This is a genomic window from Massilia sp. UYP11, from assembly GCF_050434805.1.
In the GTDB taxonomy this organism is placed as follows: Bacteria; Pseudomonadota; Gammaproteobacteria; order Burkholderiales; family Burkholderiaceae_D; genus Telluria.
In genome coordinates this window covers 1-57671 of the sequence record NZ_JBNDJE010000015.1, presented here as the reverse complement: position 1 = coordinate 57671, position 57671 = coordinate 1, and the positions used below count along the sequence as shown (strand labels likewise).

At 66.6% G+C, this 57671-nt stretch carries 45 protein-coding genes and 1 pseudogene (1 of these 46 running past the window's edge); 21 read left to right on the top strand and 25 right to left on the bottom strand.

Annotated elements, in window-relative coordinates:
- Nucleotides 1-401, bottom strand: the 5' portion of a protein-coding gene (locus tag ABIB38_RS17985) for a DNA-formamidopyrimidine glycosylase family protein (RefSeq protein WP_429205915.1). Its footprint begins 337 nt before the window's first position; only the first 401 of its 738 coding nucleotides appear in the window; the start codon lies at nucleotides 399-401; the stop codon falls past the left edge of the window.
- Nucleotides 402-564: 163 nt separating this feature from the next.
- Between ABIB38_RS17985 and ABIB38_RS17980 the strand changes: the two genes are divergently transcribed.
- The gene (locus ABIB38_RS17980; RefSeq protein WP_429205914.1) at nucleotides 565-1059 is read left to right on the top strand and encodes a DUF3016 domain-containing protein; all 495 of its coding nucleotides are present in this window, start codon (nucleotides 565-567) and stop codon (nucleotides 1057-1059) included.
- A 261-nt stretch (nucleotides 1060-1320) separates the two neighbouring features.
- Here the strand turns inward: ABIB38_RS17980 and ABIB38_RS17975 are convergent, their stop codons facing one another.
- The 9 genes from ABIB38_RS17975 to ABIB38_RS17935 form a co-directional block, all read right to left on the bottom strand.
- Nucleotides 1321-2448 (bottom strand): hypothetical protein, encoded by a 1128-nt coding sequence (locus tag ABIB38_RS17975; RefSeq protein ID WP_429205912.1) that lies wholly within the window; start codon nucleotides 2446-2448, stop codon nucleotides 1321-1323.
- Between the two features lie 22 nt (nucleotides 2449-2470).
- Nucleotides 2471-2959 (bottom strand): hypothetical protein, encoded by a 489-nt coding sequence (locus ABIB38_RS17970; RefSeq protein WP_429205911.1) that lies wholly within the window; start codon nucleotides 2957-2959, stop codon nucleotides 2471-2473.
- A 28-nt stretch (nucleotides 2960-2987) separates the two neighbouring features.
- Entirely contained in the window at nucleotides 2988-3602 is a 615-nt protein-coding gene (locus tag ABIB38_RS17965) for an RNA polymerase sigma factor (RefSeq protein WP_429205909.1), read from the bottom strand.
- A 137-nt stretch (nucleotides 3603-3739) separates the two neighbouring features.
- Entirely contained in the window at nucleotides 3740-4183 is a 444-nt protein-coding gene (locus tag ABIB38_RS17960; RefSeq protein ID WP_429205907.1) for a thioesterase family protein, read from the bottom strand.
- A gap of 15 nt (nucleotides 4184-4198) precedes the next feature.
- Complete coding sequence (locus ABIB38_RS17955) at nucleotides 4199-5677, bottom strand: PQQ-dependent sugar dehydrogenase (RefSeq protein ID WP_429205906.1); 1479 nt, start codon at nucleotides 5675-5677, stop codon at nucleotides 4199-4201.
- A 140-nt stretch (nucleotides 5678-5817) separates the two neighbouring features.
- Nucleotides 5818-6330: a ferritin-like domain-containing protein gene (locus ABIB38_RS17950; RefSeq protein WP_429205905.1), complete on the bottom strand. Its 513-nt coding sequence runs from the start codon at nucleotides 6328-6330 to the stop codon at nucleotides 5818-5820.
- A 119-nt stretch (nucleotides 6331-6449) separates the two neighbouring features.
- On the bottom strand, nucleotides 6450-6785 hold the full coding sequence (locus ABIB38_RS17945; RefSeq protein WP_429205903.1) for a hypothetical protein: 336 nt from the start codon (nucleotides 6783-6785) through the stop codon (nucleotides 6450-6452).
- On the bottom strand, nucleotides 6782-7606 hold the full coding sequence (locus ABIB38_RS17940) for a hypothetical protein (protein WP_429205902.1): 825 nt from the start codon (nucleotides 7604-7606) through the stop codon (nucleotides 6782-6784). The genes ABIB38_RS17945 and ABIB38_RS17940 overlap by 4 nt, the downstream gene beginning before the upstream one ends.
- A 6-nt stretch (nucleotides 7607-7612) precedes the next feature.
- Nucleotides 7613-8167 carry a DUF882 domain-containing protein gene (locus ABIB38_RS17935; protein WP_429205901.1) on the bottom strand — a complete coding sequence of 185 codons (555 nt, stop codon included), beginning with the start codon at nucleotides 8165-8167 and terminating at the stop codon, nucleotides 7613-7615.
- A gap of 97 nt (nucleotides 8168-8264) precedes the next feature.
- Here ABIB38_RS17935 and ABIB38_RS17930 point away from each other — a divergent pair.
- Together ABIB38_RS17930 and ABIB38_RS17925 are read left to right on the top strand one after the other, a co-directional pair.
- A pseudogene (locus tag ABIB38_RS17930) lies at nucleotides 8265-9476 on the top strand (PQQ-dependent sugar dehydrogenase).
- Between the two features lie 162 nt (nucleotides 9477-9638).
- On the top strand, nucleotides 9639-12428 hold the full coding sequence (locus tag ABIB38_RS17925; protein WP_429205899.1) for a M16 family metallopeptidase: 2790 nt from the start codon (nucleotides 9639-9641) through the stop codon (nucleotides 12426-12428).
- Between the two features lie 86 nt (nucleotides 12429-12514).
- Here the strand turns inward: ABIB38_RS17925 and ABIB38_RS17920 are convergent, their stop codons facing one another.
- Complete coding sequence (locus ABIB38_RS17920) at nucleotides 12515-13501, bottom strand: LLM class flavin-dependent oxidoreductase (RefSeq protein WP_429205897.1); 987 nt, start codon at nucleotides 13499-13501, stop codon at nucleotides 12515-12517.
- Nucleotides 13502-13671: 170 nt separating this feature from the next.
- On the opposite strand from ABIB38_RS17920, the gene ABIB38_RS17915 reads away from it, so the two are divergent.
- Together ABIB38_RS17915 and ABIB38_RS17910 are read left to right on the top strand one after the other, a co-directional pair.
- The gene (locus ABIB38_RS17915; protein WP_429205895.1) at nucleotides 13672-14811 is read left to right on the top strand and encodes a serine hydrolase domain-containing protein; all 1140 of its coding nucleotides are present in this window, start codon (nucleotides 13672-13674) and stop codon (nucleotides 14809-14811) included.
- A 185-nt stretch (nucleotides 14812-14996) separates the two neighbouring features.
- Nucleotides 14997-15545 (top strand): hypothetical protein, encoded by a 549-nt coding sequence (locus tag ABIB38_RS17910; protein WP_429205894.1) that lies wholly within the window; start codon nucleotides 14997-14999, stop codon nucleotides 15543-15545.
- Between the two features lie 103 nt (nucleotides 15546-15648).
- Here the strand turns inward: ABIB38_RS17910 and ABIB38_RS17905 are convergent, their stop codons facing one another.
- Nucleotides 15649-17232, bottom strand: coding sequence for an FAD-dependent oxidoreductase (locus tag ABIB38_RS17905; RefSeq protein ID WP_429205892.1), 1584 nt, complete (start codon nucleotides 17230-17232; stop codon nucleotides 15649-15651).
- A gap of 180 nt (nucleotides 17233-17412) precedes the next feature.
- Here ABIB38_RS17905 and ABIB38_RS17900 point away from each other — a divergent pair, with 180 nt between their 5' ends.
- Nucleotides 17413-18792, top strand: coding sequence for an HD-GYP domain-containing protein (locus ABIB38_RS17900; RefSeq protein ID WP_429205890.1), 1380 nt, complete (start codon nucleotides 17413-17415; stop codon nucleotides 18790-18792).
- 296 nt (nucleotides 18793-19088) lie between these two features.
- Nucleotides 19089-20606 carry a BCCT family transporter gene (locus ABIB38_RS17895; protein WP_429205889.1) on the top strand — a complete coding sequence of 506 codons (1518 nt, stop codon included), beginning with the start codon at nucleotides 19089-19091 and terminating at the stop codon, nucleotides 20604-20606.
- Nucleotides 20607-20658: 52 nt separating this feature from the next.
- Here the strand turns inward: ABIB38_RS17895 and ABIB38_RS17890 are convergent, their stop codons facing one another.
- Nucleotides 20659-21903, bottom strand: coding sequence for a DUF819 domain-containing protein (locus ABIB38_RS17890; RefSeq protein WP_429205887.1), 1245 nt, complete (start codon nucleotides 21901-21903; stop codon nucleotides 20659-20661).
- Between the two features lie 279 nt (nucleotides 21904-22182).
- Between ABIB38_RS17890 and ABIB38_RS17885 the strand changes: the two genes are divergently transcribed.
- The 4 genes from ABIB38_RS17885 (at nucleotide 22183) to ABIB38_RS17870 (ending at nucleotide 28144) form a co-directional block, all read left to right on the top strand.
- Complete coding sequence (locus ABIB38_RS17885; protein WP_429205886.1) at nucleotides 22183-22848, top strand: response regulator; 666 nt, start codon at nucleotides 22183-22185, stop codon at nucleotides 22846-22848.
- Complete coding sequence (locus tag ABIB38_RS17880; RefSeq protein WP_429205885.1) at nucleotides 22838-24211, top strand: ATP-binding protein; 1374 nt, start codon at nucleotides 22838-22840, stop codon at nucleotides 24209-24211. The genes ABIB38_RS17885 and ABIB38_RS17880 overlap by 11 nt, the downstream gene beginning before the upstream one ends.
- Before the next feature lie 98 nt (nucleotides 24212-24309).
- Nucleotides 24310-24780 carry a YgiW/YdeI family stress tolerance OB fold protein gene (locus ABIB38_RS17875; protein ID WP_429205884.1) on the top strand — a complete coding sequence of 157 codons (471 nt, stop codon included), beginning with the start codon at nucleotides 24310-24312 and terminating at the stop codon, nucleotides 24778-24780.
- 58 nt (nucleotides 24781-24838) lie between these two features.
- Nucleotides 24839-28144: an SNF2-related protein gene (locus ABIB38_RS17870; RefSeq protein WP_429205882.1), complete on the top strand. Its 3306-nt coding sequence runs from the start codon at nucleotides 24839-24841 to the stop codon at nucleotides 28142-28144.
- Here the strand turns inward: ABIB38_RS17870 and ABIB38_RS17865 are convergent, their stop codons facing one another.
- The 3 genes from ABIB38_RS17865 to ABIB38_RS17855 form a co-directional block, all read right to left on the bottom strand.
- A complete protein-coding gene (locus ABIB38_RS17865; RefSeq protein ID WP_429205880.1) occupies nucleotides 28145-28687 on the bottom strand; it encodes a hypothetical protein in 543 nt (180 codons plus the stop codon).
- An 87-nt stretch (nucleotides 28688-28774) separates the two neighbouring features.
- Complete coding sequence (locus ABIB38_RS17860; RefSeq protein WP_429205878.1) at nucleotides 28775-29281, bottom strand: host attachment protein; 507 nt, start codon at nucleotides 29279-29281, stop codon at nucleotides 28775-28777.
- Nucleotides 29282-29878: 597 nt separating this feature from the next.
- Entirely contained in the window at nucleotides 29879-30781 is a 903-nt protein-coding gene (locus ABIB38_RS17855; RefSeq protein WP_429205877.1) for a PEP-CTERM sorting domain-containing protein, read from the bottom strand.
- Between the two features lie 131 nt (nucleotides 30782-30912).
- On the opposite strand from ABIB38_RS17855, the gene ABIB38_RS17850 reads away from it, so the two are divergent.
- From ABIB38_RS17850 to ABIB38_RS17820, 7 genes are all read left to right on the top strand, one after another.
- Nucleotides 30913-31452: a hypothetical protein gene (locus tag ABIB38_RS17850; RefSeq protein WP_429205876.1), complete on the top strand. Its 540-nt coding sequence runs from the start codon at nucleotides 30913-30915 to the stop codon at nucleotides 31450-31452.
- A gap of 123 nt (nucleotides 31453-31575) precedes the next feature.
- Entirely contained in the window at nucleotides 31576-33828 is a 2253-nt protein-coding gene (locus ABIB38_RS17845; protein ID WP_429205874.1) for an alpha,alpha-trehalose-phosphate synthase (UDP-forming), read from the top strand.
- Nucleotides 33825-34601 carry a trehalose-phosphatase gene (gene otsB / locus ABIB38_RS17840; protein ID WP_429205873.1) on the top strand — a complete coding sequence of 259 codons (777 nt, stop codon included), beginning with the start codon at nucleotides 33825-33827 and terminating at the stop codon, nucleotides 34599-34601. The genes ABIB38_RS17845 and otsB overlap by 4 nt, the downstream gene beginning before the upstream one ends.
- A complete protein-coding gene (locus ABIB38_RS17835) occupies nucleotides 34598-36424 on the top strand; it encodes a glycoside hydrolase family 15 protein (protein ID WP_429205872.1) in 1827 nt (608 codons plus the stop codon). The genes otsB and ABIB38_RS17835 overlap by 4 nt, the downstream gene beginning before the upstream one ends.
- Before the next feature lie 204 nt (nucleotides 36425-36628).
- On the top strand, nucleotides 36629-37765 hold the full coding sequence (wecB, locus tag ABIB38_RS17830; RefSeq protein WP_429206000.1) for a non-hydrolyzing UDP-N-acetylglucosamine 2-epimerase: 1137 nt from the start codon (nucleotides 36629-36631) through the stop codon (nucleotides 37763-37765).
- Nucleotides 37749-39029 carry a UDP-N-acetyl-D-mannosamine dehydrogenase gene (gene wecC / locus ABIB38_RS17825; protein ID WP_429205870.1) on the top strand — a complete coding sequence of 427 codons (1281 nt, stop codon included), beginning with the start codon at nucleotides 37749-37751 and terminating at the stop codon, nucleotides 39027-39029. The genes wecB and wecC overlap by 17 nt, the downstream gene beginning before the upstream one ends.
- Nucleotides 39030-39055: 26 nt before the next feature.
- On the top strand, nucleotides 39056-39373 hold the full coding sequence (locus tag ABIB38_RS17820) for a hypothetical protein (protein ID WP_429205868.1): 318 nt from the start codon (nucleotides 39056-39058) through the stop codon (nucleotides 39371-39373).
- Between the two features lie 166 nt (nucleotides 39374-39539).
- On the opposite strand, the gene ABIB38_RS17815 is transcribed toward ABIB38_RS17820, so the two are convergent.
- The 3 genes from ABIB38_RS17815 to ABIB38_RS17805 are packed head-to-tail and all read right to left on the bottom strand — an operon-like array spanning nucleotide 39540 to nucleotide 42918.
- Nucleotides 39540-41981 (bottom strand): hypothetical protein, encoded by a 2442-nt coding sequence (locus tag ABIB38_RS17815; RefSeq protein ID WP_429205867.1) that lies wholly within the window; start codon nucleotides 41979-41981, stop codon nucleotides 39540-39542.
- A gap of 19 nt (nucleotides 41982-42000) precedes the next feature.
- The gene (locus ABIB38_RS17810) at nucleotides 42001-42282 is read right to left on the bottom strand and encodes a hypothetical protein (RefSeq protein WP_429205866.1); all 282 of its coding nucleotides are present in this window, start codon (nucleotides 42280-42282) and stop codon (nucleotides 42001-42003) included.
- 3 nt (nucleotides 42283-42285) lie between these two features.
- Nucleotides 42286-42918, bottom strand: a complete 633-nt coding sequence (locus tag ABIB38_RS17805; RefSeq protein ID WP_429205864.1) for a cohesin domain-containing protein — start codon at nucleotides 42916-42918, stop codon at nucleotides 42286-42288.
- A 399-nt stretch (nucleotides 42919-43317) separates the two neighbouring features.
- On the opposite strand from ABIB38_RS17805, the gene ABIB38_RS17800 reads away from it, so the two are divergent.
- Nucleotides 43318-43986 (top strand): hypothetical protein, encoded by a 669-nt coding sequence (locus ABIB38_RS17800; protein ID WP_429205863.1) that lies wholly within the window; start codon nucleotides 43318-43320, stop codon nucleotides 43984-43986.
- 16 nt (nucleotides 43987-44002) lie between these two features.
- On the opposite strand, the gene ABIB38_RS17795 is transcribed toward ABIB38_RS17800, so the two are convergent.
- The 3 genes from ABIB38_RS17795 to ABIB38_RS17785 are packed head-to-tail and all read right to left on the bottom strand — an operon-like array spanning nucleotide 44003 to nucleotide 50905.
- Nucleotides 44003-44950, bottom strand: coding sequence for a transglutaminase family protein (locus ABIB38_RS17795; RefSeq protein ID WP_429205999.1), 948 nt, complete (start codon nucleotides 44948-44950; stop codon nucleotides 44003-44005).
- Between the two features lie 26 nt (nucleotides 44951-44976).
- Nucleotides 44977-47529, bottom strand: coding sequence for a circularly permuted type 2 ATP-grasp protein (locus ABIB38_RS17790; RefSeq protein WP_429205861.1), 2553 nt, complete (start codon nucleotides 47527-47529; stop codon nucleotides 44977-44979).
- Between the two features lie 37 nt (nucleotides 47530-47566).
- A complete protein-coding gene (locus ABIB38_RS17785) occupies nucleotides 47567-50905 on the bottom strand; it encodes a DUF2126 domain-containing protein (protein WP_429205860.1) in 3339 nt (1112 codons plus the stop codon).
- Nucleotides 50906-51068: 163 nt separating this feature from the next.
- Between ABIB38_RS17785 and ABIB38_RS17780 the strand changes: the two genes are divergently transcribed.
- Together ABIB38_RS17780 and ABIB38_RS17775 are read left to right on the top strand one after the other, a co-directional pair.
- A complete protein-coding gene (locus ABIB38_RS17780) occupies nucleotides 51069-52481 on the top strand; it encodes a circularly permuted type 2 ATP-grasp protein (protein ID WP_429205858.1) in 1413 nt (470 codons plus the stop codon).
- A gap of 1 nt (nucleotide 52482) precedes the next feature.
- Nucleotides 52483-53502: an alpha-E domain-containing protein gene (locus ABIB38_RS17775; RefSeq protein WP_429205856.1), complete on the top strand. Its 1020-nt coding sequence runs from the start codon at nucleotides 52483-52485 to the stop codon at nucleotides 53500-53502.
- 77 nt (nucleotides 53503-53579) lie between these two features.
- On the opposite strand, the gene ABIB38_RS17770 is transcribed toward ABIB38_RS17775, so the two are convergent.
- The 3 genes from ABIB38_RS17770 to ABIB38_RS17760 all read right to left on the bottom strand — a co-directional run bounded on the left by ABIB38_RS17770 (nucleotide 53580) and on the right by ABIB38_RS17760 (nucleotide 57458).
- On the bottom strand, nucleotides 53580-54698 hold the full coding sequence (locus ABIB38_RS17770) for a zinc-binding metallopeptidase family protein (protein WP_429205854.1): 1119 nt from the start codon (nucleotides 54696-54698) through the stop codon (nucleotides 53580-53582).
- Between the two features lie 610 nt (nucleotides 54699-55308).
- Nucleotides 55309-55782, bottom strand: coding sequence for a type VI secretion system amidase immunity protein Tai4 (locus ABIB38_RS17765; protein WP_429205853.1), 474 nt, complete (start codon nucleotides 55780-55782; stop codon nucleotides 55309-55311).
- A gap of 269 nt (nucleotides 55783-56051) precedes the next feature.
- Nucleotides 56052-57458, bottom strand: coding sequence for an FAD-binding oxidoreductase (locus ABIB38_RS17760; protein ID WP_429205852.1), 1407 nt, complete (start codon nucleotides 57456-57458; stop codon nucleotides 56052-56054).
- Nucleotides 57459-57671: the final 213 nt, after the last annotated feature.

Here is a 57671-nt window from a genome sequence, read left to right as displayed (position 1 = left end):
CGCGCGCGCAGCTTCTTGCGCGCCCGTTTCGGATCCCAGCTGTCCGACATGACGTCGGCGCTGACATCGTAGGCCTCGAAGGTCGCGCGGTCGATCTCGCGGATGGCGCAGGCATAGAAATTCATTTCACCGCCGTCTTGCGTCGCGATCGACAGGCGCGGCGGCTTGTCGCGCCGCTCGTCGATGCGATAGGTGCCGAACAGCAAAAAATGGATGCGCAGGACGAGGTCGGGCAGCTCGATCAGGAAGTGCTTGCCCCAGGTATGCAGGCCGACGATGCGCTGGCCCACCAGCCGGCCCGGATCGACGGCGCGGACGTTGCCGCCGGCGCGCACGATGTCCTGGCCCACGAAACGGGCCGACTGTTCCTTCAGGATGACGAGCGATGGACCTTCGGGCATGGCATTCTCCTTGTGCCATTCTCATCCGTCACCACCTGTTGGTCATGTGCGAGGCCTAACATTTGGATACAAACTACGACGATTCGAGACGAGCGCGGCTGCGCGAGGCGGCGTATATTCCAGGGCAGGACGAACGATAAAAGCAATCCTAGGAGCTAGAGCGATGAAATCATTATTGATGAAAACGGCCTTCGCGGGCCTGTGCGCGCTGACGGCCGGCGCCGCCTCGGCCGGCGTCACCGTGAAGTACATCGAATCCGACAAGTTTGCCGACCTGCCTTTCGCGCCATGGGAGCGCGAGCAGGTGCTGAAGGACTTGAGCGACCATTTCACCAAGCTGGGCGGCCAGCTGCCGGAAGGCCAGGACCTGGCGATCGAAGTCCTTGATGTCGACCTGGCCGGCAATGAATACCCGAACCTGCGCGGCGGGCGCGAGCTGCGCGTCCTGAAAGGCATGGCGGACTGGCCGATCATCAACCTGCGCTATTCGCTGACCCAGAACGGGCAGGTGCTCAAGGGCGGCGATGCGCGGCTGGCCGACATGAACTACATGCAGCGCCTCAGCCGCATGTCGGACAGCGACAGCCTGCGCGCCGAGAAGCGCATGATCGACGACTGGTTCAATGAGACCATCCTGAACAAGAAACGGGGCCGGTGAGCGTTCGTCTTTACCCTGCGTTTCAGTAGCGCCCGCAGTACTGATGCCGTTAGTTAAGCTGCTGAGCTAGCCGTCAAATACGTCGTCCCCGCGCAGGCGGGGACCCAAGTTCTGCAAGCGTCGTCGAAGCGCTTGCAAGATGGGGTCCCCACCTTCGTGGGGAGTCGTTACTGCCAGTGGCAGTAACGACGTCTTTACGCTAACTCACGAAAACCTTCGCCTTGTCTTGACGTCATGACGCCCGCAGGGCGCCTTTTTCCGCTAGTCGTCCTTCCCCACCGCCCTGGCGCTGCTTGCCCTGAACGGATCGCGCACCGTGTAGTCCGATGGAACCTTGAACAGGGCCGCCGGCGGCTCGCCGCGCTTGAGCTTGTCGAGCCGGTACACCACGTCGCCGCTGCGCGGATCGCTGCGCTTGTGGTACACCGTCACCTGCAGCTCGGGCGCGTACCAGGTCTCGCTGCTGACCTCGATCGGCGCGCGGTTGCCGATCTCGCCGGCCGGGATCGTGTAGCTGCGCTGGTTGCCTTCGGCCTGCACGCCCGAGAAATCGCGCCCGCCCAGTTCGCGCGTGACGGCCTTGGCCGACCATTTGCCGTCGTTGGCGGCGCCGATGATCATCGGCGTGATGTGCGCCGACAGCGCCCGCGCCGCCGGCATGGCCGCAGGGCTGGGCTGGGCGACGCGCACGCGCACCTCGGCCGCGTCAAGGCCGCGCTGGACGTCCTTGACGATGACGTGCGCGCCTTCCGGCAGCTTGCCTTCCCTGCGCAGCTGGTCGATGCGCTCGCGCGCCCCGTCGGCCGCGCGCCGCTGCTGGTCGGCGCTGGCGCGCGCGCCGTCCGCCTGGACGCGGGCCTGGTCCGCCGCGATCCGGGCCTGCGCCGCCGCGGCGCGCGCGGTGTCCGCGTCGGCCCGGGCGCGCTCGGACCGCATGTCCAGGCGCGTGGCGCTCTTGCGCTGCGGGTTCAGGATCCAGCGCGCGCCTTCGACCGGGTCGCTGATGGTGATGGTGCGCAGCGCGCCGTCGTCGCCGTGCACCTCGGTGCGGGTGCGGCCGGCGCCGTCGCGGTACTGCATCGAACGCGAGGTGTTGACGATCTGGTTGCCGTCGGCCAGCCGCTGCATGCTCTCCGAGACCGCTTCGGCGCTGTAGGGCGCGTTCTTGACGATGCCGGCGCCCGAGATCCTGAGCATGGACGCGGCCAGGCTGGCGCTGTCGCCGGCGCGCTGCGCGGCCTGCTGGCCGGGCGCCAGCGTCACCGCGCCCTGGCGGATCACGATGCGGCGTTCGCCGTCGCCGCCCTGGCCGGTCGTGGTGTCCTCGGCCAGGGCCGGCGCAAAGGCGCTGGCCAGCAGGGTCGCGATCAAGAAGTTCCTGGTATTCATACAGTCCTCGTAGTCGATTGGGTCAGTTGACGGCGCTCAGGCGCACCGCCAGGGGATGGCCGTCCTGCGCCACCAGCATTTCGGCGCGCACCGTCTCGCCCGCGGTCTGCGGATCGAGCGGCATGCCCAGCGGCGCCAGCGCGCTCTGCGGCAGCTCGGCCTCGACCACCCGCGTATAGGGTTCGCGCTCGATCCGCTCCAGCGATTCGAGGGCGATGAAGGCGGCGCCGTCGTCGACGCCGATCAGCGGCGGGCCGATCGTGATCGCCTGGTGCGGCGCCAGCGCCAGCAGCACGGCCACGCCGCACAGCGAGGCCAGGGCGCCGGCCGTGCCCCATTGGGGCGGCGACAGCTTGCGGTACCAGGGCTGCTTTTTCGGGAACTGGCGGGCGAAGGCCTGCAGCAATTCCTTTTCCACGCAGCGCGGGGCGTCCATCGCGGCCAGCTCGCCGCGCAGCGCGGCCAAGCCGGTGGCGAGCAGCGGGTCGGGATTGTCGTGTTGGTCGTTCATCGTTCTTCCTTCCAGCATCATTCGCTTGTCATCTGCCCTGAGCGAGGCGCGCATCGTGCGACGGTGCGCTCTGCAGGGCCTGCAGCCGCCTGGCCAGCGCCTGTCGTCCACGCGCCAGGCGCGAGCGCACGGTGCCGATGTCGACCTGGCAGACGGTGGCGATCTCCTGGTACGACAGGTCGTGCAGCTCGTACAGGATCACCGGATCGCGGTAGTGCGGCGGCAGCAGCGACAGCGCGCGCCGCACCGCTTCCGCCACTTCGTTGTCGAGCAGCCGCGCCAGCGGTCCGGCGACGTCGCTGGCCGCGTCCAGCTCGGGTTCGCCTTCATCGTCCAACGGTTCGGGCAAGGGCAGGTGGCGCTGGCGCGCTTCGTCCAGCCTGAGCGCCAGCTTGCGCGCCACGCCGAACAGGAAGTGCTGCAGCTGGCCGCGCAGCGGGTCGTAGCCGAGCCGCCCCGTCAGCAGGCCCATGAACGCTTCCTGCACGATGTCGGCCGCCGCGTCGCCCGAGCCGCAGCGCAGCAGCGCGTAGCGGTACAGGGGCCCCTGGTGCCGCCGGTACAGCGCGGTGAACGCCTCGGCCTGTCCGGCGTGGACCTGGCGCAGCAGTTCGGTGTCGTTTGGTTCTGTCGTCAAGGTCATGGCAGTCTTCTTTTCTTGTATTCCGCCGGGCACCTCAAAAAGTTCCAACTATCTTCAGATAGCAAAACGCCCCGTGCCGAACAATCGGGACGGGGCGTGCCGTATAAGGGGGGGACTCGGTCGAATCAGGGGGCGACTCAGTCGACCCAGTTCACGCGTTCGAATTTATTGCGGAAGTCCTCCGGCATGTGGCACACCTGGCTTGTCTTGTAATTGAAGAAAACGAAGCCGGATTTGGCCATGGCGATGAGGGTCTTGTCGCGCGGCCGGGTGATGCGGAAGATCAGGTCGCCGCCGTACTTATTGAAATCCATGACACCGACTTCGAACAGCAACTGGTCGCGTCCATACGCTTCGGCGCGGTAGGTCGCGGCCAGGTCGGTGACGATGATGCCGTTGCCGTCGCGCTCGGTCTCGGCGACACCGAATTCGAACAGGAAGCGCGCCCTGGCTTCGGAGATCATCGCGATCATCGATTCATTGCCCAGGTGATTGGCGGCGTTGATGTCCGTGACCCGTACCGTCAGCTGCGTCGAATAGTAATACTGGTCTTCCGGAAGATTGAGTTGTAGGCGTGCCATTTCTTTATTCTAAACTCATTGAGGGGCGCCGCGTCCGATTTTATGGATGGCCCCGCTGGTCGTCAGTAAGTACAGCTCGCCTTCGGCGTCCTGGCCGAAAGACACGACGCCGCCGATGTCGCCGATCTTCCAGTCGCGCTGTTCGACGATGCCGTTCCCGGTGGCAATGCCGGTGGCAAGGAAACTCTTCAGGTAGCCGCCGCAGAAATCGGAATAGAGATAGCGGCCCGCCAGCTCGGGCAGGGCGCGCCCGCGGTAGACGAAGCCGCCGGTGATCGCGCAGCCGTTGACGTCGTTCGCGCCGTGCTCGTATTCGAACACGGGCAGGGTCAAGCCGGCGCGCGCGCAGGTCGCGGCGCCGTAGCACAGCGTGCCCTCCATCACGTTCCAGCCGTAGTCCAGGCTGGCCTGGCCCGTGCCGACGATATTGATTTCTTCGCGCTGGTCCTGGCCGACGTCCGTCAGGTAGAGCTGCCCGGCGTCGAAGCTGAAGCGCCACGGGTTGCGCAGGCCTGAAGCCCAGATCTCGGGGCGGCGCCCGGCCACGTCGCGATAGGGATTGCCGGCCGGGATCGTATACGGCTGGGCCGTGGTGGCGCCGGCCACGTCGATGCGCAGCAGCTTGCCGAGCAGGCTGGCCAGGTTGCGCGCATTGCCTTGCGGGTCGCCGTCGCCGCCGCCGTCGCCGGTGCCCAGGTACAGGTAGCCGTCCGGACCGAAAGCCAGCTGGCCGCCGAAATGGTTCTGGTACGTCGGGTGCGGGATGCGCAGGATGACCAGGCCGGACGTCGGGTTGGCGGCCGTCGCCGTGGCGCCGGCGCTGAAGCGCTCGACGACGATATTGCGCTGCAAATCGGTGTAGTAGACATAGAAATAACCGTTGCCGCCGAACTGAGGGTCGAAGGCGAGCGAGAGCAGCCCGCCTTCGCCTTCGGTGGAGACGCGCGCGCCGATGTCGAGGTAGGGCTGGTCGCGCATGCTGCCGTTATCGACGATGCGCACCCGCCCCGGGCGCTCGGTGACGAACAGGCGGCGCTCGCCGGGCGCGGCGGTCAGCCATGTCGGGCTGTCGAGCCCGGCGACGACCAGCGTCGTGGCCAGCGTCGGCGCCCCGCTGCCATAGGTCCCGGTGGCGGCCGCGGTGGCGCCGGCGCTGACGGTCGCCGCTTGCGAGGCCGGCGACGGCTGATAGGTGACGCCGCCGCTCGTGACCGGCGAAGCCGACACGTTATAGCTGCCGGGCGTCAGGTTGCCGAGGGTCTGGGATTGCGTGAGGTCGTACAGGTAATTGTTGGGGCCGGTGACCCGCAGGGCGGGGTTGACGCCGGCCGGCAGGCCGCTGGCGCTGACGGCCAGCGAGCCGGTGCTGGCCGGTGGAGGGACCGCGCCGGTGATGCCCGGGCTGCCGCCACCACCGCCGCAGGCAAGCAGGACCATGCCGATGAGCATGGACCCGAACAGCAACAGCAGGTGCCGCAGATGCTCGATGCGCATGGTTGCCCCCATGACGGTCGTATCGCTTGCGTAGCGGGCAGGTTGACACGCCAAACGACCAATGGCGGGGAGCAGCACACACCGCGCCATTCCCAACCATTGTTCGCGCCCAATCGATGGGCAGCTTCAAGCCGATGCGATTACTTCTTCGCTTCGACGCCCGGGGTGGCCGAGCGCGCCAGGAAGGCCTGGGTGATCTGCGGCAGGTGGTCCAGCAGCCAGGCCGCCATCGCCTTTTCCTGCTCCAGGATCTGTTCCAGCTGGGCCTGGGTCGCGGTGTCGCCCACGGATTTCGCCGCCGCGATCAGCGCGGTATAGCTCGAGATCTCGACGTTCTCGAACACATAACCGGCCATGGCGCCCTTGACCACTTCGTCGCTGGCCGCCATGCCGCCGACGGCCTGGCCAAAGGCCGCCAGGCGGGCGCCGATGTCCTTCAGGACCGAGTTGTCGGTGCCGCGGCGAGCCAGGATCTCGTTGAGCACGCCGTGCTGCCAGCGGGTCTCGTCGATATGCTGGACGATGCGCGCGCGCAGCTCAGGATAGTGCTCGAGGCGCTCGGCCTGCGCGGTCAGCATCTGCTCGGCCTGCTTTTCCATCGCGTGGGCATCGCGCAGCCAATCGTTGAAATTCTCGTCTGCAGTCGTCGTCATGATTCCTCCGTGAATGTTTAAACAGGTGGCGAAGTTCGCCCTGCCATGACCATCGCAGAGTTGGACGCGTATGTTTGTTCGGTGTTACACATAGTCGAACCATCCGGCACACCGGCAGTTCATGGTGTTGACGGCGATCGCGTGGGTGTCCTGGTACCTGCGTTGGTACGGGTCTTGCTGACCACGCCCGCAGGATTGACCAGCACGACGAATTCGGAAAATTGCCCGCCGCCGGCCGGCGACTGATACACCCAGGCTTCGTAGCCGCTGTCGAAGCGCACGCTCCTGGTCGGGCCGAAGGTGGCCAGCAACTCGGCCTTGGTCGTGCGCCCGGCCACCACCGCCGCCGACAGCCGCTCGGCCGCGACAATGGCGCCCGGCGGCGCTGCCTGCGTCGCGCAGCCCGCCAGCAGCGCCGCGTACAGGAACAGGAACAGGAACAGGCGCAGCTTCATGGCGCCGCGCCGCCCGGCGCATCGACCATGTAGTCGAACTCGACCAGCGTGTCGTCGGGCCAGCTCGCATCCCACAGCGGCACGTAATAAGTGCGGTCGAGCAGCGCCTGGCAATCGCAGAAGGGCAGCATGTCGGGCGTCTGTTCGCCGCCGGCGTACAGCATAGCGAAGGGCAATGTTTCGACCCGCTCGCCGGCGCGCAGCGTGACCGAAAAAATCGGCCGCTCGGCGAAGAACAGGTAGTTGCCGTCCGGGCTGGTGCACACTCCCTCGGGCGTGTTCAGCGCATCCGAAATCCAGCCGAACAGCGGCGAGCTGTTCGAGACCAGGCCGGCTTCCTTGCCGACCCGGCACTCCAGGCGCAGGTCGCCCAGGCGGCGCGTGCCTGCAGGCACGCCGGCCGGCAAGCCGGAAGTCTCGACACGCGCGCGCCAGGTCATGCTGGCGGTCTTGCGGTTGGCGAGCACGGCGGCGTCTTCGTGCAGGGCCCGGGCGTTGTAGGGCAGAACGAAGAAATTGTTCTCGTCGACAGGCACCGGCACCGACACCGTGTCGCCGGCGATGCGGAGCACGATGCCGCGCATGTCCGTGGCCGGCAGGCGTGGCAGCAGCTGGAAGCGCAGGGTGGCGTTGGGGGCGAGGGCGCGTTCGCGTTCGAAGCGCTCCATGCCGCGGATCATCTTGCGGTAGGACTTGTCGACCGGGTCGCGGGTGGATTTGACGCTGACGGTGTTCTGGCCGGCGGCGTGCGCCGGCAGGCAGAAGAACGCGGCCATGAACACGCTCATGGCCAGGCTGGACGCGATGCGGGGCGGCCGCATCGGCGATTACCAGTACCGGACGCGGCCGGTATCCATGTGGACGAACTGCGAGCTGGCGTAATAGCCGACGCCGCCGCCCTTGAGCGACATCGCCGCTTTCTGCAGGGAACGCAGATCAGTGCCCGGCAGGCGGATGTCGATCGCCTTGCCGTCCATGTGCAGGCTGCGCTTGGCGACGCCGCCGCTGCCGTGGCTGGCCAGGAAGGCGTTCGATTCCGGCGCGCGGTAGCCCGAGATGATGTGCAGTTCCTTGCTGTTGCCGAGCTTGTCATTGAGCTGGCCGAGCAGCAGCAGCAGTTGCGGATCGATCTCGGCGATCTTGTTGCTGCGGTGGTCGCGCAGCACTTTATTGATGTCTTTCAGGGCATCGGGGACGAACGCGCCTTCGGCCCAGAACGTGCTCTTCAGTTTTTCGCCCGTGTGCGTGTTGTAAAAGCGCAGGCAGCACTCGCCGGACAGGAAACTGCTGTCGGGTGATGTATTCTTGGCAAGGGTTGGAAGGGCGAGGGAGGAAGATGCGAGGAGGAGAGAGCTCTTGAGGAAGGAGCGTCGCTGAATCATGAAGGAGGTCCTTACGTGGTTCGCTGAACCGTCAATGATACGCCGATTGCGTCGAACGTGCAGATAAAATGACGGAAAATGCGGTGAATCAGCTACGATGTCAAGTGTTCAATGTTTTTTGAGAGAGGAAATTATGCCGAGTATTGTCAGGAAGTTCTTGAGCAAAAAACTGGTTCTGGCCGCCACATTGGCAACGGTCGGCGCCGCCGCCGCAGCGCAAGAAGTGACGCCGGTCGACAAGCCGCCGCTCGCCAAGGGCTGGAAGCTCGACACGGTCGCCACCGGCGCGCCGCAACCCTGGGGCATGGCCTGGCTGCCGGATGGCCGCATGCTGGTCACCGGCAAGCAGGGCACGCTGCACATGTTGAACGGCAAGAGCTTCCAGCAAATTCCTCTCGACGGTTTGCCGAACCTGTACGCCAGCGGCCAGGGCGGCCTGCTCGACATCGCGGTCCATCCGGCCGATAAAACGAATCCGCGCATCTACATGACGATGGCCAGCGGCACCGATGACGAGAACCGGACCGTGCTGGTGCAGGGCGTGTTTGATGGCAAGCGCGTGACCGGCATCAAGCAGCTATTCGCGGTCAACCTCGGCAAGAGCGGCGGCCAGCACTTCGGCTCGCGCATCCTGTTCCTGCCCGATAACACCATCCTGATGAGCATTGGCGACGGCGGCAATACGCCCCAGCGCATCGGCAATATGCTGGCGCGCGATCAGGCCCAGAACCTGGCCTCGCACACCGGCAAGATCCTGCACCTGACCGATGCAGGCCAGCCGGTCGGCAAGGGCGCGCTGGCCGGCAAGGACAACGCCCGCCCCGAGATCTACAGCTACGGCCACCGCAACGTGCAGGGCATGGCGCGCGATCCGAAGAGCGGCCGCGTCTACGCCAACGAGCACGGTTCGCGCGGCGGCGACGAGATCAACGTGATCGAGGGCGGCAAGAACTATGGCTGGCCGCTGCAGAGCTATACGCTCGACTACGGCACGCGCGAGCCGATCGGCATGAAGGTGGTGCCGGGCACGGTGCAGCCGATCGTGGTGTGGACGCCGTCGCCGGCGCCGTCGGGCCTGGCCTTCTATACCGGCAAGGACTTCCCGCAATGGCAGGGCAGCCTGTTCAGCGGCAGCCTGGCCGGCCAGGACGTGCGCCGCGTGCAGCTCGACGCCTAGGGCAAGGTGACGGCCCAGGAGTTGCTGCCGGTCGGCAAGCGCGTGCGCGACGTGCGCCAGGGGCCGGACGGCGGGCTGTACGTACTGACCGATGAAGCCAAGGCCAGCCTGCTGCGCATCGCCCCGAAGTGATGCACGCTGCATGATGTGGCGCCTGCCAGGCGTATGCATGCATGTTTTTGTTTGTTGACAGCGTGAAACCTGCCTAGAATGAATGTTCGCAAGGCGCGTCCCTGGGGCGCGCCTTGTGCGTTTCATTCCCGTTCCCCGTCCCGACCCATCAGGAGGAGCAGTATGGCAGTTTCCGTTCGTCGCACCATCGGCCTCGCCGCAGCTCTCGCGCTTGCGTTTGGCACGTCTTCCCTCCAGGCCGCCCCAGGCAAGCCGGCCGCCGTGCCGGACATCCCGATTCCAGACATCAAGTACACCAAGTTCACGCTCAAGAACGGGCTGACGGTGCTGGTCCACGAAGACCGCAAGACGCCGGTGGTGGCGATCAATACCTGGTACCACGTCGGCTCCAAGAACGAGAAAGTGGGCAAGACCGGCTTTGCCCACCTGTTCGAACACCTGATGTTCAGCGGCAGCGACAACTTCAACCATACCTACCTGAACGCGATGGAGCGCATCGGCGCGACCGACCTGAACGGCACCACCAACCAGGACCGCACCAATTACTTCCAGAACGTGCCGACCTCGATGCTCGACTATGCGCTGTTCGCCGAGAGCGACCGCATGGGCCACCTGCTGGGCACGGTCGACAAGAAGAAGCTCGACATCCAGCGCGGCGTGGTGCAGAACGAAAAGCGCCAGTTCGAAAACCAGCCCTACGGCATCGCCTGGGAACTCCTGACCACGAATACCTACCCGGCCGGCCACCCGTATTCGTGGACCGTGATCGGCAAGATGGAAGACCTCGACGCGGCCTCGATGACCGACGTGCAGGACTGGTTCAAGCAGAACTACGGCCCGAACAATACGGTGCTGGTGCTGTCGGGCGACATTTCGCCGGAACAAGCGCGTGAAAAAGTAGAGCAATACTATGGCGCGATCCCGCCGGGTCCGCCGCTGGCCAAGCATGACGCCTGGATCGCCAAGCGCAGCGGCAGCCACCGCACGGTGGCGCAGGACCGCGTGCCGCAGTCGCGCATCTACCGCACCTGGAACGTGCCGGGCGCGCACACGCAAGAAGAAGCGCTGCTCGACCTGGCCGCGCGCGTGCTGGGCGGCGGCAAGACCTCGCGCCTCTATAAACGCTTGGTGTATCAGGATCAATTGGCTACTAGCGCGGTCGCGAGCGACAGCTCGTCCGAGCTCGGCGGCCAGTTCAGCATGACGCTGACCGCGCGTCCGGGCGCCGACGTGGCGAAGATGGAAAAGGTCGCCGACGAGGAGCTGCGCGCGCTGATGAAGAACGGCCCGCTCGATGCCGAACTGCGCCTGGCCAAGACCGCGATCCTGGCCCAGTACACGCGCATGATCGAGCGCGTCGGCGGCTTCGGCGGCAAGAGCGACCTGCTGGCGTCGTGCGAGACCTATACCGGCAATCCGGACTGCTACAAGGTCTACCTGCAGCGCATCAAGGATGCGACCCCGGCCATGGTGAAGAAGGCCATGAACGACTGGCTCAGCGACGGCGACTTCGTGCTGCAGATCGACCCGTTCCCGACCGGCCTGGCCGCCACGCAAACCGGCCTGGACCGCAGCAAGACGCCGGACACCGGCAAGGCGATGTCGCTCAAGCTGCCGCCGATGCAGCGCACCACCTTGTCGAACGGCCTGAAGGTCGTGCTGGCCGAGCGCCATGAGGCGCCGGTGGTCAACCTGCAGATGCTGGTCGACAGCGGTTACGCCTCGGACAACGCCGACATGCCGGGCGTGGCCAGCCTGGCTCTGCGCATGTTGGAGGAAGGCACGGGCCGCCGCAAGTCGCTGCAGATCGGCGAAGAGCTGGAAAGCCTGGGCGCGAGCTTCGGCGCCAGCACCAACCTCGACGGCGCCTACGTCTCCATGAACGCGCTCAAGGCCACCTTGCCGCAGGCGCTGAGCCTGTATGCGGACCTGGTGCTCAACCCCTCGTTCCCGCAGAACGAATTCGCGCGCCTGCAGCAGGACCGCCTGGCCGCGATCGCGCGCGAGAAGTCCGATCCGCAATCGATTGCGATGCGTCTCGCGCCGGCCCTGCTGTACGGACCGGACCACGTGTACGCCAAGCCCGGCACCGGCACCGGCACCGGCACCGGCACCGAGGATGCCGTCAAGCGCATGACCCGCGCCGACCTGGCGGCCTACCACGCCACCTGGTTCAAGCCGAACAACGCCACCCTGCTGGTGGTGGGCGACACCACGCTGGCCGAGATCACGCCGATGCTCGAGAAAGCCTTCGGCGCCTGGAAGGCGGGCGACGTGCCCAAGAAAGTGATTGCCGAAGTGGCGCCGCGCGCCGCGCCGGTGGTCTACCTGGTCGACCGTCCCGGCGCGCTGCAGAGCGTGATCCTGGGCGGCCAGCTGGCGCCGCCGCGCAACAGCCCCGAGGCGCTGCCGCTCGAGATCGTCAACGACGTGTTCGGCGGCACCTTCAGCTCGCGCATCAATATGAACCTGCGCGAAGACAAGCACTGGTCGTATGGCGTGCGCAGCCTGGTGTCGCCGGCGATCGGCCAGCGCCAGTTCATGAGCATCTCGCCGGTGCAGACCGACAAGACCGGCGACGCGCTGAAAGAACTGGTGGGCGAGTACCGCAACATCGCCGGCGCCAGGCCGATCGCGAACGAGGAGCTCAAGTTCGCGCAGGACAATAAAACCCTGCGCCTGCCGGGCAGCTTCGAGACCGCGGGCCAGCTGGCCGGCGCCTACTCGACGATCCTGCAGTACGGCATGCCCGAGGATTACTTCAACACTTATACCGAGAAGGCGCTGGCGCTCACGCCGCAACAGGCCAATGCCCTGGCCGCGCGCAGCTTCGTGGCCGACGGGCTGGTGTGGGTGGTGGTGGGCGACATGGCCAAGGTCGAGAAGGATATCCGCGCCCTGAACCTGGGCGAGGTGCGCCGCATCGACGTGGACGGCAAGCCGCTGCCGTAGGCAGGGTCATGAAAGGGTGCCCGTGCGCCGGGCACCCTGAGCGACGTATGACAGGCCGGGACGGGCGCGGCCTGGCAAGCGGTGTGCTATCCCGCGCGCTGGATGTCCGCCGTGATCTCGTAGGCCCGCAGGCGCGCCGCGTGGTCGTAGATCTGCGAGGTGATCATCAGCTCGTCGGGCTTGGTCTTCTCGATGAAGGCGCGCAGCTGATGGGCCACCGTCACGCGCGAGCCGATCGCCGAGCACGACAGCACGCTGTCGAGCATCATGCGTTCGGGCAGGTCGAGCGCTTCGAGGTAGCCGCTCACCGGCGGCTTGAGCTTGGTCGGGCGGCCGGTGCGCAGGCTCACGAAGGCCTGCTGCATCGAGGTCGCCAGGAAATGCGCTTCTTCGTCGGTGTCCGCGGCGAACACGTTAAAGCCCAGCATGATGTACGGTTTGTCGAGCTTTTCCGATGGCTGGAAGTTGCTGCGGTACATATCGATCGCCTGCATCATCATCTGCGGCGCGAAGTGCGAGGCAAACGCATAGGGCAGGCCGAGATGCGCCGCGAGCTGGGCGCCGAACAGGCTGGAGCCGAGGATCCACACCGGCACGTCCAGGCCGGCGCCGGGGATGGCCTGCACCGGGCGGCGGGTCGAGCCGGCGAAATAATCCATCAGCTCGACGACGTCTTGCGGGAATTCGTCGGCATCCGACGCCAGGTTGCGGCGCAGGGCGCGCGCCGTGGTGTGGTCGGAACCCGGCGCGCGGCCCAGGCCGAGGTCGATGCGGCCCGGAAACAGCGCCTCGAGCGTGCCGAACTGTTCGGCGATCACCAGCGGCGAATGGTTGGGCAGCATGATGCCGCCGGCGCCGACGCGGATGCGCGAGGTGCCGGCCGCCACATGGCCGATCAGCACCGCGGTGGCGGCGCTCGCAATGCCCGGCATGCCGTGGTGTTCGGCCAGCCAGAAACGGTTGTAACCCCAGCGTTCGCCATGCTGGGCAAGGTCGAGCGAGCGCTGGAACGAGGTGGCCGCATCGCTGCCTTCAGCGATCGGCGAGAGGTCGAGTATCGAAAAGGGAATCATGGATCCATGATACGCCGATGCGAAAAAGTGCGTGCGCGACCACCCAAAAACGCCGGGATCGCCAGTTGGTTTAGTATCTGGTCATGATGCCCAGACACTTTTTTCGCAGGCGTTCTGCCGCCATCCCTGCCGCCATGCTGCTGGCCGGCTGTGTCCATCAACCGGCTTCCGTGAGCGTCGAACCCCGATTTCATCCTGAACGCGTGACCGCGATCGACCACGCCATCGATGCCGCGATCGCCGCGCGCAAGCTGCCGGGCGCGGTGTACCACCTCGAACGCGGCGGCGCCAGTTACGCGCGCGGTTACGGCCGGCTCAGCTATGAAGAGGGCGCCGCCGCCGTCACGCGCGCGACGGTCTTCGATGCGGCCTCGCTGAGCAAGGTGCTGGTGACGGCGCCGGCGGTGCTGATGCTGGCCCAGGAAGGCATGGTCGACCTCGAGGCGCCCCTCACGCGCTATTTCCCGGAATGCGGCGGCGGCGGCAAGGAGGCGATCACGATCCGGCACTTGCTGACGCATGTGTCGGGCCTGGCGTCGGGGCTGCCGGCGAAACCGGCGTGGCAGGGCCGGGTGGCGGCGCTGTCCCTGGCCTGCGCGCAATCGGTGACCCATCCGCCGGGGAGTTTTTTCCGCTATTCGGACATCAATTACATCCTGCTGGGCCTGCTCGTCGAACGCACCGCGGGCGTGCCGCTCGACCGCTTCGCCCAGGAGCGCATCTTCGCTCCGCTGGGCATGCTTGACACCGGCTACCGTCCGCTGGAACGCTTTCCGGTGCAACGGATCGCGCCGACCCAGCGCGGCGCCATCGAGGCGGCGCAGCTGCCCACGGCCCATGGCGACCTGGCGCCGGGCGCGCCGCTGCAGGGCGTGGTGCACGATCCGACCGTGCGGCGCATGGGCGGCGTGGGCGGCTCGGCCGGCGTGTTCTCGACCGTGGATGACGTCGCCCGTTTCGGCCGCATGCTGTTGGGTAATGGAGCGCTGGATGGCGTGCGCATCCTGACGCCGGAGAGCGTGCGCCTGCTGACGACGGTGCAGTCGCCGTCCGGCATCGCGGCGCTGCGGGGGATGGGCATGGACATCGATTCGCCGTATGCCAGGCGTCCGCGCGGCGCGCTCTATCCGCTCGGCAGCTACGGCCATACCGGATTCACCGGCTGCATCCTGTGGGTCGACCCGCAGTCACGGAGTTTCTATGTGTTCCTGTCGAACCGGGTCTATCCGGACGACCGCAGCGTGGTGCTGCCGCTGTACACGCAGCTCGGGACGCTCTCTGCGCAGGCCGCTACGGGAGCTCTGCAATAAGCGCAAGATAAGCGCAAGATCAATGCAATTAAAAGACGATGATGTATTTCCGCACGGCTACCGTGCGCTCCCATCCGTAGCTTGTCCGTAAACTGGATTCCTCACTCGACGCCACACGCCGCCATTGATGGCATGTGCGCCGGGCACCGCCCCCGACCATATCAGTCAATAATGAGGAGAACACCATGAATAAGCTACTCAAAGGAGTGCTCAGCGCTTCGGTTGCCGCCACCATGTTCGGCGCCACTGCGGTCCACGCCCAGACCAGCACCACCGGCGCCTCGACGACCGGCCAGGTCGGCGCCACCCAGTCCGACCCCATGCGTGACCGGACCGGCACCATGAGCGACCAGACCAGCGGCAGCTCGACGACCGGCGCGACCGGCAGCATGCAGAGCACCGATCCGCAACACCAGCGTGACCGCGACCGCCGCAGCAAAACCGGCACCAGCAGCGGCACCTCGGGCACCACCGGCGCCACCGGTACCTCGGGCATGACGGGTACGACCGGCACTACGGGTACGACCGGCACCACGGGTACGACCGGCACCACCGGCACGACCAGTGGTTCGAGCGGCTCGATGGGCACCGGCACCGGCAGCTCCACCGGCACCATGGATGACACCGGCCGTAGCGGCACCTCGACCGGCACCACGGGTACGACCGGCGCCACGGGTACGACCGGCACCACCGGTACGACTGGCACCACCGGCACCACCGGCCGCGGCTACTGATCCGGCCGCCAGCGCTTCAGCAGTAACGGCGGCGTCCCAGGCCGCCTGATGCAAACACCGGCCCGCGCCGGTGTTTGCATTTTTGCTTTTCGTTTCTCGCCGCTCAGCGCACGCCGCGCCGCGCGCCGCCGTGCCCGTCTTGCGGCGGCGGGGCGTCCCCGGGCGCCAGCGCGATCTTCGCCAGCGGCGCCGCCGCCGGGCCGTGCAGCACATTGCCTTCAAGATCGAAACGCGAGGCATGGCAAGGGCAGTCCCATGACTGCTCGGCGCCGTTCCAGTGCACCGCGCAACCGAGGTGGGTGCACCTGGCCGACAGCGCATGCAGGCCTCCTCCGGGATCGCGGTAGACCGCCACCCGGCGCAAGCCCTCGCGCAGCACCGCGCCTTCACCGGGCGGGATCGCCCGCACCGAGTCGACTTCTCCGCCGCGCAGCCAGTCGCCGTAGCGGGCCGCCACATTGGCCTGGGCGCTGGCGAATTCCGCGAGTCCGTGCACGGGCTTGCGCGCCGGGTCGTACAGCGCGCTCCAGGGATTCGGCCGCTCCATGATCAGGTCGGTCACCAGCATGGCGCCGATGGTGCAGTGGGTCATGCCGTTGCCAGAGTCGCCCGTGATCAGGTAGACACTGTCGTCGTCCATCGGATTGCGGCCCAGGAAGGCCAGGCCGTCGCTCGGCTCCATCACCTCGCCCGACCAGCGCCAGGCCAGTTCGCGCGCCATCGGGAAGCGCTCTCTAGCCCAGCGTTCCAGCGCGTCGTAGCGGTGGGCGGGGTGCGCGTCCTGGCCCGTCCTGTGGTCGGCCCCGCCCACCACCAGCACCTCGTCGCCGTCGCCGGCGAAGGCCAGCCGCACATAGTGATAAGGGTGGCCCAGATCCCATAGCAGCAGGTGCGGCAGCGTGCCGCGCGGCACCCGCAAGCCGATTGCATAGGTGCGGTGGCCGGCTTGCTTGGTGTGCATCACGACGCGGTCGTTGAACGGCGTGTGCGTGGCCACCACCACGTCCCGCGCCCGGATCTCGCCATGGTCGAGGGACACGATCTGGCGCCGGTGGTCGCCGCGGATGCGGCGGACATGGCTGGCGCCATGGATGCGGCCGCCGCGCCGGACGAAGGCGCGCGCCAGGCCGTCGAGGTATTTGAGCGGATGAAACTGGGCCTGGCCCGGATAGCGCACGGCGGGGCCGGTGTCGAACCCCAGGCCCGGCACGCCGGCGACCAGTTCGGCCCGCACCCCGGCGCGCACCGCGGCGTCGCATTCGCGCTCGAGCGCAGGCCCGTCGCGCGCGTCTCTTGCGATCAGGTAGCCATCCACGTGTTCGAGCTCGCAGGCGATGTCTTCGGTTCGCACGATGGCGTCGACCATCTGCAGCGCGTGGGCATAGCTGCCCGCCACCAACCGCGCCTGGGCGCGGCCGAAGCGGTGCTCGATGCCGTGGTACCACTCGTCGGGCGGGAAGAAATGGGCGGCGCTGCGCCCGGTCTCGCCGGCGCCGATGCCGAGCGCGTCGACGACGATCACGTCCTGGTCTTCGCGCGCCAGCAGGTAGGCGGCGGTGAGCCCGGCGATGCCGGCGCCGATCACGCACACCTGGGTTTCCCGCGCCCCCACCAGGGCAGGGAAGACGGGCACCGTGGCGGTGTCCATCCAGAGCGAAGTCGAGTTGCCGTTGGTCGCGCCGCGCATGACCGGTCTCCTGATGCATCCGCCGATTCCGGCAATCCGGAAAACCCAGTCTAGCGCGCCGGCGCGAAGCGGGTAGCACGATGTGGCGTCGTTGCCGCATGCAATGGGATTTCTGGAACACGGTGCGCGCATGGCACTTTTATGGCTTAGTATCCATTCTTATTGCTTTTTGGAATGAAAATGAAGCCGCTCGCCGTGCCGTCGGAAACCCTGCTGCCAAGCGCCATGAAATTCTCCGAACTGATCGGGGCGTTGAGCTATGCGCTCGACATCACCGAGGGCCAGCCGCCGGGACATTGCGTACGCTGTTGCTGGATCGGCATGCACATCGGCCGCGCCGCGGGCCTGTCCGAGCAGCAGCTGTGGGAGCTGTATTACGCGCTGCTGCTGAAAGACCTCGGCTGCAGCAGCAATGCGGCGCGCATCTGCGAGCTCTATCTCACCGACGACCTGGCATTCAAGCGCGGTTTCAAGACCGTGGGCGACAGCCTGCCGCAGGTGCTGGGCTTCGTGCTCAAGCACACCGGGCTGAAGGCCGGGCTCGCGGAACGCTTTCGCAGCGTGATGACGATCCTGCGCGACGGCCCCGAGATCGCACAGGGCCTGATCGCCACGCGCTGCCAGCGCGGCGCGGACATCGCGCGCCTGCTGCGTTTTCCCGAAGGCGTGGCGCAAGGCATTTATTCGCTCGACGAACATTTCAACGGCAAGGGCAAGCCGGCCCAGCTGGTTGGCGAATCGATCCCGGTCATTGCGCGCATCGCCTTGCTGGCCCAGGTGGTCGACGTGTTCCATACCGCCGGCGGGCGCGCGGCGGCGCTGCGCGAGGCCGGCGCGCGGGCCGGCGCCTGGTTCGATCCGCGCCTGGTGGCGGCATTCGAATCCTGTGCCAGGGACGAAGCGTTCTGGCATACCCTGGCCAGCCCTGACATCGACCGCGCCATCCTGGCGCTGGAGCCTGCCGGCCACGAGGTGGCGCTCGATGAGGATTACCTGGACGATATCGCCGCCGCCTTCGGCCAGGTGGTCGATGCCAAGAGTCCCTATACCAGCGGCCACAGCAGCAGGGTGGCGCTGTACACCGACATGATCGGGGAGGCGCTCGGCCTGTCGCCGCAGCGCCGCCGCTGGCTCAAGCGCGGCGCGCTGCTGCATGACGTCGGCAAGCTCGGCGTCAGCAACAGCGTACTGGACAAGGCGGGCTCGCTCGACCGCACCGAGTGGGACGCGGTGCGCCAGCATGCCGAATACACCGAAACCATCCTGGGCCGCATCGCGGCGTTCTCCGAGCTCGCCGCGATCGCCGGCGCCCATCACGAGCGGCTCGATGGCGGCGGTTATCCGCGCGGCCTGGCGGCCGACGAGATTCGCCTGGAAACCCGCATCATCACCACTGCGGATATCTTCGACGCCATCACCGCCGAGCGTCCATACCGCGGCGCTATCCCGGTTCCCGAAGCGCTGGCGATGATGGAAAAGACGGTCGGGACCGCGCTCGACCCGGCCTGCTTCGACGCGCTCAAGCGCGCCATGGCCAAGACGCCGCTCCCGGCCGCCTGATTCTCATCCACGCCTGATTACCTTCCCGCTTGCCCGCCTGCCTGCCCGGGCAGGGGGAGGTGCGCGCCGCCAGCCTGCATGCAGATGTCATCCGGACAAAACCTTGGGGATTGGATGGCGAACTATGTGTGGCAGGAGCAACAGCCACTTCGCGCCGCACCGTTGATGAGTCAAACATACCTGTCGCGCACGTAAAACGCCTGTTGCGATGCAACATTGTAATAAGTCACTTACAATGATGAATATCAATTACTTAACTTATGACGCCGAAGCGCGTTACTGTCTACGGAGAAACTATGCAGACAGCACTCTCGGCGGGTTTCATCCTTGCCATCGTTTTGTGGGGCGTGATCGCCCCTGACAACATGGGGGCGGTGTTCGACACCGTCCTCGCATCCGTGACCCGCAACTTCGGCTGGTTCTATCTGTGGGTGGTGCTGGGCCTGGTGGCCTTCGCCCTGTTCATGGCCTTCAGCCGCTACGGCAACCTCAAGCTGGGCGACGAGGACGACGAGCCCGAGTTCTCGATCGGCAGCTGGTTCTCGATGCTGTTCGCCGCCGGCATGGGCATCGGCCTGGTGTTCTTCGGCGTGGCCGAGCCGATCTCGCACTACATCGATGCGCCGCCCGGCACCGTGTCCGGCACCCCGGAAGCGGCGGGGGTGGCGATGCGCTATACCTTCTTCCACTGGGGGATCCATCCCTGGGCCGTCTACAGCGCGGTGGCGCTGGCGATCGCCTTCTTCCAGTATCGGCGCGGCGGCGACGCCCTGGTCAGTACCGCGACCGGGGCCTTGCCCTGGCCGATCGTCAAGCGCTTGGGCGGCCTGTTCAATGGGCTGGCGGTGGTGGCCACCGCCTTCGGCGTGGCCGCGTCGCTCGGCCTGGGCGCCATGCAGATCAACAGCGGCATGAACACGGTGTTCGGCCTCGCGATCAGCGAGGCTTCGCAGATCGGCATCATCCTGGTCGCCACCGCGCTGTTCCTGGGGTCGGCGATCAGCGGCGTGACGCGCGGCGTCAAGATTTTGTCGAACATCAACATGACCATGGCCGCCGTACTGGCGCTGGTGGTGTTCCTGGTCGGCCCGACGGTGGCGATCATCGACACCTTCACCAGCACCCTGGGCAACTACGTGACCGAATTCGTGCGCATGAGCCTGCGCGCCACCCCGTTCCGCGACAGCAACTGGGTCGGCAGCTGGACCATCTTCTACTGGGCCTGGTGGATTTCGTGGTCGCCGTTCGTCGGCCTGTTCATCGCGCGCGTCTCGCGCGGTCGCACGATCCGCGAATTCATCGTCGGCACCATGCTGGCGCCGACCCTGGCCGCCTTCCTGTGGTTCTCGATCTTCGGCGGCACCGCGCTGCACATGGAGATCTGGCAGCAGATCCCGATCTCGGACGCGGTGCGCGCCGACACCTCCACCGCGCTGTTCGCGCTGTTCGACGCGCTGCCGCTGGGCCTGATCATGTCGGCCGTGGCCACGGTGCTGGTGCTGGTGTTCTTCGTCACCTCGGGCGACTCGGCGGTGCTGGTGCTGGGCATGATGAGCAGCGGCGGCAACCCGAACCCGTCGACCAGGTCCAAGCTGATGTGGGGCGGCCTGATCGCCGGCATGGCGATCAGCCTGCTGCTGGCGGGCGGCCTGAAGGCGCTGCAGACGGCCACCATCGTGTTCGCGGTGCCGTTCTCGCTGGTAATCATCCTGATGATGGTCTCGCTCTACCGCGCCGTGGGCGAGGACTGGGCGGCGCACGAAAAGCGCGAGCGCGAGCTGCGCCGGCGCATGCGCCAGATGGTCGAGAAATAAGGGAAGTAAAGCGCGGAAGGAAAGCGCGCCCCTGGACGGGGCGCGCGGCGGGTCAGGTGGCCAGCATGCGCAGCAGCAGGCCGGTGATGTAGGCGCAGTAGGTGCCGAGCGCATAGCCGATCACCGCCAGCAGCACCCCGACCGGGGCCAGTGCCGGGTGGAAGGCGCTGGCGATCACCGGCGCCGAGGCGGCGCCGCCGATATTGGCCTGCGAGCCGACCGCCATGAAGAACAGCGGCGCCCGGATCAGCTTGGCCACCAGCAGCATCAGGCCGCCGTGCACCGCGATCCAGATCAGGCCCAGCAGGAACAGCCAGGGGCGGTCGAGCAGGGCGTTCAGGTCCATGTGCATGCCGATGGTCGCGACCAGGATGTACAGCATGGCCGAGCCGATCGTCGAGGCGCCGGCGCCTTCCAGCTTGCGCGCCCGCGTAAAGCTCAGCAGCAGGCCGAAGGTGGTCGCGTACACCACGATCCAGAAGAAGCTCGAGGTCAGGCTGTAGTCCTGCAGGCGCCATTCGGCCGGCAGGCTGGCGATCCAGGCGACGGTGGGGCCGGTCAGCGCATGCGACAGGCCGGTCGCGCCCAGGCCCACGGCCAGCACCACCATCACGTCGGTCAGCGTCGGAATGCGCGCGTGCTCGGCCTGGTAATGCTCGATCTTTTCCTTGAGCGCGTTGATGGCGGAGACGTCGGCGCCGGTCCAGCGGTCGAAGGCCTGCGCGCGCCCGGCCAGGAACAGCAGCACCGCCATCCACAGGCTGGCGACCAGCACGTCGACCGCCACGAACTGGCCGAACAGGGTGGCCTCGACTTCGAACACTTCCTTCATCGCGGCCTGGTTGGCGCCGCCGCCGATCCAGGCGCCGGTGATGGTGGTCATGCCGCGCCAGGTGTCGCCGGCCACCGTCTCGGGGTGGATGAAGCCCATCGCGACGAAGGACACGATGGCGCCCAGCATCACGCCGACGGTCCCGGTGAGGAACATGATGATGGCCTTGGGGCCGAGCCGCAGCACCGCGCCGAAGTCGATCGCCACGCACAGCAGCACCAGCGCGGTGGGCAGCAGGTAGTCGCGCGCCATCGGGTACAGGCCGGAGGCATTGCCGTCGACGATCCCCGCCGTGTTGAGCAGCGCCGGGATCAGGTAGCACAGGAGCAGGGCCGGCACATAGGTATAGAACTTGTGCCAGAAACCGGATTTGCGGGAAGCGCTCCAGAAGACGGCGCCGAGGATGACGGCCAGCATGCCGAGGACGACGGCATCATTGGTGACCAGCGGGGAAGCATTCTGCATCGTGGGTCCAGGTAAAGGGAAGGATGGCCGTCCCGTCTCGACGGGGGCCGGACGGCGCATTCTACATTTTCTGTCTTGAAAGTCATGTCTTTACGGAATCAAAATAGGTGTGCGCTGCGGCAGGCCTGTCGCCGCTTTGTCCCGCCGGCGTCGCTCGAGAAGGCTTGATCGGCTGCGCTTAAGATTGGCTTCACGTTGGCGCGGCATGCTCGGCGGCGAACCCGGACTTTTTTCCGAACTGCGCCATACTGGCGTTTTTCTTCTTGCCGAACACTCCGCATGCGCATCCTGCTGGTCGAAGACGATACCTCCCTTGGCGAAACCATCCAGGCCTGGCTGCGCCTGGACCAGCACGCGGTGGACTGGGTCCAGCGCGGCGACTCGGCCGACACCGCCCTCCAGACCCACCATTACGACTGCGTGCTGCTCGACCGCGGCCTGCCCGGACTATCCGGCGACGACCTGCTGGCGCGGCTGCGCGCGGCCGGCAACGGCGTGCCGGTGATCCTGATCACCGCCTTCAATGCGCTGGCCGACCGGGTCGAGGGGCTGGACCTGGGCGCCGACGACTACCTGGTCAAGCCGTTCGAGCTCGAAGAGATGTCGGCCCGCATCCGGGCCGCCGTGCGGCGCGGCGCCAACCAGGCCGGCAACGAGCTGCGCCACGCAGGCATCGCCCTGAACCTCGACACCAAGCAGGCCACCCTGGGCGGCCAGCCGGTCGCGCTGACCGCGCGTGAATACAATGTGCTGTACGCGCTGCTATTGAGGAAGAACGCCATCGTCACCCGCGCCCAGATCGAGGAAACCCTGTACGGCTGGGGCGACGAGGTGGAAAGCAATGCGATCGAGGTGTATATCCACAACCTGCGCAAGAAGCTCGGCGGCGACAGCATCGTGACCGTGCGCGGCCTGGGCTACCGGCTGAAGAACGATGGCGAGTAAAACAGGGGACAGCGCAGCCGACAAGGACGCGCCGTGGTCGCTGCGGCGGCGCCTGCTGGCCGTCATCGTCGCCGCCAGCACCGTGCTGTGGCTGGCGAGCCTGGGCATCGTCACCGTGATTGCCTGGCAGGAAACCAACGAGGTATTCGACGACGCGCTGGAAGAGTCGGGCTACATGATCATGGCCGCCACCACCGACTGGAACGAACGCGGCCTGCTGCCGCAGGCGGGAGCGGGCGGCGGACATGGCCGCAAGGTCGACATGCAGTACCAGATCGTGGTCGACGGACGCGTGATCCAGCGCACCGGCGACGCGCCGCCGCGGCCCTTCGTGGTCGACTTCGACGGCGACCACGGCTTCGGCGAGGCGCTGGCGAACGGCGAGCGCTGGCGCGTGTTCGTGGTGCGCGACGGGGCCCGCCAGTTCGAGGTGCAGGTCGGCCAGCAGGTGGACAAGCGCTACGACATCCTGGAAGAACTGGCCGATTCGCTGTGGCTGCCGGTGCTGGGCTTTCTGCTGCTGCTGGCGCTGGTGTGCTGGGTCCTGACCGGGCGCGTGCTCAAGCCCTTGCGCCGCACCGCTGCCAGCATCGCGGCCAAGACGCCCGACGACCTGGCCCAGGTGCCGACCGCCGGCCAGGCGCGCGAGGTGCTGCCGATCGTGCAGGCGCTCAACGGCGTGCTGGGCCGACTGGACGCGGCGCTGCAGGCCGAGCGCCGCTTTACCGCCGACGCCGCCCACGAGCTGCGCACGCCACTGGCCGGCCTGCACATGCACGTGCAGCTGCTGCAGCGCCAGCATCCGGCGCTGGCGGCGCCATTCCAGAAGCTGCGCCAGGACATCGCGCGCGTGACGGCGCTGGTCGACAGTCTGCTCACCCTGGCGCGCCTGGATCCGCTGGCGCGCGAACAGCTGGTGCGCCAGCCGGTGGCGCTGGCGCCGCTGATCGAGCGCGCGGCCGCCATGCATGCGCAGGAAGCGGCCGCGCACGGCATCGTGCTGTCGCCGCGCTGCGAGGTGCAGGAGCTGCAGGCCGATCCGCAGATGCTCGAGATCGTGCTGCGCAACCTGATCGACAATGCGCTGCGCTATTGCCCGGACGGCAGCCGGATCGAGATCGCCGCCATGGAGCACGCCGGCCACGCGCGCATCGTGGTGCGCGACGACGGCCCCGGCGTCGATGCACAGAGCCGTCAACGCCTGACCGAGCGATTCTTCCGCGTGCTGGGACAGGGACAGCAGGGCAGCGGGCTCGGTCTGTCGATCGTCCAGCGCATCGCCGACCTGCACGGCATCGCGCTGGCGTTCGGGCCCGGGATCGATGGCCGTGGCCTGGGCGTGACGCTGGACCTGCCGTCCTGAAGATTTCTTAAGATCGGTTTAATGTCCGGCCGTTGTAATGCGCCTGTGCCTGCCAAGGACGTGCAGGCGAATCCGACAGACCAGACAAAGGACCGACCATGAAACGCTTCTTCCAATTCTCTTGCATCGCCGCACTGCTCGCCGGCTCGGCCGTCGCCGTCGCCCAGAATGGCGCCGCACCTGCCACCGCAACGGCCGCCGTCCCTGCAGTAGCCGCCGCACCTGCCGCCGTCCCTGCAGCAGTTGCCGCACCGGCCGCCAAGCCGGCGCCATCGGGCTATGCCGGCCCGTCGGGCGCTCCCTTGATGACGGCGAAAGACTTGCTGGCCAAGGGCAAGGACGACCAGTACGTGCGCCTGAAAGGCAAGCTGACCAGCCACAAGGGCGACGAGGACTACGAGTTCACCGACGCCAGCGGCAAGATCATCGTCGAGATCGACGCCGACCGCTTCCCGCAGGGCGTGACGGTCGACCACAACACCCTCGTCGAGCTGACCGGCGAGTTCGACAAGGAGATGTTCGGCGAATCGACGCTGGACGTCGAGCAGGTCAAGGTCGTGAGCAACTAGGCAGCGGAACGGGCGGCGTGGGCGATAATGGCGGTTTGACCGTGACGCCGTATCGCCCATGCACTTCGACCACGCCGACCTGACGTCCAACTTCGACCTCGGCGCCTTGCAGCGCGGGCAGGACTATGCGCGCAAAGGCAAGGTGCAGGCGACGTACTGGGAGGACGGCAAGCTCATTGGCGAGGTCGAGGGAAGCGGCGGCGAACGCTACCGCCAGACCATCCGCTTCATGTCCGATCGGGGCGAGCTGGGTATCCGGGGCAGTTGCAGCTGCCCCGTGAGCTACAACTGCAAGCACGTGGTGGCGGTGTTGCTGACGGCCCTGGCCGCGACGCCGGCGCCCAGCTCGCCGCAAGCCATTGCCGCGCAGTCCGAGCGCTGGCTGCAGCAATTGTCGTCGTTCGCTGCCGCTGTGGACGCATCGTCCGCCGACGCCGCCGGGCCGGAGCTGGCATGGGTGTTGACGCCCGATCCCGCCACCGGTGCGCCGCGCCTGCATGTGCGCCATGCGCGGCGGCGCAAGAACGGCGACCTGTCCGGAAGACTCCCGGTCAACGACATCCATGGCTTGATCGGCGCTTCATCGGCGGTGACGCCGAGTGACGAAGAATGGCTGCGGCTGTTCATCGCGCTGAGGGCGAACCCGCTGGTCGTCATGGGCGCCGTGCCGGCCGGTCGCATCGGCGCACGGCTGCTGCATGGCGTGTGCGCCGCAGGAAGGCTGTACATCGCCTGGACCGATGACGACATGCGCCGCGGCAGGGTGTACACCGTCAGGCCCGGGCCGCGGCGCCCGGCCAGCCTGTGCTGGCGCTCCGAACAAGAGTTGGGCGATGCCGTCGCGCTGGGTTGGCGGTTTGACGATGCCGGTGCGCCCGATGCGGTGCTGCCGACCGATCCGCCATGCTATCTCGAGGACGGCGTGCTGGGCGAGCTGGTATTGCCGCCATTGCTGGAGAAGTTCCCTCTGGCGCCGCTGATGAACGTGTTGGCCGGGGCGCCGGCGCTGCATCCCGAACAGCGCGCTGGCATGGCGCTGCGTCTGGCCGAGCTTGGACTGGACAGCGTCGTGCCGCTGCCGCAGGCAGTCGACACCCGGCGCCGCAGCGATATTGCGCCAATCCCCTGTCTGCTGCTCGACAGCATCGAAACGGGCTGGGGCCGCGACGAGGTATGGCACGATCATGCGCTGCTCTTCTTCGAGTACGACGGCTACAGCACCGAGGATCTGGATGAACCGGTGCTGCGCACGATGCAGGACGGCGCCGTCGTGCTCATCGAGCGCGATGCCGCCGCCGAAGCCGCGGCCGCCAACCTCATGGCCGAACTCGGTTTCCTTCCCCGGTCGGCCGACTTCCCGCTGCAAGAGGTGTCCGAAGCGCTGCGACTGCCTGATCAAGCCGCCTGGGTCGCGTTCGCGCGCCGCGACATCCCGCGCCTGCGCGCCGCCGGCTGGCAGATCGAGATGGGCGACGACTACCGCTACGACCTGGCGGAAGTCGACGACTGGTATGCCGAGCTCGACGAGGAAGGCGAGGGCGGCAACGCCTGGTTCTCGCTGGAGCTCGGCATCGTCGTCGGCGGCGAGCGCCATGCGCTATTGCCCCTGCTGGTGCAGATGGTGCGCGCCGCGCCGGGCGATTTCGCCGCGCCGGCGCTGGCCGCGCGGGCTGAAGAGGACGAACTGGTCGTCGAGCTGGCGTCCTTCGAGCGCGTCGCCCTGCCCTGGGGCCGGGTCAAGCCGATCCTGGCCACGCTGGGCGAGCTGTACTTCGGCGAGCGCCTGGGTAATGGGGTGCGCCTGCCGGCCATGGACGCGGCGCGCCTGGCCGAACTGGAGCGCGCGGCGCGGCTGCGCTGGATCGGCGGCGAGCGCCTGCGCGAACTGGGCCGCAAGCTCGACAGTTTCGGCGGCATCCAGGCCGTCGCGCCGCCGGCGGGCCTGCAGGCCGCCTTGCGTCCCTACCAGCTGGGCGGCCTGGCCTGGCTGCAGTTCCTGCGCGAATACGGTTTCGGCGGCATCCTGGCCGACGACATGGGGCTGGGTAAAACCGTCCAGACCCTGGCCCACATCCTGCTCGAGAAAGAAGCCGGCCGCCTCGATGCGCCGGCCCTGGTCGTGGCGCCGACCAGCCTGATGCCGAACTGGCAGGCCGAGGCGGCGCGCTTCGCGCCCGGCCTGCGGGTGCTGCTCCTGCACGGCAAGGAGCGCGCCGCGCAGTTCGACGCCATCGGCGCGCACGACCTGGTGCTGACCACCTATGCCTTGCTGGGCCGCGACGAAACCGCGCTGCGCCGGCACCGCTACCACCTCTTGATCCTCGACGAGGCGCAATACGTCAAGAACAGCCGCACCAAGGCGGCGCAGACCGCGCGCCTGCTCGACGCCCGCCATCGCCTGTGCCTGACCGGCACGCCGGTGCAGAACCACCTGGGCGAGCTGTGGGCGCAGTTCAACTTCCTGATGCCGAGCCTGCTGGGCGACGAACGATCGTTCAAGGCCGATTACCGCAAGCCGATCGAGCAGGGCGGCGACCTGCAGCGCAAGGATTTCCTGGCGCGCCGCATCAAACCCTTCATGCTGCGCCGGACCAAGGACAAGGTGGCCACCGAGCTGCCGCCCAAGACCGAGATCGTGCTGCCGGTCGAATTGGGCAGCGCGCAGCGCGACCTGTACGAGACGGTGCGGGTGGCGATGGACCGCAAGGTGCGGGCCGAGATCGACCGCAAGGGCCTGGCGCGCAGCCATATCGTGATCCTCGAGGCGCTGCTCAAGCTGCGCCAGGTGTGCTGCGACCCGCGCCTGGTCGAACCAATGAGCGCGACCGGCTCGGCCAAGCTGGATACGCTGCTGGAGCTGCTCGACACCTTGCGCAGCGAAGGCCGCAAGGTGCTGGTGTTCTCGCAGTTCACCAGCATGCTGGACCTGATCGGCGCGGCCCTGCGCGAGCGCGGCGCCGATTACGTCGAGCTCACCGGCAGCACGCTCGACCGCGCCGCCCCGGTCGCCGCCTTCCAGCAGGGGCAAGTCGGGGTGTTCCTGATCAGCCTGAAGGCCGGTGGGGTAGGGCTCAACCTGACGGCGGCCGACACCGTCATCCATTACGACCCCTGGTGGAACCCGGCCAGCGAAAACCAGGCGACCGACCGCGCCTGGCGCATCGGCCAGCGGCAGCCGGTCTTCGTCTACAAGCTGATCGCGCGCGGCACGCTGGAAGAAAAAATCCAGGAGCTGCAGCGCCGCAAGGGCGCGCTGGCCGACGCGGTGCTGGTCAACGAAGAGGAGACCGAGCTGGCGCCGGGGCTGCAGGCGGACGACCTGCGCGCCATCTTTTCGCTGGCGGCGCCGGGCATGGACACGTGATCAGTCCTGCACCACACTGACGCGCGCGAAGCGCAGGTTCTCGAACACCTTGATGCGGCCCGTCACCGGCCACCATTCGTACAGGAAGATCTGTGCCGGCCGCCACATCGCCACCCAGCCGATGATGGTCAGGCTTTCGCGCGCGATCCTGGCGCCGTGGCCGCCGGTGAAGGTCTCGATCGCCTCGGCCAGCAGCAGGCAGGTGGCCACGAAGGCGATGCCGATCACGAGGCTGATCCGGCCCTGGCGCAGCAGCTGTTTCAGTTCGCCGCGCACCAGTTCCACCTTGTAGCCATAGTAGTTGTGGATCGCGTCGGCGACCATGTCGCCGGCCTGCCCCACCGGCGGCAACTGCTCGACGTGGATGTTCAGGTGCAGGCGGCTGGCCGGCGGCAGCGACAGCGCCCAGTTCTCGATATACGCCTCGCAGGCGTGGTCGAGGTCCTTGTTCAGGAAAGGCGCCGGGTCGAGCGAATTGAACAGCTGCTGCAGTTCGCGCACGCGCAGCTCGAGGGTGTGGGTGGGTGATTCACTGATGTGCATGCGGCAAGCGTACCGCAGGGCATGATGGCAGGCAACCAGGCCAGGCCCGTCGTCGGACAGGCCTGGCGATGAAGGAGGGCCCTTGGCTTACGCCGACTTGTCCTGGTGCGCGTCGAGCTGGGCGCGCAATTGCTGGCCGTTCGAATGCGTATAGTCCTTGTTGACTTCACGCTTGATCAGCGATTTGATCTGCGGGTCGATTTGCGTGCGCAGCACGCCCAGGAATTCCGGCGAGGCCGCCAGGACCAGCTGCTGGAAACGGCCTGCCTGGTGCGCCTGTTGCAGGTAGTTCGAAATATCCTTGGCAAATTTCTGGGTCTCGTGCTCGACCGGCGTGACGGCTGGCTGGTAATCGTTGCCCTGCGCGCCGGCAGGCGCGGCGTGCTGGAATCCGCCACCTTGTCCACCGCCGATATTATGGCCGCTATTCTGCGCGGAATGCGGACTCATCTTGTCAGTGACGATGTCCAGCACGCGCTGTTGCGCGGCAGGATTGACCAGGTCTTCGACCTCTTGCAAGGATGCCGCGTGACCGGCGCTGGAAAAGATGCGGGCACGGCCGGCATTGGCTGCGATCGTCCAGGTTGTTGGCATATTACCCCCTGTAAAAATGGTGTGATGACAATCGCCTGCAACATCGTCCGATAATGTTGAGCCAGGACTTCTGCATGGCGACAAGTGATGACTCAGTATAGCCCTGCGTGCAAATTCCCGGCGCACCGCCTTCTCGGGTGTGCGCCTTCCGGCGCTGTGAATCGTGCCGCGGCGCATTTTCTTGTGGGTGTGCAGCACCTAACGGACCACGCTGCTGGTGCCCGGCATCATGAACCCATCGACAACAAGCATGTGAGAGGAGTTCATCATGGGTAAGTATTTCATTGGCTGGCTGCTGGGTATTCCTGCTGTCGTTCTCGTCATCCTGTATTTCATCTTCGGCTGACGCATGTTGGTCGCAAACGAAAACGCCACTGTCCAGGCTAATACCGTTAAGTTAAGCTGCTGAGCTAGCCGTCAAATACGTCGTCCCCGCGCAGGCGGGGACCCAAGTTCTGCAAACGTCGTCGAAACGCTTGCAAGATTGGGTCCCCACCTTCGTGGGGACGACGTTTTTACGTTAACTCAAGAAGACTTTCGCCTTCACTTAACGTCATGAACCGTCCAGGTGGCGTTTTTGTTGGCGAATGGCGAGCGTCAGGGCAGGGCCGGTTCCAGGACTTTTTCGGCAGCCAACTGCTGCGCGGCGATGTCCTGCAGTGCGGCGGCGGTCCGCGCATCGATGCCGATCTCGCGTGCGACCGCGTCGCCGGCGCCGAGCGAGCGCGGATCGCGGCCGGTCACGCTGCCGAAGATGGTCAGTGCTTCCAGGTAGTAGCCATGGACGCTGCCATGATAGGCGTCCTCTCCCCATAGATTGACCTGGCCGGCCGGTATGCCGCGATAGGGATTGGCGGCCGCCACGCCGCTGGCGATCGCACGGTTCCATGCTTGGCCAACCGGAATCACGCCGCTGATGTGGCGGGAGGCGGCATGGGCCGCGTCATGGCCGCGACGCACGTCCAGCGCCATCTGGTGGATCGGCTTGCCGTACCAGGCGCCGCCGGCCAGCCAAGTCTGGTCGGCGCGCGACCAGGTCGCGCTCAAGCGTACGTCGACCCGTGGATTCTGCTGGTGGAAGGCCTGGGCCAGCAGGCCGCTGTAACGGATCAGCTTGGCGGGGTCGCCGGGCGCGTCCTGGTCCAGCGTGCTATACCCTTGCAGCAGCACGATATCCCACGGCTTCACGATGGTGTCGTGGCGGTGCTTGTAGTGAAAATCGAGGCCGGCGCCGCCTTTCGTCTCCAGGCTAACCGCGTAATGCAGGCCTGCCTGCTGCGTCATCGCCTTGAACAGCGCCGGGACGCCGCCGATCCTGGTGCCGTTCAGGTCCTTGACCGTGTGCGGGCGGAAGTCGTGCACCGGCGGTGCGCCGGCGCCATAGGTGAAGCTGTTGCCGACGAAAAGGATGGTGGTGGCGCTGGAGGACGGGGACAGGGTCATTGCGCAGACGGTGAGGAGGAGGGCGCTGGCGCAGCGCAGTCGATCGGAAAAGGGCATGGGCGGGCCTATCGTGAATGCGGAAATGCGGAAATGCAAGTGTGCAAAGAATATCAGCGCGAAAGCAAGCGCGATTTGCACGGATGCCGGCGTGCTACTCTTTCCACTCCTCTCATAACATCTGGAATCCCATGAAAGCCATTCTGCCGATCCTCGCCGTGACCACCCTGGTTGCCGGCTGCGCCGCCACGCCGTCGCCAGCCGACTCGCGCGATCAATTCATGGCCACGCTGCAGGGCATGTGCGGCCAGCGCTTCGAAGGTGCGCAATCGTATGCGGCCGACCCGAACAATGAATTCGCCGGCAAGAAGATCTCGACCCAGGTCCAATGCGGCGCGGCCGGGATCCGCATGCCGGTGCAGGTCGGCGAAGACCGTTCGCGCACCTGGATCTTCACCCGCCCGCAAGCGGGTCTGGAACTGCGCCACGATCACCGCCACGCGGACGGCACGCCCGACAAGGTCACCATGTATGGGGGCATGGCGAAGGAAGGCGGCACCGCCCGCTCCCAGGCTTTCTTGGCGGACAAGTACACCGCGGACTTGGTGCCCGGCGCGGAAACGAACGTCTGGACCGTTACCCTCAGCGAGGATGGCAAGACCCTGACCTATCGCCTGGAACGTCACGCCAGGCCGCGCGCCGAATTCGTGCTGCAGCGGGCGCCCGGATAACTCCCCGGCGCGCCCGTGGGCGCGCCCACCGGCCTGGCATGTTGCGGTGCGCAACGTTGCGACATGATAATTTGCAAATAGCTATACTCAAATGGTCGGCGACGTCCATGTTGAAGGAGCTTCATGCGGTTCAGATCGGTACAACTATCCATGCGGTTCATTGTCCCGCTGGCCCTCGTGCTGGCGCTGTTCGGTTACTTCGCGGTTCCGTGGATGGAAAATCTCACCGTACGCTGGTTCGTGCGGGACCTCGATACGCGTTCCCAACTGGTGTCGAGCACGCTGCAACAGCCGCTGCTCAACTACCTTGAGGACAATGATGCCCCGCGCATCAACGACGCGTTCAGCCGCGCGATCCAGGACGAGCGCCTGTATGCGCTCGCCTATTGCGATCCAGCCGGCAATTTGCAGTACAAGACCACGACGTATCCGGATTCGCTCGGTTGCCGCCAGGGCGGGGATGGTGAAGGCGCCAAGCCCGTGGTGCGCCTGCCCCAGGGGCCGGTCCACGTGTCCAGTCGTGTGCTGAGCCAGGACGGCATCGCCGCCGGCCGCCTGATCCTGGTGCAGGACATGAGCTTCATCGAGCGCCGCAGCGAAGACACCAAGAAGTACGTCCTGGGCCTGTTCGTCCTGCTGGCGGGCGCGATCTCGCTGATCACGGTCCTGATCGCGCACCTGAGCTGGCATGGCTGGCTCAACGGCGTGCGCGAGATGCTGCGCGGCGAGCTGTCGCCGCGCGCGCCGGGGCCGATGCCGCCGGAGATCGCGCCGCTGGCCAGTGAACTGCGCGCACTGCTCAACGAATACAATCGCGACCTGCAGGGCAGCGGCGTGGAGTCCCAGACCTGGGGCGCCGATACGCTCAAGACCTTGCTGAACCAGGACCTGGCGGGCGACGAAATCCTGGTGGTATCGAATCGCGAGCCCTACATCCACGTCAACACGTCCAGTGGCGTCAAGGTACAACGCCCGGCCAGCGGCCTGGTGACGGCGGTCGAAGCCGTGATGCGCGCCTGCTCCGGCACCTGGATCGCGCACGGGGCCGGCTCGGCCGACCGCGACACGGTCGACGCCAACGACCACGTGCGCGTGCCGCCTGAAAACCCGAGCTATACCTTGCGCCGCGTCTGGCTCTCGAAAGAAGAAGAGCAGGGCTATTACTACGGCTTCGCCAACGAGGGCCTGTGGCCGCTGTGCCATATCGCCCACGTGCGGCCGGTGTTCCGCTCGTCCGACTGGGCCGAATACGTCAGGGTCAACCAGCGCTTCGCCGACGCGGTGATCGCGGAGGCGCGTTCCGACAACCCGGTGGTGCTGGTGCAGGACTATCACTTCGCGCTGCTGCCGCGCATGGTGCGCGCGGTGCTGCCGAAGGCCACCATCATCACCTTCTGGCACATCCCGTGGCCGAATCCGGAATCGTTCGGCATCTGCCCGTGGCGCGAGGAAATTCTTGACGGCATGCTGGGCAGCACCATCCTCGGCTTCCACACGCCGTTCCACCGCAAGAACTTCCTCGACACCGTGGACCGCTACCTCGAAACCCGCATCGAGAACGAGGCCTCGACCGTCAGCTACGGCAACGAGCTGACCCAGGTGAAGCCGTACCCGATCTCGATCGCCTGGCCCGAGCCCATGCCGGGCGAGTGCGACGTGGCGGCCTGCCGCGCCGAGATCCGCCAGGCGCTGGCGCTGCCGCCTGACCAGCTGCTGGGCATCGGCGTCGACCGCCTCGACTACACCAAGGGCATCATCGAGCGCTTCCAGGCGGTCGAGCGCATGCTCGAACTCCATCCGGACATGGTCGGCAAGTTCACCTTCGTGCAAATTGCGGCGCCGACCCGGTCCTCGCTCGACGAATACCAGAACTTCGAAGCGCGGGTGCGCGCGCTGGCCCAGCGCATCAACCAGCGCTTTTCCAGCGGCAGCTACCTGCCCATCATCCTCAAGACCGAACACCATGAACAGGCCCAGTTGCGCACGTATTTCCGCGCTTCCGAGGTGTGCAGCGTGACCAGCCTGCACGATGGCATGAACCTGGTGGCCAAGGAATTCATCGCCGCCCGCGACGACGAACAGGGCGTGCTGATCCTGAGCCAGTTCACCGGCGCCGCACGCGAGCTGCACGAGGCGCTGATCGTCAACCCGTACCACATCGAAGAAGGCGCCGAAGCGCTGTACCGCGCACTGCGCATGCCGCAGGACGAGCAGCGCGAACGCATGCGCAGCATGCGCGTGCGGGTGCGCGATTTCAACGTCTATCGCTGGGCGGGCCGCATGCTGCAGGACGCGGCCCGGCTGCGCCAGCGCGAGCGCGTGCGCTCCAGGATCCATTCGCTCAGCCAGAACCGGGTACGCAAGGGGGACGCATGAGCTCGATCATTCCAACCAACGAACAGGCAGCGCTGGACCTGCTCGCCACGCCCGGTTGCGCGCTGTTCCTCGATTTCGACGGCACGCTGGTGGACATCGCGCCGCGCCCCGACCAGGTGGTGGTGACGCCCGAACTGTTGACATCGCTGGCGGCGCTGCAACAGCGGCTTAGCGGCCGGCTGGCCATCGTCTCGGGCCGTCCCGTCGCCGAACTCGACCGGTTGCTGGCGCCGCTGGCGCTGCCGGCCGCCGGCGTGCACGGCATGGAGCGGCGCGGCGCCGACGGCGTGCTGCGCCAGTTGCCGACGCCCGATTTCACGGTGGTGCGCACCCGCGCCCACGCCCTGGCGGCGCGTCATCCCGCCCTGTGGGTCGAGGAAAAGCATGGCGCGCTGGCGCTGCACTATCGCCAGGCGCCCGAACTGCAGGCGCTGTGCGTCGAGACCATGGCCGACGCGGTGCGCGGCAGCCTGGGCCTGCTGCTCATGGAAGGCAAGATGATCGTCGAGATCAAGGCCGCCGGCGTCAGCAAGGGCACGGCGGTCCGCGACTTCCTGGCCGAAGCGCCGTTCCTTGGCGCTGTGCCGCTGTTCATCGGTGACGACACCACCGACGAAGCCGGCTTCGACCACGTGCAGCGCATCGGCGGCATCGGCCTCAAGGTCGGGCCCGGGCCGACGGTGGCCAGCTGCCGCATCGCGTCGAGCCAGGCCGTGCGCGATGCGCTGGCGCTCGCCGCCGCGACGTCAACCATAGGAAAGGATTCAGCATGAACGATGTTAACCAGCAGTGCTCATCGACCGCAGTGCACGACGCGCCGGGCTCCCTCGATTGCGGCGTGGTCGGCAATTGCGCCTTCAGCGCCATGATCGACCGCATGGGCCGGGTGGTGTGGTGCTGCCTGCCGCGCTTCGACGGCGATCCGGTGTTCAACGCCTTGCTCGACCCGAGCGAGAACGGCAGCCTGTGGAGCATCGAGCTCGAGGATGTCGTGCGCAGCGAGCAGTCCTATGAGCCGAACACGGCGGTGCTGCATACGCGCCTGTATGACCAGGCCGGCAACGGCATCGAGATCACCGACTTCGCGCCGCGCTTCCTGAGCCGCGACCGCATGTTCCGGCCCCTGATGCTGGTCCGGCGCGTCAAGCCGCTCGGCGCCGGCGTGCGCGTGCGCGTGAAGCTGCGGCCGCGCTTCGAATATGGCGCGAAACGGCCCGAGATCACCCAGGGCAGCCACCATATCCGCTACGTTGGGCCGGACCAGACGCTGCGCCTGAACACCGACGCCTCGCTCAGCTACGTGCTGTCCGAATCGTTCTTCCTGGTCGACCGGCCGATGAATTTCATGCTGGGACCGGACGAGACCCTGGCCGACGGCATCCAGGACACCGCCCAGCGGTTCGAGAAGGAGACGGTCGGCTACTGGCGCACCTGGTCGCGCCGCCTCGCGCTGCCGCTCGAATGGCAGGACGTCGTGATCCGCGCCGCGATCACCTTGAAGCTGTCGCTGTTCGAAGACACCGGCGCCATCATCGCCGCCATGACCACCAGCATCCCGGAAGCCCCGGGCAGCGAACGCAACTGGGATTACCGCTTCTGCTGGCTGCGCGACGCCTTCTTCGTGATCCGGGCCCTGAACAGCCTGTCCGAGGTCGGCACCATGGAAGACTACCTGCGCTGGCTCGGTAATGTGGTCGCGCGCGCCAAGGGCGGGCACATCCAGCCCCTGTACGGCATCGGCCTCGAGGAGCAGCTGCCCGAATCGATCGTCGAGCACCTGCCCGGTTACCGTAACCACCGTCCGGTGCGCATCGGCAACCAGGCGCAAGAACACTTCCAGCACGATGTGTACGGCAATATCGTACTCGGCGCGGCCCAGGCCTTCTTCGACCACCGCCTGTTCCGGCGTGCCGGCCATCCCGAATTCCGCCTGCTGGAAGCGGTCGGCGAGCAAGCCTTCCGGGTGTGGGCCGAGCCCGACGCCGGCATGTGGGAACTGCGCACCCGCGCCCGTGTGCACACCTCGTCGGTGCTGATGAACTGGGCCGCCTGCGACCGGCTGGCCAAGATCGCGGACGTGCTGGAACTGCCGGACCGCGCCGCCTTCTGGGGCGAGCGCGCCGAACTGATCCGCAACCGGCTGCTGGAAGAAGCCTGGAGCGAAGAGCGCCAGGCCTTTGCCGAAAGCCTGGGCGGACGCGACCTGGACGCCAGCGTGCTGCTGATGGCCGAGATCAATTTCATCGACCCAAAAGATCCGCGCTTCGTCGCCACCGTCGATGCGCTGGAAAAATCGCTGTGCGACGGCCCCTATATGCGCCGCTACGAGGCGCCGGACGATTTTGGCGTGCCCGAGACCGCCTTCAACATCTGCACCTTCTGGCGCATCGACGCGCTGGCGCGGATCGGGCGGACGGAGGAAGCGCGCGAGGTGTTCGAGGCGATGCTGGCCGCGCGCAACCACCTGGGGCTGCTGTCCGAAGACACGCACCCGGTCACCGGCGAAATGTGGGGCAACTTCCCGCAGACGTATTCGATGGTCGGCCTGATCAACTGCGCCATGCGCTTGTCGAAATCGTGGAATAGCGTCGTGTAAGCAGGCGCGACAAGAGGCGGGCAGCCGGACGATCGCAGCGTCCATCGGTTTGTGGACGCTCAACGGAGCAGAGCAGCATCGGCGGGATAATTGGGCCATGAACTCGGCGGTAGCGCATTTGCAACCGCCGATGCTTTTTCCCGAATGCTCGCGCGATGCCATTGTCCACTTCGGCCGTTTGCGCACATGGTCGCAAACGACGAGATGCCTCTTAAAGTTGTCACCGTATTCGGAACGCGCCCGGAAGCAATCAAGATGGCTTCCGTCGTGCGAGCGCTGGCGGAACGTCCCGACGTCGAGACCAGGATCTGCGTGACTGCCCAGCATCGGCACATGCTGGATCAGGTACTGGACGTGTTCTCGCTCACGCCCGATTTCGACCTGAATCTCATGGCGCCGGGCCAAGATCTCTCCGACATCACGTCGAAGGTTCTTACGGGTATGCGCACGGTGCTGCGCGCGTGGCGTCCCGATTATGTGTTCGTGCATGGGGACACGACCACGACCTTTGCTGCCAGCCTTGCTGCCTATTACGAAAGAATTCCGGTCGGGCATGTGGAAGCGGGGCTACGGACCGGCAATATCTATTCGCCATGGCCGGAAGAGGTCAACCGCTGCCTGACCGGCGTCATCGCCAGCCTGCATTTCGCGCCGACCGAGCACGCCAGGCGGAATCTGTTGAACGAAGGCGTGGACGCCGCGAATATTTGTGTCACGGGCAATACCGTGATCGACGCCTTGCTGGATGTCGTCACGCGCCTGGACAGCGACGCGTGTTTGCGATCCGAGATGGAATCTCGATTCTGTTTTCTCGATCGCCAGAAAAGACTGATCCTGGTGACAGGCCACCGCCGCGAGAATTTCGGCGATGGTATCAAGAACATCTGTCTTGCCTTGCGTGAAATCAGCCGTTGGCCCGGCGTCGAAGTGCTGTTCCCTGTCCACCTGAACCCGAACGTGCAGGAGCCCGTGCGAAGCATGCTCGCGGACGCCCCCAATGTGCACCTGATCGATCCCGTGGGTTACCTGCCGTTCGTGTATTTGATGAATTGCGCCGCGGTCCTCCTGACCGACTCCGGCGGCATCCAGGAAGAAGCGCCGTCGCTCGGCAAGCCCGTTCTCGTCATGCGCGACTCCACCGAGCGCCCGGAGGCCGTGGCGGCAGGCACCGCGCGCCTGGTCGGTACCGGCGTCGAGTCCATCGTCGAAGGCGTGCGCACGCTCCTGAACGACCCGGCCGAATACCAGCGCATGAGTTCGGCCATCAATCCCTATGGCGACGGCAAAGCCGCAATGCGCATCCTTAATTTTCTGAGGGAAAAACATGGGCAGCAGCTTTGAAGTGGTCTCGATCATCGGTCTGGGTTACATCGGCCTCCCGACCGCCGCAATGTTTGCATCGCGCAAGAAGAACGTGATCGGCGTGGATGTCAATCAGGATGCGGTCGACACGATCAACACTGGCCGGACGCACATCGTCGAGCCGGACCTCGACATGATCGTCGCCGCGGCCGTCAACCAGGGCTACCTGAAGGCGTCCACGACCGTGCAACCGGCCGACGCCTTCCTGATTGCCGTGCCGACGCCGTTCCAGGGCAATCATGAGCCCGACGTCAGCCATGTGGAAGCAGCGGCGCGTTCGATCGCGCCGGTTCTCAAGAAAGGCGACCTCGTCATTCTCGAATCGACGTCGCCGGTCGGCACCACCCAGAACCTGGCGAAATGGCTGGCCGCAACGCGCCCCGACCTGAAAATTCCTCTCGGACCGGACGACGAGACCGACATCCATATCGCCTACTGCCCTGAACGTGTGCTGCCGGGCAGGGTGATCCATGAGCTGGTATCCAACGATCGCATCATCGGCGGCATCACCAAGGCCTGCTCGGCGCGCGCTATCGAGCTCTATGAGACCTTTGTGCAGGGAACGTGCTTCGAAACCGATTCGCGCACCGCGGAGATGTGCAAGCTGACAGAGAATTCCTATCGTGACGTGAACATCGCTTTCGCCAATGAATTGTCCCTGATCTGCGGCGAGCTCGGGATCGATGTGTGGGAACTGATCGCGCTGGCGAACCGCCATCCGCGCGTCAACGTCCTGCGCCCTGGCCCGGGCGTGGGCGGCCACTGTATCGCGATCGATCCCTGGTTCATCGTGCACAGCGCACCGGAGCAGGCAAGGCTGATCAGGGCGGCGCGTGAGGTCAATGACGGCAAGCCGCACTGGGTGCTGGACAAGGTAAAGGATGAAGTCGAAAATTTCATGGCAGCGAACCCCGAGCGCATGCCATCCGAGGTGACGATCGCCTGCTTCGGCCTGGCTTTCAAGCCCGACATCGACGACCTGCGGGAAAGTCCGGCACTCGATATCGTGGCTGGGATCGCGAAATTTCCCGCCTGCCGCGTGATCGTGGTCGAACCGAATATCTCGGCCCTGCCTGCCAGCCTGGACAAGGGTGAATTACGCATGCCGCAGGACGCGCTGGCGCGTGCGCAGATCGTCCTCATGTTAGTCAATCACAAGCCCTTCCTGTCGCTCAAGAAAGATTTGTTTGCCAACAAAGTGGTCATCGACACCTGTGGCTACCTGAGCGCTGCCGGTCACTGACGCCGGCCGCCAACGACGAGGTGGCATTGCGGCTGTACGAGCCGGGCGTCCCGGCGCATGCGGTCCATGTGGCCGGCATGCCGACCATGCCGGCGTTCGCAAGGCCGCTCGGGCGCGCTGAATGCGCCCGTGAGCTCGGCCTCGCCCCCGCGCAGGCGACCTTGCTGCTGATGGGCGGCGGCGCCGGACTGGGCGGCTTGAACCGGGTCTCGTCGCCGATCACCACCCCATGGCGGGAAAATGCCGCATCGATGGTGGCCCCGTCCGCGTCGAGGATCAAGCGCTTCTTGCCGCTTTTGTACATGATGTCCCCGCATCCGATTGCGGTGGCCGGTCTGCCGTGAACACGGACCTGAGCACTGTCGACCATCAACCGCCTGCGTAACGACAGGCGTGTGACAACCGGGGGAAAACTGCAGGCTGACGTTTATCGGGCACAGGCACGGACACAGGCGCGGACACGGGGCAAAGGCGCGGCCGCGGCGCTGATCGCCGCGGCCGCCCGAGTTGCTATTGCCGTGCGCACGATGGACGGGTGCAGGCCAGGCTGACCTTGCGTGCATCCAGCACGGTCACACGGCCGTCACGGTCCATGTCGCGCGGGTCGGCGTCGCCGGAAGCGGACTGGTTGCGCGCCATGAACACCAACTGGGCATCGTCACGGTCGACGTCGCCGTCGCCGTCGACATCGCCCGCCAGTGTCGCGGCGCGCACGACCTGCGTGAACACCGTGCCGTTGGCCGACGACGCTCCCCTGACCGCCAGCGAGACGGCATTGGTCGTGCCCACCGGCGTGGCGGCGGGGATGGCGATCCGCACGTCGACCAGGGCGGACGCGTTCGGTCCCAGCACGAGGCTGCGGGGATAATCCTCGACGAATCCGCGTTCGTCGGTGGCGTTCACGGCGAAGGTGTCCTGGGCGCCCAGGTTCGTCACGCGGAAGCGCACCACGTAGCTTTGTCCCGGACTGAAGGCGCCGAAGCCGCCGCCCAGCGCCTCGACCTTGACGGTACGGCCCAGGAACACCGGCGAATGGATGCGCTGGAACGCGTCGCCCGTGGCCAGGCGTCCGCTCACCATGACGCGGAACGGCTGCGTGGGCAGCACGAAGTCCGCCAGGAATTCGTCGGGCATGGTCTCTCCGGCGCGGCGCGTGGCGGGCAGCTGGGCGATGGTGTCGCCGGCCTCGTTCACCAGCGCAAATTGCGCGGTATCGAATGCGCCGAGCATCGTCGCGCGCGCCTGCTGGGTGGCGCGTGCGAGCGGCTGGCTCTTGATCGGGTACAGGCCTTCGTGGCCTTCGCGTCCGCGCGTTTCGACGAACTCGAAACGGTTCAGTTCCAGAGGGCTGTCGCCCGACACCGAGACGTCGTAGTTGCCGACGCCGGCCAACGCCAGCCGCCAGTTACCGGCGGTAGGCGCCGTCAGGGCGATCAGCTTGCCACCCGTCAAGGTGGTGACCGTCAGGCCCGCCGTGCCGTCGACCACCTCGCGGCCGGCCGGATCGAACAGGCGCGCACTCGCACCGGCGTCGACCGCGACCGATACCTGAAGGCTGCGCAGCGTGCGGTCGACCGGGAACTGCAGGTTGCGCGCACCGCCGACGGTGCCCTTGGCGGCCAGCAGGGGCCGTGGGCTGGCGCTCACGTAGGGCATCACCAGACCGAAAATTTTCTCGGTTTCTTCGGCCGTGCGCTGCAGCGCGTACAACTGGCCGCCGGTCTCGGCCGCAATGGTGTAATAGGCTGGATCGATCGGTGAACACGAGCCGAAGGTAAGGAACGTGACGGTGATGTCCTTGGCATTGGCCTGGGTGACGACGTTGCCGGACAGGGCGGCATCCTTGGCGGAGGCATCGGTGAAGACATACAGCTGGGAGCCGTTCGGCGCGGCGTTGATCGCGCGCAGCGTGCCGGCCATGGACAGTTCCGGACAGTCGCCGCCGCCGGAGGCGAACAGGGAATTGGCGCGCGCCAGCAGCGCCGCGGCGTCGGCCGTGACGAAGGCGGCGCCGACCTGGGGATCGCCGAAATTGACCAGCAGGTAGCGGTCGGGCTGGTTGGGCCCGGTGCGCACCGTCTCGACGATCCGGGCGATGGACGACTTGACCCCGGCGATCACGCCGCCCATGCTGCCGGTGTCGTCGACCACGAAGCCGACCGCGCCGCGCATGTCGAGGAAGGCGCGGATCGCCTTGTCGTTGCCCGCGACGCCGGGCGCCGCGAGGATCTGGCGGATCAGGCTCTCGGTCGCGTCCACCGCGGCGGCGCGCGCGGGCGCGTGGCCGGCGCGGCCCGGCGCATCCTTGTGGATGCCGGGGTCGAGCAGCAGTCCATGGTTGCACTTGCCTTCGGGCGGCGCCAGGAAGGGATTGAAATAGCCGGTCGTCGGGAAACTCAGGCCAAAGGCGGCCAGGGTGCCTGAGCCGATCGACGACAGGCCGCGCTCGCAGGTGTCCTGGCTGGCGGCCAGGCGTGGGAGCACCATGGTGCCCAGGCCCGGCTGGCCGCCGGAAATATTGATCCAGTTACTGTGCGAGAAAAAGTCCTGCAGCGTGTGCAGCGCCCGGCCGACCTGGCGGCGCGCGCCTTCGCCATCCGGCGCCGGCGCCGCGAGCAGGCCGATCGCTGCATTCTTGATCGCGATGATGCGCTGCGAACATTCCGGCAGCAGCTCGTCGTCGCAGTGGGCAGTGGGTACCGACAGCTCTCCGCGCGAAGAGACGATCTCGTCGACGCCGGCCGTGCTGTCGCGTACTTCCAGGATGGCGCGTTCGGAAAACCGGTAGGTACCGCCACCGGGCGCCGGGACGGTGATCCGGGTCAGCGCGTCCCTGACGATGCCGACATGGCCAAACTCCTGGGTCGGCTTGAACGCGATCGCCGCCGGTATGGCGACGACGCCGACCAGCAGGCCCACCAGGCCCGCCAGCCTCAGTTTTGCAGATTGCATTCCATCTCCCGAGCAAGGTTCATCGAAAACCAAGAAACGACATCAGGTCCACCCACCCCTGCCGCGCCAGCGCGATGGCGATCGCCGCGTACAGCAGCGGCAGCATCGCCAGCGCGGCGCTGCGCCAGGCGTGCAGGCTCCCTACCACGAGGGCGCGCAGCAGCAGCGCCACGGCCAGGACGGCAGTCAGCCCCAGTACCCCCACGACCACGAAGGGCGCCTTGTCGTTGCCGGAACAGCGGGCGTACAGCACGCTCACCACCAGCAGCGCGGGTGCGGCCGCGGCGAGCCAGCGCGCCACGCGTCACAGGGCGGCGCGGCGGCCGCGGATCAGTGGAATGCCGCCGGGGGCCAGGACGGCGCCCAGCATGAACAAGGCCAGTGTGGACGGCTCCGGGACACTAGTGGCCGTGCCGATGTCGACGACGGCGCCGTGGACGGCGCTGACGGCGATGGCCTCGCCGAATCCGTCACTGAGCAGCAGGCCCGGCGCCGCCAGCAGGTCGAAGTCGATCGACACGGCGCCGGGGGCAAGCGCCGTGAACACCAGCCGCGCGAGCGGGAACGTCCCGGGCTGCAAGCCGATCAGGGTCGTGCCGTCCAGCAGCGATACTGCGGCGAAGTCCGCCCGGCCTGCTCCGAAGAGCGCGTGGGTCAGCTGGTCGACATCGACTTCGCCCAGGTAGTGGCCGAACTCGGCCCTCACCGGCGCAACCAGTGCGGGATCGAATACCAGGTCGAGGTCGAACCCCGCCAGGGCCTGGCCCGGCGCCAGGTCGCCGACCATGACGTCGAGGGAGAATTGCTGTCCCACGGTGACCGCAGGGCTTGACAGCGAGGTCGTCAGGACCGCGGCGCCGGCGGGTGCGGCAAGCGCGACGGCGCATGCCAGCAGTGCTGTGGCCGTGCGTATGATTCTTGAGAGTACCGAAGCCATGGTCGAATGTCCTTGTCGAGATAAGAGAGAGCGCCGCAGCGCTGTATCAGGGGGCGCCCGGATCACGCATGGTGGACATGCCGGATGTGCGAAGGGGCTGGATCCATCATCCCTCAGGCATAAAACATTGTCTTTTTGTTAGCGCAAGAAGTTGGCGATTCGACCATGATGCGAGCGCGGCGCGCCGGTATGTTTCCGGCAGATACAATAAGAGCCTATCCCGGTAGGTGGGAGTCGCTCCTGCCGCGCCTGGCAAGTGTGCGCTGCGTTGCTCGTCGTTGCATGGCTCGCCATGCGGCCTCCTCGCGCCTTGCTCACACCCGCCAAGCATCGGCATGAGCTTCCCCCCACCTACCGGGATAGGCTCTAAGAGACATCGACAACGCTACCGTGACCAGCATGCGCTATATGGATTTCAGTTCGTGGCAAGGCGCGATGACCACCATCATCGGGCTCGCCGTGTTGACCTTGCTGGGCGTGGGCATCCGCATCCTCATGATGCAGACCATCCAGCAGCGGCGCGAGCGCATGAATCGCCAGATCAACGAACGCCTGAAAACCCTGATCGCCGCCTACCGCACCCTGGGCGGCTCGTTCACCGGGCAATTGACGGTCGATCCGACGCATTTGCGCGAGGTGCGCGAGCGCGGCCAAGCGAGCGAAGTGGGCGAGGAGGGCATGGGGCTGGGCGAGGCAACGGCGAGCTCGGACCGCTCGCGCCGCATCCGCGACGCCGTCGAAGCCGCGCTGGCGGACATCCTGCTGCTCGGCACCGAAGAGCACTGCCGGCTGGCGGCGCAGGCGGCGGCCGACCTGGCGGCGGGGCGGCCCATTCATACGGCGGAGCTGGTCGTCAGCCTGCGCACGTTTGTCCGCGCGGCGCTCGATCTCGATCCGATGCCGGGCGAGGTGATGATTCCGCTGCAGGGGCCGACGCGCACGCAGGGTGGTGGCGGCCGTGCGAAAGGCGAGGCCGGCGGCGCCGGAAGCCGCGGCGGCGGCGGCATGGGCGGCGGCGGCGTGGGCATGCCCATCCCTGTCGGGCTTGGGCACAAGGACGGCGTCTAGTCACGCCTCCAGGAGCCTACCGGACAGGCTCCTGGAGCAACGGCAAGGGCGTCACCGTCACCTGGACGTCGAGCTCCTGCTTGCCGCCCCCGAGCACGATGCCGCGCAGCGGGGTCACGTCGCTGAAGTCGCGTCCCCAGCCCAGCGTGATGTGTTCATGCTGCACCAGGCAGCGGTTGGTCGGATCGAAATCGACCCAGCCCAGCGCCGGGCAGAACACCGACACCCACGCGTGCGAGGCATCGGCGCCAATCAGGCGCGGCTTGCCCTCGGGTGGGTGGGTCAGGATATAGCCGCTCACATAGCGCGCCGGCAGGCCGATGCTGCGCAGACAGCCGATCATCAGCTGGGCGAAGTCCTGGCACACGCCGCGCCGGCCGCGCAGCACCTGCTCGAGCGGGGTCGAGATATCGGTCGCCTTGGCATCGAATTCGAAGTCGTCGAAGATCCTGTACGTCAGGTCCAGCGCGGCATCGAGCTGCGGCCGGCCCGGGGTATAGCTGGCGCGGGCGTAGGCTTCGAGCTCGGGGAAGCTGGTGACATGCGGCGAGGCGTACAGATAGCGGCAGGCTTCCAGGGTGGCGGCGCTTTTTTCCTTGCCCATCATGTCGCGCACGCCTTCCCACGGCAGCGTCCCGGCGATCTGCGCCAGGGTGTGGCGCGCGCGCAGCGACACCGTCGATTCGGCGTGCACCAGCAGGCTGTCATGCGGCACGCTCAGCGCCACGTGGCGGGTCAGGTTGCCAAAGTAATCGACGCCGTCCTTGCTGTCGTTGACGACCGGATCGAGCCAGATCAGGTGAGACTCGGTCTGCTGGCAGGGGAAGGAGCGCGGTGTCAGGTGCAGGTATTGCTGCGACAGGGTGACCGGGCTGCTGTAGACGTAGCGCGTTTCATGCACCACGCGATAGCGCGCGCAGGTTCCGGCGCCCGCCGGCGGATTGTTCATGAACTGCGTGTCCATGAGCTGCGTGTGCATGCGCTGCGCGATCATGAGCTGCGGTTCCTTTGGCGGCCGTTGTCGGTATAGCTGAAAAATTGCACGCTGATCTGCTCGGACAGGGCCGCGCTGGCCAGGCTGATGCGGTGCAGCAGGCCGCTCAGCATCGCATTGCCGTGGTTCAGGTCGGCGCCCGGGTCGAGCCCGATCAACTCGTCCTTCAGGGACGCCAGCGTGTCCGCGCCGCAGGCGCCCTGGGTCTGCGCGATGCGGGCCAGGGTGCTCAGGATGCCATTGAGCTGGAACAGGATCGAGCGCGGGTTGGTCTCGTCGAGCAGCAGCAGGTCGAGCACCGGCAGCCACTCGGGCTGGGTACGGTAGCGCGCGCGGTAGGTGACGATGCTGTCGGACAGTTCGAGCAGCCATTCCAGATTGCCGTTCTCGTCCATTGCGAGCGCGCGCTGCAGCACCAGGCTCTGGAACTGCAGGCGCTCCAGGCGGCGGCCGAGCGACATGAAGCGCCAGCCGAGGTCGCGCGTCATGCCGTCGAAGGCGAACCCGGCCAGCGTCATCAGCGCGGACGTGGCGTCGTCGAGGATCGTCATCACGCCCGACTGCGACGGCCGCTCGCCGGGCGCGGAAGCCGGCTGCACCATGCGGTTCAGCGCGCGCCAGTTGTCGACCGAGAAGCGTTCGTGCAGCTGGCCGGCGATCCGGTACAACTGTTGCTGCTGGCGCGCCAGGCCGGGCACGTTCGGCGAGACCACCGCCAGCATCAGGGCCGCCTCCATCTCGGCATCGGTGAAGATGGCGCTGGCCTGGCCCGGCCCTTCGCCAGGCCCCGGCGCCGGCGCTTTCTTTTCGGCGTCGATCAGCCCGAACCAGATGCACAGCGCCTCGACGGTCGGCCACTCGGCGCCGCGCTGGTCGAAGCGCACGTTGAACAGGAAATGGAGCGCGACCCGCAGCAGGCGCGCGATATTGTCGCAACGCTCGACATGGCGCCCGAACCACAACAGATTCTCTGCCATGCGGCTCGACAGGTTGCTGTCTTCGCGCACCAGGTCGGCGCCCGTGATGCTGCGTTTCTGCAGGCGGTGCACTGCGGCCCGGGAGCGCGCCTGGACCCAGGTATCCTTGCTGGCCCCGCCCATCTGCATCGTCAGCACGCGCGCATCGGGCCCGGTGGCCACCCGGGTCAGGCCGCCCGGCATCACTACGTAGCCATGCGGCGTGGCGCAGGCGAACACCCGCAGGCCGATGGCGCGCGCCTGCAGGCCGGGCGTGGCGCCGTCGTTCCACACCGGCGCCTGCGACAGCCGCACCAGTTCCTGGGCGATGTAATTGTTGGGATTGGCGCGCAGGCGGGCGATGAAGGCTGCGCGCGCGGCGCCGTCCAGGTCCTGGCCGAACACGGCCGCTTGCGGCAGTTGCGAGAAACTGGGCTTGATCACCAGCCGGTCGAGCCTGGCGACCACGGTTTCCAGCGCCGCATCTTCGCCGCACCACCAGGTGGCCACCGACGGCATCTTGAGGGGCTCGCCCAGCAAGCGCTTCGACAGCGCCGGCAGGAAGCCGAGAAGCGCGCCCGATTCGAGCAGGCTCGAGCCGAGGCTGTTGGCGACCAGCACGTTGCCGCGCATGGCGGCCTGGGTCAGGCCGGCCACGCCCAGCAACGAGCTTTGCAGTTCGAGCGGATCGCACGATTCGTCGTCGACCCGGCGCATGATCACGTGCACCCGGTGCAGGCCGTCCAGGGTTTTCAGGTAGACCACGCCGTCGCGCACCGTCAGGTCGCCGCCTTCGACCAGCGGCAGGCCGAGATAGCGCGCCAGGTAGGCCTGTTCGTAGTAGCTCTGGGTGCGCGGGCCCGGCGTCAGGAGCACGATCAGCGGCGCTTCGCCCTCGCGCAGCGGCGCCGGCGCGTCGCCGCCGGCCGCGCACCGGCGGCCCCAGTGCACCAGGCTCTCGTGCATGGTGCGGAAGAACCGGGTCAGGGGCTGCACCTTGAGTTCGCGCAGCAGGTCGGGGAAGGTGGGGGCGATGATGGCGCGGTTTTCCAGCGCATAGCCGGCGCCGAAGGGCGCCTGGGTACGGTCGGCCATCACCCACCAGCGGCCGTCCGGGGCGCGCGCCAGGTCGACCGCGTAGAAGTGCAGGGCGACGTCATCGTGATGGCGCATGCCGTGGCAGGACCGCAAAAAGCCCGCGTGGCCGTGGATCAGCGCCGGCGGCAGCAGGCCTTCGCTCAGCATCTCCTCCTTGCCGTAGACGTCGACCAGGATCCTGTTGAGCAGGGTGGCGCGCTGGATCACGGCGGCCTCGATGCCGCTCCATTCCTCGTGCGGCAGGATCAGCGGCAGCACGTTCAGGTCCCACTGCCGTTGCCGGCCGTGGGCGTCGGCGGGCACGTTGTAGCTCACCCCGTTTTCGCGCACCTGGCGCTGCACCATCTGCTGGCGCTGGCGCATCACGGCGGGCGCCTCGTGCGCCAGGTTGTCCAGCAGCGCACGCCAGTGCGCGCGCGGCGCCTTGGTCGCGTCGAGCATTTCGTCGAAACTGTCCGGCGCGGCCAGGTAGTGGGCAAGTAGTTGATTCGGCATCGAAGCTGCTGATTACAGGTGGTACGAAAGCGACAGGTTAGCCTGCCTGCCAGCGTAAATCTAGTGTCATAGGGAAACTAGGATTGAGCGGCTCCTTGCGCACCGTCATCGGACCCGGTGTATGGCCATGCGGCCAGAAGCGGGCGAAACGGCGCGCCTCGGCGGCATTGGCATTGACCGGCGAGCCCGTTTCATTGCGTCCGCCCGGATGCACCACGTGGTAGGTGCAGCCGCCGATCGCACGTCCGCTCCAGGTGTCGACCAGGTCGAACACCAGCGGCGCCTGGACCCGGATGCTCGGATGCAGGGCCGACCATGGACTCCACGCGCGAAAGCGCACGCCGGCCACGTACTCGCCCGGCACGCCGGTCGGGTGCAGCGGCAGCATGCGGCCGTTGCAGGCCACCACGTGGCGGCCGTCGGTCAGTCCGCGCACCAGCAGCTGCATGCGTTCGACCGACGAATCGACGTAGCGCGCGGTGCCGCCGGCCGCGACTTCTTCGCCCAGCACGTTCCACGGCTCGATCGCCTGGCGCAGCTCCATCTCGACGCCCTCGTAGACGACGGTGCCGAAGCGCGGGAAGCGGAATTCGATAAAGGGCTCGAACCAGTGGTCTTCGAAGGCATAGCCGGCCGCGCGCAGGTCGCGCGCGACGTCGCGGATATCCTGGGCGACGAAATGCGGCAGCATCCAGCGGTCGTGCAGGGCGGTGCCCCAGTGCACCAGCCCGGCCTCGCAGGGCTCGCGCCAGAAGCGCGCGACCAGGGCCCGCAGCAACAGCATTTGCAGCAGGCTCATACGTTCGTGCGGCGGCATTTCGAAGGCGCGGAACTCCACCAGGCCCAGGCGGCCGGTCGGGCCATCCGGCGAATACAGCTTGTCGATCGAAAATTCGGCGCGGTGCGTATTGCCGGTCAGGTCGACCAGCAGGTTGCGCAGCAGGCGGTCGACCATCCACGGCTTGTCGCCCGGCTGCAGGGTCGGCAGCACCTTGTCCATCTGCTGGAAGGCGATCGCCAGTTCATACAGGTTGTCGTCGCGCGCCTCGTCCACGCGCGGAGCCTGGCTGGTCGGTCCGATGAAGGTCCCCGAAAACAGGTAGGACAGGGCGGGATGGATCTGCCAGTAGGTGATCAGGCTCTTGAGCAGGTCGGGACGGCGCAGCATCGGGCTGTCTTCGGCGCTGGCGCCGCCCAGGGTGGCGTGGTTGCCGCCACCGGTGCCGGTGTGGCGGCCGTCATGCATGAATTTCTCGGTGCCCAGGCGCGTGAGGCGCGCTTCCTGGTACAGGGTCGTCACGTTGTGCACCAGCTCGTTCCACGAGGCGGCCGGATGGATATTGACTTCGATGACGCCAGGGTCGGGCGTGACGCTGAGCAGCTTGACGCGCGGGTCCCGCGGCGGCGCATAGCCTTCGATCCGCAGTTGCATCCCGAGCCTGGCGGCGGTGGCCTCGACCGCGCCGACCAGCGCCAGGTAATCCTCAAGGCGTTGCTGCGGCGGCATGAAGACGTGCAGGCGCCCGGCGCGCACTTCGACGCACAGCGCGGTGTGGATCACCTCGCGCGCGGCAGGCTCGTCGCGCGCGGCAGGCTCTGAGGGCGCGCCCGGCGCGCCGGTCCTGCCGGCCTGCTGGCCGCCAGCGCGGCCCGGCGCCGCTTGCACGGCCTCTTGCAGGGGCGCCAGGGCGGCGCGCGGGGCGAACGGGTCGACCTCGACATCGGGATCGCGTTCCTGCGCCAGCACCCATGGCAGCGAGGCCAGCGGCAGTCTCAGGCCGATCGGCGAGTCGCCCTCGATCAGGTACAGGTGTTCGCGCCGCAGCGGCCAGGCCGAGGTGCGCCAGCCGGCGCCGGCCGCGGCCTGCAGCGGCAGCACGTAGCCGGCCACCTGGCCCAGGCCGCGTTCGAGCAGGCGCGCCAGCCGGCGCCGTTCCTCCGGCGCGTCCAGGTCTGCCTGCAGGGGATCGAGGTTGGACGGCAGCGCCTGCTCGCGCTGGGCCTGCAGCAGCACGTCCTCATAGGCGGGGATGACGCTGCCGGCGGGCAGGCCGAGCGCATCGACCAGCGCGGCGGCGAAACGGGCGGCGTCCGCGGCGCCATAGCCGTCGTCGACGTGTTCGCTGGAAAACAGGTCGGGGTCGCGCCACAGCGGCTCGCCGTCGACGCGCCAGAAGATGTTCAGCGCCCAGCGCGGCAGCGGTTCACCCGGATACCATTTTCCCTGGCCGTAGTGGAGCAGCCCGCCCGGCGCGAACCTGTCCTTCAGTCGCTGCGCCAGCGTGCCGGCCAGCGCGCGTTTCCGCTCGCCGTGCGCCTGGGTATTCCACTCCGGCGCGTCCATGTCGTCGATCGAGACGAAGGTGGGCTCGCCGCCCTGGGTCAGGCGCACGTCCTGGGCCAGCAGATCGGCGTCGACCTGCCGGCCCAGGCGGTCGATGGCCTGCCAGTCGGCGTCCGAATACGGTTTGGTCACGCGTGGGTCTTCATGGATGCGGGTGATCGTCATCTCGTGGACGAACGTGACCTCGGCCTCGTCGCTGAAGCCCGTCACCGGCGCCGCCGACGAGGGCTGCGCCGTGCAGGCGAGCGGGATATGGCCTTCGCCCGCCAGCATGCCCGAGGTCGGGTCGAGCCCGATCCAGCCGGCGCCGGGGATGTACACCTCGGTCCACGCGTGCAGGTCGGTGAAGTCTTCGATGGCGCCGCTCGGACCGTCGAGCGCCTCCTGGTCGGCGCGCAGCTGGATCAGGTAGCCGGAAACGAAACGCGCCGCCAGCCCCATCGTGCGCAGGATCTGCACCAGCAGCCAGCCGCTGTCGCGGCACGAGCCGGTGCGCTTCTCCAGCGTGTCTTCCGGCGTCTGCACGCCGGGCTCCATGCGCAGCAGATAAGCGATGTCGCGCTGCAGGCGCTGGTTGATCGCCACCAGGAAGTCGGCGGTATTCATCGGCTCCGCCAGCAGCTCGCGCCGCGCCGCCGCCACCCATGCCCGCAGCAGCGGGCCGGCCGGCTCAGGCTGGGCGTAGGCGCTCAGTTCCCCCTGCAACTGCTCGGGATAGGCAAAGGGAAAATGCTCCGCATATTGCTCAACGAAGAAGTCGAAGGGATTGATGACGGTCATGTCGGCGACCAGGTCGACAGTAAACTCGAGCGTATCCGTTTTTTCCGGGAACACGAAGCGGCCGATGTAATTTCCGTATGGGTCTTGCTGCCAGTTGATGAAATGCTCCTGCGGCAGCACCGACAGCGAATACGACAGGATCGGCGTGCGCGCGTGCGGCGCCGGACGCAGGCGCACCTCATGCGGCGAGAGGGTGACTTGCCGGTCGTAGCGGTAACTGGTCTTGTGGTGCAGCGCGATACGGATAGCCATGCGGGCGTGCCTTTATAGGAGAGATCACGAACAATACCAGCACATCGATACATGCCTGTTTCAACTGTGCATAAGCATGATTCATACCCGCAATATAATGGGTTCGTGCGGCCTTGCCGAGCTGGCACGTTTCTTGATTGCACTGATGCCACTGGAGGGCCCAATGCCGAACTTTTACAATGAAATGTATTCCTCTGCGGCAACAGCAAGGCCTCACTATGACGCGTTCGCGCGCTGGCTCGCCTCGCAGCCGCCGGAGCTGATCGCGCAAAAGCGGGTCGAAGCCGAACTGACTTTCCAGCGGGTGGGGATCACCTTCGCGGTCTATGGCGACAACGCCGGCAAGGAGCGCTTGATCCCGTTCGACATCATTCCACGCGTGATCAATGCCGCCGAATGGGCCAGGCTGCAGGCCGGCCTGGTGCAGCGGGTGACGGCGCTGAACCGTTTCCTGCACGATGTCTACCACAGGCAGGATATCCTGAAGGCGGGCATCATTCCGTCCGGGCAGATCCTGAACAATGCGCAGTACCGCCCCGCCATGCAGGGCATCCAGGTTCCTTCCAATATCTACGCCCATATCGCCGGGGTCGACATCGTGCGCGCAGGTGAGGGCGAGTTTTATGTTCTGGAGGACAATCTGCGAGTGCCGTCCGGCGTGTCCTACATGCTGGAAAACCGCAAGATGATGATGCGGCTGTTCCCCGCCCTGTTCGCGCGCAACCGCGTGGCGCCAGTGGAGCACTATCCCGACCTGCTGCTCGACAATCTGCGCACCGTGGCGCCGGACGGACCGCTTGACCCGACCGTGGTCGTGCTCACGCCCGGCATGCACAACTCGGCCTATTTCGAACACGCCTTCCTGGCCCAGCAGATGGGTGTGGCGCTGGTGCAGGGGCAAGACCTGTATGTCAGCGACGACACCGTCTACATGCGCACCACGCGCGGGCCGAAGCAGGTCGACGTCATCTATCGCCGCATCGACGACGACTACCTCGATCCACGCGCCTTCCGCGCCGAGTCCACGCTGGGCGTGCCGGGCCTGCTCGACGCGGTGCGCGCCGGGCGGGTCGGCCTGGCCAACGCCATCGGCACCGGGGTGGCCGACGACAAGTCGATCTATCCCTTCGTGCCGGACATGATCGAATTCTACCTGGGCGAAAAGCCGATCCTGAACAATGTGCCGACCTACCAGTGCCGGAAAAAGGAAGACCTGGCCTATACCCTGTCCCGGCTGCCCGAGCTGGTGGTGAAGGAAGTACACGGCGCCGGCGGCTACGGCATGCTGGTCGGGCCGGCCTCGACCCACGCCGAGATCGAGGCCTTTCGCGAGCGCCTGGTGGCCAACCCGGACGGCTATATCGCCCAGCCCACGCTGGCCTTGTCGGCGTGCCCGACCTATGTCGAATCGGGCATCGCGCCGCGCCACATCGACCTGCGTCCCTTCGTCTTGTCGGGCAAGACCGTGTCGATGGTGCCGGGCGGCCTGACCCGGGTGGCGCTGCGGGAAGGTTCGCTGGTGGTCAATTCATCGCAGGGCGGCGGCACCAAGGATACCTGGATACTGGAGAACTAGCATGTTGAGCCGCACCGCAGACCACTTGTTCTGGATGGCCCGCTACACCGAGCGCGCCGAAAACACGGCCCGCATGCTCGATGTCCGGGTCCAGCATTCGCTGATGCCGCAGTCGGGGCAGGCCGAGCAGCAGGGCTGGCGCAGCATGCTGGTCGTGTCCGAGCTGGAGGAGCAGTTCGAGGCCAAATACCCCGCGCTCACGCAGAAGGACGTGATCGACTTCATGGTCCGCGATCCGGACAACCTGTCCTCGATCACGAGCTGCCTGCGCGCGGCGCGCGAGAATGCGCGCGCCGTGCGCGGCGCCCTGACCACCGAGGTGTGGGAAACCGAGAACACGACCTGGCTGATGCTGCAGCAGCATCTCGACAAGCGCACCTTCGAGCACGATCCCGGCCAGTTCCTGGAATGGGTCAAGTACCGCTCGCACATGTCACGCGGCGTCACGCTGGGCACCATGCTCCAGGACGAGGCGTTCAACTTCATCCGCCTCGGCACCTTCCTGGAACGGGCCGACAATACGGCGCGCATCCTCGACGTCAAGTTCAGGTTCGGCGGCGCCGATGCCGCCCAGGCCGGGACGCAGGCAGAGTTCTACCAGCTGGCGGCGCTGCTGCGCTCGGTGTCCGCCTTCGAGACCTACCGCAAGGTCTACCGGGACGCCATCACGTCGACGCGGGTGGCCGAACTATTGATACTGCAAGAGAAAATGCCGCGCTCGCTGGTGGCGTGCATGGCCGCGGTGGTGGCCAACCTGAAGGACGTGCGTAATGCGCAGTCGCACGATACCGAGCGCCTGGCCGTGGAGCTGTACGCCATGCTGCAATCGGCCCCGATCGGCGACATCCTCGAAGAAGGCCTGGACGCCTTCCTGACGCGCTTCCTGGCGTCGGTCGACGCGCTGGGCAACGGCATCAGCCGCGACTTCCTGATCCCGATCGAGCCGGCCCCGCCGGACCAGGGACAGACCCAGTCGCAGACGCAGACCCTGGGCGGGATGACCCAGACCCAGACGGCGTGACGGGACGCACCAGCATGGCGCGCGCTGCACCGTTTCGAGAAAAACGGCGCCGCCGAGCGTCATGACGGTGCGCCTGCTCAGGCTCCCTGCGTGGCGGGCGCCGGCGTCGCGGCCGGCTTGACCGGGGCCGTCTCTTTCCCGATCCGGGCGCGCACGACGCGGTGCACGAAGTGCAGCTTTTCCAGTACCGGCGGGCTGAGCGTGAACGGATAGGAGTCCGGCATCCCGATGCTGCGATTGAGGCTGTTGAGCACGTAAGTCAGCGCGAACCAGTCGCTCAGGGTATCGTCGAACGCGTCCGTCCTGGTCGGCAGGGTGATGCCGTCGAGCGCAGGCTCGTCGGCCTGGCGCGGCTTGAGCTGCAGGCCGCAAGAGTGCGCCGTCTCCAGCGTATCGATCATGTGCAGGTAGTGGGCCCAGGTCTCGGCCCAGTCTTCCCATGGGTGCGAGCTGGCATAGCTGCTCACGAAACGCTCGGCCCAGTCGTCGGCCGGCCCATTCTCGTAATGGCGCTTCAGGCTCTCGCCATAATCCTGGCGTTCGTCGCCGAACAGGGAGCGGTATTCGTCGAGCCACGGGCTGCCGGCCACCAGGCGGTCGAAATAGTAATGGCCGCTTTCGTGACGAAAATGACCCAGCAGCGTGCGATAGCGCTCGTGCATCTGCTCGCGCGTGCGTTCGCGCTCGGCCGGATCGGCTTCGGCAATGTTCAGGGTGATCACGCCGTTGGCATGGCCGGTCATTACGGACTGATCCGTCACGCCGTCTTCCAGGAACTGGAATGCAAGGCCGGTCTCCGGCTCGGCTTCCTTCGACGCGGGGGTCAGGTTCAGCGTCGCCAGCGAAAACAGCAGACGGCGCTTGGCCGCTTCGAGACGCGCCCACAGGATGCGGTTTTTTTCGGACGTCAGCGCCGGGATGACGACGGTCAGCTGACACGAGGCGCACAAATCGTGCGGGTCGTCCGCAGGCAGCATCCAGTTGCATACATTGTGCTGAACATAATTGCTGCACTGTTTATAGACCTTGCCTGCGTCGATGCTGTTCAGGCTGCGCCACAGGCCGTCCCCAGTCTGCTCGAAGCTGTTGACGCTGCGCGTGGCCGGCTGGTAGCCAAGCGTGCTGTCGCAGTTGAAGCAGAGGGTGTTTTCAAAAAATATCTGTTGTGAGCACTTGTCGCAGTGAAAGGTTTTCATGGCAGAAAGAAGAGTGGGCCAACGGTCGTTGTTCGGTATTGATAATCTAACAGCAAATCCAATCTCGGCAGGCACGTGTAAGACAACGCCGCACATCGTGTGCGCAGGCAGGCAGGATGTGCGCTGGCCGGCACGGGATGCCTGGTCTGGAACAGATGAGTATGGGGTGCCGGGCCGGGCCGGGCGCGACCGTGCGCCCATGCGCAGTGGGAGGCGATCCGGTTGCCTGGCAACGCCGCGGGCGACCGGGTCCGCAGTACCCATCCATCAAGTCAGACAAGTGTGACAAATTCGGGCCGGGCGCAGTCGCCACCTACCGAAGCATCAACGCCAGGGGCAAGTGGCGAGGCGATGATGTCGTTGCGGGGGCCGACATGTGCAAGGTGGAGGGGATGAGGGAAAGGCGAACCTGGCGTTGCCGGGAGTAAAGTCGGCGGCGCGGGTCATGGGGGCGGGGGATGAGAGTCGGGATACTCCCCGAGTTTGGACGCATGGACGACGGGCCGGCGGGTCAAGGTCAGTCCTGCTCAAGCCGCCCGAATGGTTCACATGCTCCCACTGACTCGGAACCTGGTGCACACGCCATGCTTTGGGAAGATCCAGTCGCGTGCTATCTGGCTTTCGTACCGTGCGCCTGCGGTCGCGAAGGATATTCCTGTTCATAAATACGGTTGGGATGAATGACCAATCGCTTCGCCAGGTCGTTCAGCGCTTTGCTGTGGTACAAGTCCATGCACTTCAAGAAATCGAACCGCACGTCCTTGATTTCCGATTCGACCAGCGGATTAGAATAATCCCGTGCCAGGTAGCTGTCCACCAAGGAATTGACTGAGTCCGGACTCCGATCCATATCGAAGTACGTCCAGTCTCGCAACGCGCTGATGCTGCTTCCGGCATCCTTTGCGACGCCACTGTCTTTCCGATAGGCCCGGGTCAGACAGGTTGCCAGCACCATGTCCTTGTAATTCTGCGCGTAAGTGCGGGTTATAGCCTGCGGGGACGTGGCATCGCGAGCACTGGCATGGATTGGCAATGCCAACAGGGTGGACGCCATCACTGCCAGTCGCAAAGGGGGCAACCTCATGGCAAACTCCAGAAATGTGCATGATCCGTGCGATATTGCGCCTTGGACTCGCCGGTTCAAACGTCTAGCATCATGGCGCGAGCAATGGACGTTGGTCTTTTGTTAGCACAATAGTCGGGCGGATTTCCTCATGACGTGCCAAGGCCTGATCGGCGTTTGCGATGGCGCTTGCTGCAATGAGCAATGCGGGAACAACGAGGGCGCGTTCCGGCCGCTGACGCCGCATCCGCGACGCCATCGACACCGCGGCCGGTCAGCCGGTCAGCCGGTCAGCCGGCCGCCGCCGTTGCGGATGCCGGCCGGATGTTCTGGTTGGTGTGGAACAGATTGTCGGGATCGTAGGTCGCCTTGATCTGCGCCAGGCGCGCATAATTGGCGCCATAGGCATCGAACGACCGCTCGCCTTCGTCCTGCGGCATGAAGTTGACGTAGACGCCGCCGCTCGCATATGGCGCGGCATCGGCAAAGAAGCTGCGTGCCCAGGCGATGCAGCGTTCGTCGTCGGCCGGATCTTCCCAGCGCGTGTGCACGTTCATCACGTACAGCGCGTTGCGGTGCGGATAGGCGGTCGCCTGCGGGGATGGCGCCCCGGCCTGGCCGCCCAGCAATCCAAGAAAGATCTCGCACTGGGATGTGGGCAGGTTGCCGGCGTAGCGCACGACGACGTCGATGGCCTCGTCGCTCAGATGCGTGAAATTATGCGATTTCCAGTAATTGCGCGCGCCCGGCGTCAGCATGGGATCGAAGATCTGCTGCCAGGCCTTGTAGGGCATCGGTCCGACGTGCATGCCCAGCGGTTCGCCCAGCCTGGCGATACGTGCGATGGCGGCGTCCACGGCCTGCCCCTGCGCCGGCGAAAAGACCGGCAGCACCAGCGCGTCCTGTCCATGCGCTTGCGGCGCCAGGAACGGCAGCGGAGGCGCCTTGCGCAGGACGGCCCAGACCGTGAGGTCGGGCGCCATCGAAGCGACCGCATCGCGGTATTGCTGCAAGACCTCGCGGGCCTGGGCGAACGGGTACACGATCAGCCCGGCCGTGATCTGCGGCCCCACCGGATGCAAGGCGAATTCGAAGCGCGTGACCACGCCAAAATTGCCGCCGCCGCCACGGATGGCCCAGAACAGGTCGGGATCGTCGGTCGCGCTCACCTGCCGCCGCTGGGCGTCGGCGGTGATCATCTCGGCCGACAGCAGGTTGTCGGCCGCCAGGCCCAGCGTGCGGCTGAGCCAGCCGAAGCCGCCGCCCAATGTCAGGCCCGCCACGCCGGTGGTGGAATTGATGCCCAGCGGCGTCGCCAGGCCGTAGGCCTGGGCTTCGTGGTCGAAGTCGCGCAGGATGGCGCCGCCTTCCACCCAGGCGCGGCGGCGCTCCGGATCGACGTACACCGATCGCATGCGCGACAGGTCGATCACCAGCCCGTCATCGCACAGCGCGCTGCCGGCGATGTTGTGGCCGCCGCCACGCACGGCCAGCCGCAACTGGTGGTCGCGCGCATAGGCCAGCGAGGCGCGCACGTCGGCCGTGCCGGCGCAGCGCACGATGGCGGCCGGGCGGCGGTCGATCATCGCATTCCAGACGGTGCGGGCCTCATCGTAGCCCGCGGAGTTGGCCTCGAGAAGTTCTCCTCTCAACAGCCCCCTCAACTCATTGAATTGCCCATTCGTCAGCGTGTCCATGACGCACCTCGCAGATGGTTGGTCCGACGTCTCGCTTCATGATAGGAAGGCGATGTGCGTTGACGCAAGCTCAGGAGGTGGAAATAGAGTGCAAGAATAGGGCTTTTTACAATCAGCTCGAACTTGCTCATTGTTGCGCGGTCTTATGCAATATGAGCAAGCTTGTTTCGATCAGAGTCGCCGCCAAGGCGCTTGGTGTCTCGGCCAGCACGC

Bases quoted from the DNA above. Each gene is read 5' to 3' on its own strand.
- ABIB38_RS17850 (WP_429205876.1), top strand. From the start codon at position 30,913: ATGAAAGCCATTCTGCCGATCCTCGCCGTGACCACCCTGGTTGCCGGC.
- ABIB38_RS17805 (WP_429205864.1), bottom strand. From the start codon at position 42,918: ATGGCTTCGGTACTCTCAAGAATCATACGCACGGCCACAGCACTGCTG.
- ABIB38_RS17940 (WP_429205902.1), bottom strand. From the start codon at position 7,606: ATGCGGCCGCCCCGCATCGCGTCCAGCCTGGCCATGAGCGTGTTCATG.
- ABIB38_RS17765 (WP_429205853.1), bottom strand. From the start codon at position 55,782: ATGAGGTTGCCCCCTTTGCGACTGGCAGTGATGGCGTCCACCCTGTTG.
- ABIB38_RS17770 (WP_429205854.1), bottom strand. From the start codon at position 54,698: ATGAAAACCTTTCACTGCGACAAGTGCTCACAACAGATATTTTTTGAA.
- ABIB38_RS17795 (WP_429205999.1), bottom strand. From the start codon at position 44,950: ATGGACACGCAGTTCATGAACAATCCGCCGGCGGGCGCCGGAACCTGC.
- ABIB38_RS17950 (WP_429205905.1), bottom strand. From the start codon at position 6,330: ATGACGACGACTGCAGACGAGAATTTCAACGATTGGCTGCGCGATGCC.
- ABIB38_RS17910 (WP_429205894.1), top strand. From the start codon at position 14,997: ATGAATAAGCTACTCAAAGGAGTGCTCAGCGCTTCGGTTGCCGCCACC.
- ABIB38_RS17785 (WP_429205860.1), bottom strand. From the start codon at position 50,905: ATGGCTATCCGTATCGCGCTGCACCACAAGACCAGTTACCGCTACGAC.
- ABIB38_RS17920 (WP_429205897.1), bottom strand. From the start codon at position 13,501: ATGATTCCCTTTTCGATACTCGACCTCTCGCCGATCGCTGAAGGCAGC.
- ABIB38_RS17860 (WP_429205878.1), bottom strand. From the start codon at position 29,281: ATGCCAACAACCTGGACGATCGCAGCCAATGCCGGCCGTGCCCGCATC.
- ABIB38_RS17760 (WP_429205852.1), bottom strand. From the start codon at position 57,458: ATGGACACGCTGACGAATGGGCAATTCAATGAGTTGAGGGGGCTGTTG.
- ABIB38_RS17960 (WP_429205907.1), bottom strand. From the start codon at position 4,183: ATGGCACGCCTACAACTCAATCTTCCGGAAGACCAGTATTACTATTCG.
- ABIB38_RS17815 (WP_429205867.1), bottom strand. From the start codon at position 41,981: ATGCAATCTGCAAAACTGAGGCTGGCGGGCCTGGTGGGCCTGCTGGTC.
- ABIB38_RS17965 (WP_429205909.1), bottom strand. From the start codon at position 3,602: ATGACCTTGACGACAGAACCAAACGACACCGAACTGCTGCGCCAGGTC.
- ABIB38_RS17790 (WP_429205861.1), bottom strand. From the start codon at position 47,529: ATGCCGAATCAACTACTTGCCCACTACCTGGCCGCGCCGGACAGTTTC.
- ABIB38_RS17900 (WP_429205890.1), top strand. From the start codon at position 17,413: ATGAAGCCGCTCGCCGTGCCGTCGGAAACCCTGCTGCCAAGCGCCATG.
- ABIB38_RS17970 (WP_429205911.1), bottom strand. From the start codon at position 2,959: ATGAACGACCAACACGACAATCCCGACCCGCTGCTCGCCACCGGCTTG.
- ABIB38_RS17955 (WP_429205906.1), bottom strand. From the start codon at position 5,677: ATGCGCATCGAGCATCTGCGGCACCTGCTGTTGCTGTTCGGGTCCATG.
- ABIB38_RS17925 (WP_429205899.1), top strand. From the start codon at position 9,639: ATGGCAGTTTCCGTTCGTCGCACCATCGGCCTCGCCGCAGCTCTCGCG.
- ABIB38_RS17780 (WP_429205858.1), top strand. From the start codon at position 51,069: ATGCCGAACTTTTACAATGAAATGTATTCCTCTGCGGCAACAGCAAGG.
- ABIB38_RS17835 (WP_429205872.1), top strand. From the start codon at position 34,598: ATGAACGATGTTAACCAGCAGTGCTCATCGACCGCAGTGCACGACGCG.
- ABIB38_RS17935 (WP_429205901.1), bottom strand. From the start codon at position 8,167: ATGATTCAGCGACGCTCCTTCCTCAAGAGCTCTCTCCTCCTCGCATCT.
- wecC (WP_429205870.1), top strand. From the start codon at position 37,749: ATGGGCAGCAGCTTTGAAGTGGTCTCGATCATCGGTCTGGGTTACATC.
- ABIB38_RS17945 (WP_429205903.1), bottom strand. From the start codon at position 6,785: ATGAAGCTGCGCCTGTTCCTGTTCCTGTTCCTGTACGCGGCGCTGCTG.
- otsB (WP_429205873.1), top strand. From the start codon at position 33,825: ATGAGCTCGATCATTCCAACCAACGAACAGGCAGCGCTGGACCTGCTC.
- ABIB38_RS17895 (WP_429205889.1), top strand. From the start codon at position 19,089: ATGCAGACAGCACTCTCGGCGGGTTTCATCCTTGCCATCGTTTTGTGG.
- ABIB38_RS17880 (WP_429205885.1), top strand. From the start codon at position 22,838: ATGGCGAGTAAAACAGGGGACAGCGCAGCCGACAAGGACGCGCCGTGG.
- ABIB38_RS17905 (WP_429205892.1), bottom strand. From the start codon at position 17,232: ATGCGCGGCGCGACCAACGGCAACTCGACTTCGCTCTGGATGGACACC.
- ABIB38_RS17975 (WP_429205912.1), bottom strand. From the start codon at position 2,448: ATGAATACCAGGAACTTCTTGATCGCGACCCTGCTGGCCAGCGCCTTT.
- ABIB38_RS17845 (WP_429205874.1), top strand. From the start codon at position 31,576: ATGCGGTTCAGATCGGTACAACTATCCATGCGGTTCATTGTCCCGCTG.
- ABIB38_RS17885 (WP_429205886.1), top strand. From the start codon at position 22,183: ATGCGCATCCTGCTGGTCGAAGACGATACCTCCCTTGGCGAAACCATC.
- ABIB38_RS17865 (WP_429205880.1), bottom strand. From the start codon at position 28,687: ATGCACATCAGTGAATCACCCACCCACACCCTCGAGCTGCGCGTGCGC.
- ABIB38_RS17875 (WP_429205884.1), top strand. From the start codon at position 24,310: ATGAAACGCTTCTTCCAATTCTCTTGCATCGCCGCACTGCTCGCCGGC.
- ABIB38_RS17890 (WP_429205887.1), bottom strand. From the start codon at position 21,903: ATGCAGAATGCTTCCCCGCTGGTCACCAATGATGCCGTCGTCCTCGGC.
- ABIB38_RS17855 (WP_429205877.1), bottom strand. From the start codon at position 30,781: ATGCCCTTTTCCGATCGACTGCGCTGCGCCAGCGCCCTCCTCCTCACC.
- wecB (WP_429206000.1), top strand. From the start codon at position 36,629: ATGCCTCTTAAAGTTGTCACCGTATTCGGAACGCGCCCGGAAGCAATC.
- ABIB38_RS17775 (WP_429205856.1), top strand. From the start codon at position 52,483: ATGTTGAGCCGCACCGCAGACCACTTGTTCTGGATGGCCCGCTACACC.
- ABIB38_RS17800 (WP_429205863.1), top strand. From the start codon at position 43,318: ATGCGCTATATGGATTTCAGTTCGTGGCAAGGCGCGATGACCACCATC.
- ABIB38_RS17870 (WP_429205882.1), top strand. From the start codon at position 24,839: ATGCACTTCGACCACGCCGACCTGACGTCCAACTTCGACCTCGGCGCC.
- ABIB38_RS17980 (WP_429205914.1), top strand. From the start codon at position 565: ATGAAATCATTATTGATGAAAACGGCCTTCGCGGGCCTGTGCGCGCTG.